The 56,662-nt window shown below is 68.1% G+C and carries 54 protein-coding genes (1 of these 54 cut by a window edge); 19 read left to right on the top strand and 35 right to left on the bottom strand.

The features are described from left to right. From ACWDX9_RS12990 to ACWDX9_RS12950, 9 genes are all read right to left on the bottom strand, one after another. Positions 1-508, bottom strand: the 5' portion of a protein-coding gene (locus ACWDX9_RS12990) for an alpha/beta fold hydrolase (RefSeq protein ID WP_449952677.1). The gene continues 302 nt to the left of window position 1, outside the view; only the first 508 of its 810 coding nucleotides appear in the window; the start codon lies at positions 506-508; its stop codon lies beyond the left edge, outside the window. A 221-nt stretch (positions 509-729) separates the two neighbouring features. Beyond that, positions 730-1,728 (bottom strand): DUF418 domain-containing protein, encoded by a 999-nt coding sequence (locus tag ACWDX9_RS12985; RefSeq protein WP_449952674.1) that lies wholly within the window; start codon positions 1,726-1,728, stop codon positions 730-732. 86 nt (positions 1,729-1,814) lie between these two features. Then, positions 1,815-2,498 carry a DUF4097 family beta strand repeat-containing protein gene (locus tag ACWDX9_RS12980; protein WP_449952671.1) on the bottom strand — a complete coding sequence of 228 codons (684 nt, stop codon included), beginning with the start codon at positions 2,496-2,498 and terminating at the stop codon, positions 1,815-1,817. A gap of 109 nt (positions 2,499-2,607) precedes the next feature. Next, positions 2,608-3,507, bottom strand: coding sequence for a cation diffusion facilitator family transporter (locus ACWDX9_RS12975; protein ID WP_449952668.1), 900 nt, complete (start codon positions 3,505-3,507; stop codon positions 2,608-2,610). Further along, a complete protein-coding gene (locus ACWDX9_RS12970) occupies positions 3,507-3,893 on the bottom strand; it encodes an ArsR/SmtB family transcription factor (protein WP_364251635.1) in 387 nt (128 codons plus the stop codon). Before ACWDX9_RS12970 ends, ACWDX9_RS12975 begins: the two co-directional genes overlap by 1 nt. A gap of 231 nt (positions 3,894-4,124) precedes the next feature. Beyond that, positions 4,125-4,871 (bottom strand): SAM-dependent methyltransferase, encoded by a 747-nt coding sequence (locus tag ACWDX9_RS12965; protein ID WP_449952665.1) that lies wholly within the window; start codon positions 4,869-4,871, stop codon positions 4,125-4,127. A 99-nt stretch (positions 4,872-4,970) separates the two neighbouring features. Then, complete coding sequence (locus tag ACWDX9_RS12960; protein ID WP_449952662.1) at positions 4,971-5,612, bottom strand: DUF7711 family protein; 642 nt, start codon at positions 5,610-5,612, stop codon at positions 4,971-4,973. Positions 5,613-5,872: 260 nt separating this feature from the next. Then, positions 5,873-6,982 carry a DUF418 domain-containing protein gene (locus ACWDX9_RS12955; protein ID WP_449952659.1) on the bottom strand — a complete coding sequence of 370 codons (1,110 nt, stop codon included), beginning with the start codon at positions 6,980-6,982 and terminating at the stop codon, positions 5,873-5,875. A 181-nt stretch (positions 6,983-7,163) separates the two neighbouring features. Next, positions 7,164-8,834, bottom strand: coding sequence for a PQQ-dependent sugar dehydrogenase (locus tag ACWDX9_RS12950; RefSeq protein ID WP_449952656.1), 1,671 nt, complete (start codon positions 8,832-8,834; stop codon positions 7,164-7,166). An 863-nt stretch (positions 8,835-9,697) separates the two neighbouring features. On the opposite strand from ACWDX9_RS12950, the gene ACWDX9_RS12945 reads away from it, so the two are divergent. Continuing rightward, a complete protein-coding gene (locus tag ACWDX9_RS12945) occupies positions 9,698-10,072 on the top strand; it encodes a plastocyanin/azurin family copper-binding protein (RefSeq protein WP_449952653.1) in 375 nt (124 codons plus the stop codon). A 916-nt stretch (positions 10,073-10,988) separates the two neighbouring features. Next, positions 10,989-11,558 carry a CHRD domain-containing protein gene (locus ACWDX9_RS12940; protein WP_449952650.1) on the top strand — a complete coding sequence of 190 codons (570 nt, stop codon included), beginning with the start codon at positions 10,989-10,991 and terminating at the stop codon, positions 11,556-11,558. A gap of 68 nt (positions 11,559-11,626) precedes the next feature. On the opposite strand, the gene ACWDX9_RS12935 is transcribed toward ACWDX9_RS12940, so the two are convergent. Continuing rightward, positions 11,627-12,067 carry a hypothetical protein gene (locus ACWDX9_RS12935; protein WP_449952647.1) on the bottom strand — a complete coding sequence of 147 codons (441 nt, stop codon included), beginning with the start codon at positions 12,065-12,067 and terminating at the stop codon, positions 11,627-11,629. Positions 12,068-12,293: 226 nt separating this feature from the next. Between ACWDX9_RS12935 and ACWDX9_RS12930 the strand changes: the two genes are divergently transcribed. After that, positions 12,294-13,796, top strand: a complete 1,503-nt coding sequence (locus ACWDX9_RS12930) for a serine/threonine-protein kinase (RefSeq protein WP_449952644.1) — start codon at positions 12,294-12,296, stop codon at positions 13,794-13,796. 46 nt (positions 13,797-13,842) lie between these two features. Here ACWDX9_RS12930 and ACWDX9_RS12925 read toward each other — a convergent pair whose 3' ends face one another. The 7 genes from ACWDX9_RS12925 to ACWDX9_RS12895 all read right to left on the bottom strand — a co-directional run bounded on the left by ACWDX9_RS12925 (position 13,843) and on the right by ACWDX9_RS12895 (position 19,908). Beyond that, on the bottom strand, positions 13,843-14,049 hold the full coding sequence (locus ACWDX9_RS12925; RefSeq protein WP_449952641.1) for a hypothetical protein: 207 nt from the start codon (positions 14,047-14,049) through the stop codon (positions 13,843-13,845). Between the two features lie 236 nt (positions 14,050-14,285). Beyond that, a complete protein-coding gene (locus ACWDX9_RS12920; protein ID WP_449952638.1) occupies positions 14,286-15,497 on the bottom strand; it encodes a serine hydrolase domain-containing protein in 1,212 nt (403 codons plus the stop codon). A gap of 36 nt (positions 15,498-15,533) precedes the next feature. After that, positions 15,534-15,938 carry a hypothetical protein gene (locus tag ACWDX9_RS12915; RefSeq protein WP_449952635.1) on the bottom strand — a complete coding sequence of 135 codons (405 nt, stop codon included), beginning with the start codon at positions 15,936-15,938 and terminating at the stop codon, positions 15,534-15,536. Positions 15,939-16,057: 119 nt separating this feature from the next. Then, on the bottom strand, positions 16,058-16,198 hold the full coding sequence (locus tag ACWDX9_RS12910; RefSeq protein WP_449952632.1) for a hypothetical protein: 141 nt from the start codon (positions 16,196-16,198) through the stop codon (positions 16,058-16,060). Between the two features lie 577 nt (positions 16,199-16,775). Continuing rightward, positions 16,776-17,528: a hypothetical protein gene (locus tag ACWDX9_RS12905; protein WP_449952629.1), complete on the bottom strand. Its 753-nt coding sequence runs from the start codon at positions 17,526-17,528 to the stop codon at positions 16,776-16,778. Further along, positions 17,525-18,442, bottom strand: a complete 918-nt coding sequence (locus ACWDX9_RS12900) for an ABC transporter ATP-binding protein (RefSeq protein WP_449952626.1) — start codon at positions 18,440-18,442, stop codon at positions 17,525-17,527. Before ACWDX9_RS12900 ends, ACWDX9_RS12905 begins: the two co-directional genes overlap by 4 nt. Further along, on the bottom strand, positions 18,439-19,908 hold the full coding sequence (locus ACWDX9_RS12895; RefSeq protein ID WP_449952623.1) for an alpha/beta fold hydrolase: 1,470 nt from the start codon (positions 19,906-19,908) through the stop codon (positions 18,439-18,441). The genes ACWDX9_RS12900 and ACWDX9_RS12895 overlap by 4 nt, the downstream gene beginning before the upstream one ends. 166 nt (positions 19,909-20,074) lie before the next feature. On the opposite strand from ACWDX9_RS12895, the gene ACWDX9_RS12890 reads away from it, so the two are divergent. Then, a complete protein-coding gene (locus ACWDX9_RS12890; protein ID WP_449952620.1) occupies positions 20,075-21,202 on the top strand; it encodes a sensor histidine kinase in 1,128 nt (375 codons plus the stop codon). Positions 21,203-21,599: 397 nt separating this feature from the next. Further along, positions 21,600-22,238, top strand: coding sequence for a response regulator (locus tag ACWDX9_RS12885; protein ID WP_449952618.1), 639 nt, complete (start codon positions 21,600-21,602; stop codon positions 22,236-22,238). Positions 22,239-22,256: 18 nt separating this feature from the next. Here the strand turns inward: ACWDX9_RS12885 and ACWDX9_RS12880 are convergent, their stop codons facing one another. Genes ACWDX9_RS12880 through ACWDX9_RS12870 form a run of 3 tightly spaced genes read right to left on the bottom strand, consistent with a single transcriptional unit; the run spans position 22,257 to position 24,655 of the window. Beyond that, positions 22,257-23,837 (bottom strand): MFS transporter, encoded by a 1,581-nt coding sequence (locus tag ACWDX9_RS12880; RefSeq protein ID WP_449952615.1) that lies wholly within the window; start codon positions 23,835-23,837, stop codon positions 22,257-22,259. Positions 23,838-23,876: 39 nt separating this feature from the next. Next, the gene (locus tag ACWDX9_RS12875; RefSeq protein ID WP_449952612.1) at positions 23,877-24,167 is read right to left on the bottom strand and encodes a hypothetical protein; all 291 of its coding nucleotides are present in this window, start codon (positions 24,165-24,167) and stop codon (positions 23,877-23,879) included. A 35-nt stretch (positions 24,168-24,202) separates the two neighbouring features. Next, positions 24,203-24,655, bottom strand: coding sequence for a carboxymuconolactone decarboxylase family protein (locus ACWDX9_RS12870; RefSeq protein ID WP_350723914.1), 453 nt, complete (start codon positions 24,653-24,655; stop codon positions 24,203-24,205). Between the two features lie 97 nt (positions 24,656-24,752). Between ACWDX9_RS12870 and ACWDX9_RS12865 the strand changes: the two genes are divergently transcribed. After that, positions 24,753-27,527: a BTAD domain-containing putative transcriptional regulator gene (locus ACWDX9_RS12865; protein WP_449952609.1), complete on the top strand. Its 2,775-nt coding sequence runs from the start codon at positions 24,753-24,755 to the stop codon at positions 27,525-27,527. A gap of 7 nt (positions 27,528-27,534) precedes the next feature. On the opposite strand, the gene sigJ is transcribed toward ACWDX9_RS12865, so the two are convergent. Further along, entirely contained in the window at positions 27,535-28,467 is a 933-nt protein-coding gene (gene sigJ, locus ACWDX9_RS12860; RefSeq protein ID WP_449952606.1) for an RNA polymerase sigma factor SigJ, read from the bottom strand. Positions 28,468-28,611: 144 nt separating this feature from the next. On the opposite strand from sigJ, the gene ACWDX9_RS12855 reads away from it, so the two are divergent. Next, on the top strand, positions 28,612-28,998 hold the full coding sequence (locus ACWDX9_RS12855; RefSeq protein ID WP_449952603.1) for a hypothetical protein: 387 nt from the start codon (positions 28,612-28,614) through the stop codon (positions 28,996-28,998). Positions 28,999-29,031: 33 nt separating this feature from the next. Continuing rightward, positions 29,032-29,679, top strand: a complete 648-nt coding sequence (locus tag ACWDX9_RS12850) for a helix-turn-helix domain-containing protein (RefSeq protein WP_449952600.1) — start codon at positions 29,032-29,034, stop codon at positions 29,677-29,679. On the opposite strand, the gene ACWDX9_RS12845 is transcribed toward ACWDX9_RS12850, so the two are convergent. Beyond that, on the bottom strand, positions 29,647-30,522 hold the full coding sequence (locus ACWDX9_RS12845) for an oxidoreductase (RefSeq protein WP_449952597.1): 876 nt from the start codon (positions 30,520-30,522) through the stop codon (positions 29,647-29,649). The genes ACWDX9_RS12850 and ACWDX9_RS12845 overlap by 33 nt on opposite strands. A gap of 111 nt (positions 30,523-30,633) precedes the next feature. Here ACWDX9_RS12845 and ACWDX9_RS12840 point away from each other — a divergent pair, with 111 nt between their 5' ends. Next, positions 30,634-31,185: a TetR/AcrR family transcriptional regulator gene (locus ACWDX9_RS12840; RefSeq protein ID WP_449952594.1), complete on the top strand. Its 552-nt coding sequence runs from the start codon at positions 30,634-30,636 to the stop codon at positions 31,183-31,185. 55 nt (positions 31,186-31,240) lie between these two features. Here ACWDX9_RS12840 and ACWDX9_RS12835 read toward each other — a convergent pair whose 3' ends face one another. Further along, the gene (locus ACWDX9_RS12835) at positions 31,241-31,420 is read right to left on the bottom strand and encodes a hypothetical protein (RefSeq protein ID WP_449952592.1); all 180 of its coding nucleotides are present in this window, start codon (positions 31,418-31,420) and stop codon (positions 31,241-31,243) included. A gap of 97 nt (positions 31,421-31,517) precedes the next feature. On the opposite strand from ACWDX9_RS12835, the gene ACWDX9_RS12830 reads away from it, so the two are divergent. Continuing rightward, positions 31,518-31,943, top strand: a complete 426-nt coding sequence (locus tag ACWDX9_RS12830; protein ID WP_364245715.1) for an organic hydroperoxide resistance protein — start codon at positions 31,518-31,520, stop codon at positions 31,941-31,943. A 26-nt stretch (positions 31,944-31,969) separates the two neighbouring features. On the opposite strand, the gene ACWDX9_RS12825 is transcribed toward ACWDX9_RS12830, so the two are convergent. Further along, positions 31,970-32,851 (bottom strand): DMT family transporter, encoded by an 882-nt coding sequence (locus ACWDX9_RS12825; protein WP_449952589.1) that lies wholly within the window; start codon positions 32,849-32,851, stop codon positions 31,970-31,972. A gap of 152 nt (positions 32,852-33,003) precedes the next feature. Here ACWDX9_RS12825 and ACWDX9_RS12820 point away from each other — a divergent pair, with 152 nt between their 5' ends. Together ACWDX9_RS12820 and ACWDX9_RS12815 are read left to right on the top strand one after the other, a co-directional pair. Beyond that, entirely contained in the window at positions 33,004-33,630 is a 627-nt protein-coding gene (locus ACWDX9_RS12820) for a DUF3105 domain-containing protein (protein WP_449952586.1), read from the top strand. Next, the gene (locus ACWDX9_RS12815; protein WP_449952584.1) at positions 33,627-34,244 is read left to right on the top strand and encodes a DUF305 domain-containing protein; all 618 of its coding nucleotides are present in this window, start codon (positions 33,627-33,629) and stop codon (positions 34,242-34,244) included. Before ACWDX9_RS12820 ends, ACWDX9_RS12815 begins: the two co-directional genes overlap by 4 nt. A 29-nt stretch (positions 34,245-34,273) precedes the next feature. Here ACWDX9_RS12815 and ilvA read toward each other — a convergent pair whose 3' ends face one another. The 4 genes from ilvA to ACWDX9_RS12795 form a co-directional block, all read right to left on the bottom strand. After that, positions 34,274-35,524, bottom strand: coding sequence for a threonine ammonia-lyase IlvA (gene ilvA / locus ACWDX9_RS12810; protein WP_449952581.1), 1,251 nt, complete (start codon positions 35,522-35,524; stop codon positions 34,274-34,276). A 379-nt stretch (positions 35,525-35,903) separates the two neighbouring features. Next, positions 35,904-36,884, bottom strand: coding sequence for a hypothetical protein (locus ACWDX9_RS12805; RefSeq protein ID WP_449952578.1), 981 nt, complete (start codon positions 36,882-36,884; stop codon positions 35,904-35,906). 37 nt (positions 36,885-36,921) lie between these two features. Then, positions 36,922-37,200, bottom strand: coding sequence for a hypothetical protein (locus ACWDX9_RS12800; protein WP_449952575.1), 279 nt, complete (start codon positions 37,198-37,200; stop codon positions 36,922-36,924). A 195-nt stretch (positions 37,201-37,395) separates the two neighbouring features. After that, on the bottom strand, positions 37,396-37,902 hold the full coding sequence (locus ACWDX9_RS12795) for a 2OG-Fe(II) oxygenase (protein ID WP_449952572.1): 507 nt from the start codon (positions 37,900-37,902) through the stop codon (positions 37,396-37,398). A 787-nt stretch (positions 37,903-38,689) separates the two neighbouring features. On the opposite strand from ACWDX9_RS12795, the gene ACWDX9_RS12790 reads away from it, so the two are divergent. Further along, a complete protein-coding gene (locus ACWDX9_RS12790; RefSeq protein ID WP_449952570.1) occupies positions 38,690-40,801 on the top strand; it encodes a hypothetical protein in 2,112 nt (703 codons plus the stop codon). 175 nt (positions 40,802-40,976) lie between these two features. Here the strand turns inward: ACWDX9_RS12790 and ACWDX9_RS12785 are convergent, their stop codons facing one another. The 5 genes from ACWDX9_RS12785 to ACWDX9_RS12765 form a co-directional block, all read right to left on the bottom strand. After that, positions 40,977-42,308: a DUF4407 domain-containing protein gene (locus ACWDX9_RS12785; RefSeq protein WP_449952568.1), complete on the bottom strand. Its 1,332-nt coding sequence runs from the start codon at positions 42,306-42,308 to the stop codon at positions 40,977-40,979. Then, the gene (locus tag ACWDX9_RS12780) at positions 42,301-43,425 is read right to left on the bottom strand and encodes a hypothetical protein (RefSeq protein ID WP_449952565.1); all 1,125 of its coding nucleotides are present in this window, start codon (positions 43,423-43,425) and stop codon (positions 42,301-42,303) included. The genes ACWDX9_RS12785 and ACWDX9_RS12780 overlap by 8 nt, the downstream gene beginning before the upstream one ends. Beyond that, positions 43,422-45,458, bottom strand: a complete 2,037-nt coding sequence (locus ACWDX9_RS12775) for a hypothetical protein (protein ID WP_449952562.1) — start codon at positions 45,456-45,458, stop codon at positions 43,422-43,424. Before ACWDX9_RS12775 ends, ACWDX9_RS12780 begins: the two co-directional genes overlap by 4 nt. Beyond that, complete coding sequence (locus ACWDX9_RS12770) at positions 45,442-46,368, bottom strand: hypothetical protein (RefSeq protein ID WP_449952559.1); 927 nt, start codon at positions 46,366-46,368, stop codon at positions 45,442-45,444. The genes ACWDX9_RS12775 and ACWDX9_RS12770 overlap by 17 nt, the downstream gene beginning before the upstream one ends. 103 nt (positions 46,369-46,471) lie before the next feature. Further along, a complete protein-coding gene (locus ACWDX9_RS12765; RefSeq protein ID WP_449952556.1) occupies positions 46,472-47,140 on the bottom strand; it encodes a Crp/Fnr family transcriptional regulator in 669 nt (222 codons plus the stop codon). Between the two features lie 1,340 nt (positions 47,141-48,480). On the opposite strand from ACWDX9_RS12765, the gene ACWDX9_RS12760 reads away from it, so the two are divergent. Beyond that, positions 48,481-49,185, top strand: coding sequence for a helix-turn-helix domain-containing protein (locus ACWDX9_RS12760; RefSeq protein WP_449952555.1), 705 nt, complete (start codon positions 48,481-48,483; stop codon positions 49,183-49,185). A 600-nt stretch (positions 49,186-49,785) separates the two neighbouring features. Here the strand turns inward: ACWDX9_RS12760 and ACWDX9_RS12755 are convergent. Continuing rightward, positions 49,786-49,983, bottom strand: a complete 198-nt coding sequence (locus ACWDX9_RS12755; RefSeq protein WP_449952552.1) for a MarR family transcriptional regulator — start codon at positions 49,981-49,983, stop codon at positions 49,786-49,788. A gap of 494 nt (positions 49,984-50,477) precedes the next feature. Between ACWDX9_RS12755 and ACWDX9_RS12750 the strand changes: the two genes are divergently transcribed. Beyond that, positions 50,478-51,404 (top strand): alpha/beta fold hydrolase, encoded by a 927-nt coding sequence (locus ACWDX9_RS12750; protein WP_449952549.1) that lies wholly within the window; start codon positions 50,478-50,480, stop codon positions 51,402-51,404. Between the two features lie 445 nt (positions 51,405-51,849). Then, on the top strand, positions 51,850-53,343 hold the full coding sequence (locus tag ACWDX9_RS12745; RefSeq protein ID WP_449952546.1) for an arabinofuranosidase catalytic domain-containing protein: 1,494 nt from the start codon (positions 51,850-51,852) through the stop codon (positions 53,341-53,343). A gap of 94 nt (positions 53,344-53,437) precedes the next feature. On the opposite strand, the gene ACWDX9_RS12740 is transcribed toward ACWDX9_RS12745, so the two are convergent. After that, positions 53,438-53,857: a MarR family winged helix-turn-helix transcriptional regulator gene (locus ACWDX9_RS12740; RefSeq protein WP_449952543.1), complete on the bottom strand. Its 420-nt coding sequence runs from the start codon at positions 53,855-53,857 to the stop codon at positions 53,438-53,440. An 81-nt stretch (positions 53,858-53,938) separates the two neighbouring features. Between ACWDX9_RS12740 and ACWDX9_RS12735 the strand changes: the two genes are divergently transcribed. From ACWDX9_RS12735 to ACWDX9_RS12725, 3 genes are all read left to right on the top strand, one after another. Beyond that, positions 53,939-54,754 carry an SDR family NAD(P)-dependent oxidoreductase gene (locus ACWDX9_RS12735; protein ID WP_449952540.1) on the top strand — a complete coding sequence of 272 codons (816 nt, stop codon included), beginning with the start codon at positions 53,939-53,941 and terminating at the stop codon, positions 54,752-54,754. 647 nt (positions 54,755-55,401) lie between these two features. Further along, positions 55,402-56,238 carry a DUF2637 domain-containing protein gene (locus ACWDX9_RS12730; protein ID WP_449952537.1) on the top strand — a complete coding sequence of 279 codons (837 nt, stop codon included), beginning with the start codon at positions 55,402-55,404 and terminating at the stop codon, positions 56,236-56,238. Beyond that, positions 56,235-56,534, top strand: coding sequence for a hypothetical protein (locus tag ACWDX9_RS12725; RefSeq protein ID WP_449952534.1), 300 nt, complete (start codon positions 56,235-56,237; stop codon positions 56,532-56,534). Before ACWDX9_RS12730 ends, ACWDX9_RS12725 begins: the two co-directional genes overlap by 4 nt. The last annotated feature ends 128 nt before the right edge of the window (positions 56,535-56,662 follow it).

Below are 56,662 nucleotides of genomic sequence, written 5' to 3'. Positions count from 1 at the left end.
CGCCCTGGTCGCCCTGGTCGAACCCGGCGGTGGCCATGAACTTGGCGAAAGCCGCCCATACGCCGTCGCGGTGGTAGGTCGCGACGATGTCCTCGGTCGCGGCGCGCTGGTCGGCGGCGTCGGGGAGCAGCTCCAGCGAGGGCGGCTCGTGCGCGACGAGCGTACGGACCCGGCCGGGGTGCCGGGCCACCAGCGCCAGGCCGGTCACCGCGCCGCCGCTGCTGCCGAACACGTCGGCGGTCTCGGCGCCCAGGGCGTCCAGGAGCAGGGCCAGGTCGTCGGCCCGCAGCTCGGGGGTGGAGTCCTGGGTGGGGTCGTCGAGCACGCTGCCCGAGATGCCCCGCGGGTCATGGGTGACCACCGTGTAGTCGCCCGCCATCGCCTCGGCCAGCGGCGCGAAGTCGGCCGCGGCCATCGGCGACCCCGTGATCACCAGAACCGGGCCGGCGCCGCGGACCTCGTAGCTCAGGCGTCCACCCGGGATGGCGAGGGTGTGCGTGGTCGTCATGGAAACCTCCAGTCGTTTCACCGTCGTCGCTATGACTCGCGTCGCCGGCGAAACTCATCGGCCGATGGCGGACAGATTGACGAGGACCGTTGGCGCTCCCCGGCGGCTTCCGCCGGCTGAAGTCGTCCGCCAGGCTGTCATTTCGCGGCGACCCGGCCCAGGGCCATTCGACCGGCTTCGGGCGGCGCGGGCGCGCGAGCGACTGTCTCACCGTTCATGCCTTAGGAACGCGCACCGTCCCCGATCCGCTGCATCGCCGGGCGGCGCAGCCAGGTGGCCCAGCGCCAGAGCCACTCCATGGGGCCGTACCGGAAGTTGCGCAGCCAGAGGGTGGAGACCAGCCACTGGGCCGCGAGGACCGCGCCGGCGATCATCAGCACCGTCGTCACCGGCCAGGTCTCCGGCGGGCTCGCCACGAACCGGGAGATCACCAGGACGAGGATCGTGGCGGACAGGTAGTTGGTCAGCGCCATCCGGCCCAGCGGGGCGAAGACGGCCTGCAGGATCGGCCGGAGCGGCGTCCTGAGCAGGACCAGCAGGCCGCACACGTACACGCCCGCCATCAGCAGCCCGCCGACGGCGAGCGATCCGTCCTGCGCGCGGGCCTGCAGCCACAGGGCGACCGCCGCGCCGGCCGCGAAGAGCACGGTCAGCGCCACGGGGGCGGAACGCTCGATCCGGTCGATCACCCCGTACCGGGTCAGCGCGGACCCGGCCAGGAACAGCCCGGGGACCAGCGCGGTCCCGCCGCCGAAGGCCAGTGCCGCGGCGAGGAACGCGACGGCGAGGCCCGCCACGGCCCAGCGCGGCAGCCAGGTCGAGGGCAGGAGCACCACCAGGCCGACGACGGCGTAGATCGTCAGGATGTCGCCCCACCAGAGCGCGAACATGTGCACCAGGCCCATCGCGAGCAGCACCAGCAGCCGGCGCAGCAGGAGCAGCCGCGGGCTGGCGGTGCGCCCTGCCGCGGACTCCAGGAGCAGCGAGAAGCCGATGCCGAACAGCAGCGAGAAGATCGGGAAGAACCGCTGCTCGACCAGCAGCCCCATCCACATCGCGCCAGGGGTCTGCGCCGCGTGCTTGACGGGGACGAGGGCGTCGCCGACGTGGGAGATCGGCTGGACGTTGGCCAGGAGGATCCCGCAGAGCGCGAAGCCGCGTATGACGTCGAGCGCGGTGATCCGCGCCCTTCTTCGGGAATCGGGAGTTTCGGGTGGCATGACGCCTCATCCTGCGGGCCTCATGCCGGTGGCGGCTTCGGCCGGAAGCAGGGTTCGCGACAGTACTTTCGGCCAGACCTGTGCCCTCAGGGGGTGGCGACCTCCAGGTTGCCGGAGTCGCTGGAAAGCTCGATCGTACGCGGCGCCGAGGCGTCGGTGGCCGCCGTGACGTCCTTGCTGCCGGAGTCGGTCTTGGCGATCACGTTGTACGGCCCCTGCGGCACGCGGACCTTGATCGAGCCCGAGTCCGAGGAGCTCACGACCTTGTCCGGCTGGGCGGTGAAGACGAGCTCGACGTCCCCCGAGTCGGTCTCCGTGACCACCCGCTTGCCCGACAGCCCGCCGGCCTCGATCACCCCGGAGTCGCTGCGGACGTCCACCTCGCCGGACAGGTCCTTCAGCGTCAGGTCCCCGGAGTCGGAGTCGATCTTGACGCGGAGCCCCTTGGGGATCTCCACCTTGTAGTTCACGTCGCAGGCCACGGCCCCGCTCCCCAGTCCCCAGCTGCGGGGGCACTTGTACGTCAGGGCGAGCGTGTCGCCCTCCACACCGTGGCTGGTCTCCGGCTTGTTCTTGCGCCAGACGAGATGCTCGGTCACGTGGATGCCCTGGCGGTCCGACTCCACCACCTCGACGGTGCCGGAGTCGGACCCGATCCTGATGCCGGCCACCTTGTCGGTGACGTCGTAGGACTTGGTGTCCTCATCGAGGGGGCCGGCGAGGCCGCACCCGGTCAACACCGCCGCGACCCCCAGCAGCCCTGCGATCACGCCCGCTCTCTTTATGCCCATAACGCCCAAGTGTGGTTCACCAGGCCCGGCCCGGGCGTCGGGGAGTTCCCTGAGACGTCCCTGAAGAGTCCCTCAGGGGCGGGGGCGGTCACCAGCCGAGTTCGTCGCAGCCGGTGTGGTCGGCGGGCTCCACCTGAAGGGTCGCGTGCGCCACGCCGTGGCGGCGGAGCAGCAGGTCGCGGGCCTTGTCCAGGATGGCGTGGTGGTCCTTCGGGTCGACGGTGACCAGGTGGGCGGTGGCGACGTTCATGCCGGAGGTGAGGGTCCACAGGTGCAGGTCGTGCACGTCGCGTACGCCTTCGAGCGCCGCCAGGTCGGCCGCTACCGCGGCCGCGTCCATGCCCTCGGGCACGTGCTGCCCCAGCACCGCGAAGACCTGCCGGCCGAGGGAGATCGCGCGCAGGGCGACGAAGACGCCGATGGCGAGGGCGACGACGGTGTCCCAGAACGTCTGACCGGTGGCCGTGATCAGCCAGCCCGCCACGATGACGCCGACGGACCCGGCCGTGTCGGCCACGACCTCCAGGTAGGCGCCCTTGACGTTGAGGCTCTCGGCGGCCCCGGCACGCAGCAGCAACAGGGCGATGAGGTTGACGATCAGGCCGATGCCGCCGACGACGAGCATCGGGCCGGAGGAGACTTCCGCGGGGCCGCCGATCCGCCTGATGGCCTCCATGACCACGTACAGTGCGACGCCGAGCATCATGACCACGGCCAGCAGGGACGCGAACACCTCGGCCCGGTAGGAGCCGTAGCTGCGCCTTCCCGTGGCGTCCGGCCGGGTGGCGATGCGGGTGGCCACCAGGGCGGCGCCCAGGGTGACGACGTCGGCGGCCATGTGCCCGGCGTCCGACATCAGCGCCAGCGAGCCGGAGATCAGGCCGTAGACCAGCTCGACCACGAAGAACGCGCCGATCAGGACGAAGGAGACCGCCAGCCGCCACCGGTGCTGGGCACCGGCGTGCCCGTGTCCGTGCCCGGCGCCCATCAGTCGGCCCCGTCCCGTTCGGGGTGGATGGCCTCGGTGTGCTCGGTGTGGGCGAGCCCGAGGTCGAGCAGCATGCGTACGTGCGGGTCGTCCAGCCGGTAGTACGCCATCCGCCCGGCGCGCCGGGCGACGACGATGCGGTGGGCGCGCAGCAGGCGCAGGGCATGGGAGACGGCGGACTCGCTCTGGCCGGTCACCGCCGCGAGGTCGCACACGCACAGCTCTCCGTCCAGCAGCGCCACGAGCAGCCGCAGCCGGTTCGGATCGGACAGCAGGCCGAAGACGTCGGCGGTGTCGGCCAGATCGTCGGCCGCCGGCATCCGCTCGCACACGGCGGCGACCCGGTCGGGGTCGACGACCCGGACCGCGCAGCCGTCCGGAGACAAGACGACTCGCTCTCTTGAAGAGCTATTCATATAAACAACATAGCCCGCTAAGTGATCCCACCGTCAGTTTTCTCCGCGCGTCCTCTTTCAAACCCGACCGCCGCGTTGAAGGGGCACCGGCCCGGCTTCCTGCTCCGGCGATGGTCAGGCCCTGGCCTGAAACAGGCCGAGCCGAAGCATGCAGAGCTCAGGCCCGGCTTGAACAGGCCGGGCCTGAGCCCCGCGGAGCTCTCAGCGCTTCATGAGGGCGAACACGCCCCAGCCGAGCAGGCGCCGCTGGAAGCGGACGTAACGCATCGGCTCGCGCGACAGCTCGGCGCGCAGTTCGGGTGCGAGCTCGTCGTCGGGGTTGGCGTCCAGCCAGGTACGCAGGTTGCGCCACTGGGCGGCGACGTACCGGTCCCAGCTGTCCTCGTCGGCGAGCACCATCTCGACGACGTCGTACCCGAGCCCGTCGAACAGCTCGAAGAGGTCGGGCAGCGTCCCGAAGTCGTCGCGCGAGGTCGCGTGGCACGCCTCGACGGCCTCCTGGCCGGGCGGCTCGGCCCGCCAGAACACCTCGCCGATCAGCATCGTGCCGCCCGGGCGCAGGCTGCGCTCCAGCAGCGCGACCGTGCCGGCGGTCCCGTCGCCGATCCACGTCGCGCCGACGCACGCCGCGACGTCGACCGGCTCACCGGCCACGTACGTGGAGGCGTCCCCGTGCGTGAACGTCACCCGCTCGCCGACGCCGAGCTCGGCGGCCCGCTCGCGGGCGGCGGCGAGGAAGACCGTGCTGATGTCGACCCCGGCGCCGGTGATCCCGTGATCGCGGGACCAGGTGCACAGCATCTCACCCTTGCCGCAGCACAGATCGAGCACGGTGGCTCCGGGCCGCAGCCCGATCGCCGCGCCGAGCGTGGCCAGCTTCTCAGGGGTGAACGGGTCGATGATCCGGTGGCTGCTCTCCCGGATGGTGAAGCTACGTGACAGATCCAAGATCGTGAGTCCTTACGTGGGATGGCTGATGTACCGAGACGGTCAGCTCATCGACACGCATAAAAGCAACTCCTCCGTCACGAGATGGTGATCGCGACCTTAGCCCTCCGCGGATTCCGGCGGCAATCGAATTTCCTCGCACCCGTGCCCCTTTTCGTGCGCGTCGAGAAGGTCCAGATAACCCTGTACGGCCTCCCACAGGTGGTGCTCGGGGTAGCGCCCCAGGCTGCGGTGCCGTCGACGCCACTGCCGGTCCCAGTACGAGTCGCGTACGGCGCGCAGATGGTCCAGCGCCGCCCGCAACTCCCCGGCGACCCGGGCGGGCTCCTCCTGAGGCCGGGACGTCACCTCACGCACCCGGTCGAAGCGGCGCTCGGCCAGCGCGTCGAGCACGCCCTGCTCGGGCCCGTCCAACGACCAGAACCGCACCGGGTCGTGGATGCGATGGTTCTCCACCGGATCCAGGTGGGAGCGCCACCAGTACGCGACCCCGCCCTGATCCAGCCGGAGGAAATCGACCAGCCACGCGGTGCCGGGCGGCTGGGAGCCCCAGGTCACCTCCTCCGGCGGGAGGTTCAGCACCAGGACGATCTCGAGGTGATCGATGGGGTCGGCACCCGTGAGCAGGTCGCCGAAGACGTGCGCGGCGCGCAGGAAGGGTTCGTCCGCCGGCACGCGGCGGGTCTGCTCGCAGGCCTGGGCGAGCTGCCGCAGCCTCTCCACCGCTCGCCGGTAGCGCATCCTCCGCTCACCTCCCTGTCCCGGACTCGCGACCCAGCGTACGGTCTCCCCACCCCCTCCAGCCGCCCCACCCGCTGCCCCTGCCCCGACCGCCAGCCGCCCCTCCTGCCGCCAGCCGCCTCCGACCACCAGCCCTTCGACCGCCATCAGCCCTCCGCCGGCCAATTGCCCCCGACCGTCGCCGCCGCGGCCGCCAGCCGTTCCTCGACCGTCGGCCGCCAGCCGCCTCGGCCCGGTCACCCGCGCATGGCCGACGGTTGTCAGGGACGTCGCGTCAGGACCGGTGCCTGGTAGGCCCATTGCCAGGCCAGCTCCAGCGGCCCGCGACTGAACCGACGCAACCACAGCGACGACAGCACCATGAACAGCACGCAGATCCCGGCCCACCCCACCGGCACCCACCACGGCCGCAGCCCATCGAACCGATCCGCCAGCCCCAGACCCCAGCCATAACAGAGGACACTGGCCGCCAGGTTCTGGAAGACGTAGCAGGACAGCGCCATACGCCCGACCTCCGTGATCCCCTTCCTGAGCACCCCCGGCGCACCGCGCATGCCGAGCACGATCGAGGTGATCAACCCCAGCAGACCCAGGGCGACCAGCGGCGCCACAAGATAGCGGTCGACTGCGAACCAGGTCGGCCCCGCGAAGGAGGTGGCCAGGTTCAGCGGCACACCGACGCCGAGGCCGACGACGATCAGCTTCCTCCGCAGACCAGCGCCGTCCTCCTCGAAGACGCCGGCGCGTAGCAGGCGAGCGCCGAGCAGGAACAGCACGATGCCCATGGGGATGATGAACACCAGCTCCGCACGGAAGACGGCGACATGCCGCAGACGGAAGGCGACCTGGTCGAGCCAGCCGTCCTGGGGGTAGATCGGGGTGCCGCCACCCGTCGGCCCCAGCATCAGGGCTGCCGTGATCAGGGTCACCATGGCGACGTGCACCGCTCCCGCGGCGACCATCCAGGCGGTGACGGCACGGTGGCTCCTGCCCACCAGGTACGCCACGATCATCGAGGTGATCGCGTACCCCATCAGCACGTCGAACTCGAAGACCAGGACGTAGTGCAGCGCCCCCTCGACGAACAGCAGCGTCGCGCGCCAGAGATACCTGCCCGGCCACGTCAGCCCGCGCCGGACCGCGCTGCGGTACTGCAGCTCCAGGCCGACACCGAAGAGCATGGTCAGCAGCCCGAGGAACTTGCCGTTGGACAGGAATCGCAGGAACGTCTCCACCACACCGGCGCCGCCCCCGAACTGCAGGAACTCGGCGGACCCGCCGGGCGCGGTGAAGATCCAGATGTTCGTGCCGAGCGTGCCCATGATGGCCACGCCCCGTAACACGTCAAGCGCGTCGATACGTCTGGTCACACCATCAAGCCTGGTGGCGCGGTGACTGCTCCCTGTCGTCCCGCCGGGCGAAATAAGCCGTACATCGATCGATGTACGGCTTTACATCTTTGGTCACTCCCGAAGTCACCATCAGTAGCGATCCCGCTGTCCGGCTCGCCGCGCGACGTCGATCCGTCCCTCAGCGAAACGGGCGGCCAGGTCAGGGACTCGTGCACCGATAGGCGGAAGGAGTCTGGGTGTCGCCGTTGGGGCGGCCGGCCTGGAAGCCGAACGTCGTGCTCTGGCCGGGCGCGAGCGTGCCGTTGTGAGCGGCGTTCCTGACCGTGACGGTCTGGCCGCTGACGGTCAGCGTGGCGTTCCAGGAGCCGGTGACGGCGTGCCCGCTGGGCAGCGTGAACGTCACCGTCCAGCCCGTGGTCGTGGCGGTGCCGGTGTTGGCGACCGTGACCGGCTGGATCACATAGCCGGTGCTCCACTGGGTCTGGGTGGTCGGCGTGGCCGTGCATCCGCCGGTGGTGCCGCCCGGACCGGTGGTGACCGTGACCGTGTTGGACACCGGCGACAAATTGCTCGCCGCGTCGCGGGCGCGTACCTGGTAGCGGTAGGTGGTGGCGGCGGTCAGCCCGGTGTCGGTGAACGAGGCGGTCGCCGCGGTGCCCACCTGCGCGAAGGTGCCGCCGGACGAGCCCGGCGCGCGCAGGACGTCGTAGCCGGTCACGCCGACGTTGTCGGTCGAGGCGGTCCACGTCAGCGTGGTGCCGGTGGTGGTGGTCGCGGAGGCGGCCAGGTTGCCGGGGGCGGTCGGCGGGGTGGTGTCGGTTCCGCTCGTGGCGGGCGGGATGCGGATGATGCGGTCGTCCTGGGCAACCGGTGTGCCGCGACCGTCCCGGTTGCTGGTCGTCACCCAGAGCCAGCCGTCGGGTCCGAGCGCGACCGCGCGGAGGCGTCCGTACACGGACTGGAACTCGGCCACCGGCGTACCGGGAGTGCCGCTGCCGGTCAGCGGCACCGTCCAGAGGCGTCGGCCGCCCAGCGCCGCGGCGAAGAGCGTGTTGTTGGCGTACGCGAGCCCGCTCGGCGACGCCTCGGCGGTCGTCCAGGTGACGATGGGGTTGCGGAAGGAGGAGTTGCCGCAGTTGCCTTCGCAGGTGGGCCAGCCGTAGTTGCCGCCCGCGACGATCTGGTTGATCTCGTCCCAGGTGTTCTGGCCGAATTCGCTGGCGTACATCCTGCCTTGGGAGTCCCAGGCCAGGCCCTGCACGTTTCGGTGGCCGTAGCTCCAGACGCGGGATCCCGCGAACGGATTGTCCGAAGGCACCCCACCGGTGGGCGTCATGCGCAGGATCTTGCCGGCGGGGCTGTTGAGGTTCTGGGCGTTGCTGGTGTTGCTGGCGTCGCCGGTACTCAGGTAGAGCATGCCGTCCGGGCCGAACGCCAGGCGGCCGCCGTCGTGGATGGTGGCGCTCGGGACGCCGGAGAAGATCACCGTCTGCGTCTGCGGGGCACTCAACTGGAACCTGACCAGGCGGTTGTCCCCGGCAGTGCTGGTGAAGTAGGCGTACACCCAGCCGTCCCTGGCCGCGATGCCGAGCAGGCCGCTCTCACCGGAAGCGCTCACCCCGTTCACGGTGGCGACCTGGGTGGGCGTCTGGCCGGGCCGCACCTGGAGGATCCGCCCGGTGTTCCGCTCGGAGACCAGCGCGCTGCCGTCCGGCAGGAACGCCAGCCCCCACGGCACCTGCAGCCCCGTGACGGATACCTCCGCCCTGGAGAAGTCGAAACCCCCGAGCACCTGAGCGCGTGCCTCGGGAGCGCTGATGATGAGGGCGATCAGGGCCAGAATCAGGGCAGGTACGACACGGGCGCGCATGACGGACTCCTTGACGGGATCACGTGTGCGGACCCCAGCACCGTAGGCACCGCAACCGCGGGACCTCAATCACCGCGACCCGCGCCTCCCGCCCATCTGCGACGACGGCCACGTGGTGACTGAAACTTTCAACATCCGCCGCTTACGTATTCAACCCACCCTCTCCGATCCCCGTCTCATCAGGCATCCGGCTCCGGCTGGCCCGGCACTCACCCGGAAGAGGAGCACCGACGAGGGTCACAGCAATGCCGCCGGCGGCTCCCACGCTGATCACCTCCACCCCGCTCCCCACCCTGCCACGAACGCAGTCAGACCCGCCTGGGTACGAGGATGCGCCGCTCACGCGAGGCCATGCGGCGCTTGATGGGCTCGCGTGAGTCCTGGTGAGTGTGCCACGCGTACTCTGGAAGAGGGACGCTCGCCGGTCGAGCTCGACCATGACGCGGGAGACGGGTGAGCACACGCGCACTCGGGGGGTGAGCCCGATGAGGCCTCACGACGTCTGGTCCGCAGGCACCGCAGCAGTCGCAATAACAGCCGCACTGTTCACCGGCACACCAACAGCCACAGGCCAACTGCCCACCAGCACGCTAACTGCCGCAGGAGGGCCGTCCACCGGCACACCAACGGCCACAGAGCAACTGTTCACCCGCACATCAACAGCCACAGACCAACTGCTCACCGGCACACCAACGACCACAGAGCAACTGTTCACCCGCACACCAACGGCCACAGGGAAGTTGTCCACCGGCACATCGACGGCTGTAGGGCAACTGCTCACCGGCACATCGACGACCACGGGGCAGGCGGCCGGGTCGCGGCTCGCCCAAGAATGCACCCCTCCACCGCTACCGGGCAAGGTGGTGGACGTCGACCTGACCGACACGGCCGGCGCAGCGCCCATGCGCCTGACCGTGAAGCCGACCAAGGTCACGGCAGGCACCGTGTCTCTCCGTGCCTCCAACACCGGCACCCTGGCCCACGAGGTGGTCGTACTGCCGCTCGCGGCGGGTAAGCCCATCGGGAAGCAGCCGATCGGAGCCGACAGCCGCGTAAGCGAGACGGGCTCCGTCGGCGAGGCGTCCCACAACTGCGCCGCAGGCGAGGGCGGAGGCATCGCCCCCGGGTCCGCAGGCTGGGCGACACTGACCCTGCAGCCTGGACGGTACGAGCTGATCTGCAACTTCCCGGGTCACTACGCCATGGGCATGCGCGCAGAACTCGACGTCACCCAGTAACCCACATACCAACCAGCAACCAGCCGAGCCATCTCCACCCCAAAACCACACCACTCAGCACCCCACCCACGCCGAGCCAAATACCGTCCCACTTCACACCGCCCCCAGCTTTCGCCCGCCCGTCGCAACCTTCGCCCGCCTGTCCCCAGATGCCACCCGCTCACCCCCAGCCGTCACCCGCCCGCCGCCAGGCTTCGTCCGCCCTCCGCCGGTCGGTCGTGGACTTTCGCCCGCCGTCATCCGCCCGTCGCCGGGCTTCGTCCGCCCTCCGCTGGCCGGTCGTGGACTTTCGCCCGCCGTCATCCGCCCGTCGCCGGGCTTCGTCCGCCCTCCGCTGGCCGGTCGTGGACTTTCGCCCGCCGTCTCCAGCCGTCGCCGGGCTTCACCCGCCCTCCACCGGCCTTGGTTCGCCTGTCGCCGCCCCCGCCCTTCACCGGCTTGGCCTGCCCATGCCCGGCCTTCACCCGCCCGTCCCCAGCCGCCGCCAGGCTTCACCCGCCCTTCGTCGGCCTTGACCCGCCTGACGTGGGCTGTCGCCCACTCGCCCCCGACCTTCGCCCACCCCGGCCTTCGCACGCCCGTTGTGGGCCTCACTTGCCCGTCGTCCCGCTTTCGCCCGCTCGCCCCCAGCGGTCACCCGCCCGTCGCCAGGCTCCACCTGCCCTCCACCGGCCTTGGCACGCCCGTCGCGGGCCTTCACCTGCCCGTCACCAGCTTTCGCCCGCCCCTCACCGGCCGTCGCCCGCCTGAGCCCTGCACGCAATCGGCACCGGGTTTTGGTCTGTCCGCCTCGGGCTTTGTGACACTGATCACCCCAACGTCTTATGCGGATTTGTCCACAGAACGTCGGACGCCACCTCACTAACGTCCTGCCCTGTCCGAAGAGATCCGTAAGACCAACCGAAGGCAGGCACCCATGAACACTTTCGAGCAGATCAGCAACGGGCGTATCCAGTGGCGGCGTGCGGTGGCCGGCGCGGCCATCGCGGCGCTGGCCTCGATCGCGGCCCTGGCCGTCACCTCGGCACCGGCCAATGCCGCCCCCGCCACGTTCACCAGCGCCAAGGCGGCCAACGCAAAGGTGGCCAGCGCGGCCAAGACGTACTACTTCACCGCAGTTCTTCTCGGCAAGAACGAGGTGCCGGAGGCCGGCAAGAAGGTCAACGACCGGAACGGCCTGGCGGCCGCGAAGTTCCGCATCAAGGGCAACCGCCTCTACTACTTCGTCCAGTGGAAGAAGGTCGCCAAGCCCACCGCCTTCCACATTCACCGGGGCAAGGCTGGCACGAACGGCCCCGTCGTCATCGACCTGCTGTCCAACGGCACCACCCGCGGCAACACGAGCTCCGGCTCCGTCCGCGTCAAGGACACCAGCGTCCTCAACGGAATCAAGAAGAACCCGAAGAACTGGTACGCCAACCTGCACACCTCTGAGTTCCCCGACGGCGCGGTCCGCGGCCAGCTCCACGGTGCCCACCACTGGTAAACATGCTGAAAGGTACGCAGACCAGGGCCGAGCCGCCGCAGCGCGGGCACGTCGGCGCGGCCCCTTGCTCATCCAGCCAGACGCCGAGGGGCCGCCAGGCAGCCGAGGTCAAAACCGGTGCACATTGTCATCGAACGCCCAGACCTAGAAAACGGACGGCCCAGCCCATCGGAGAAGATCTCGGACATCGGCCAGCTCAAGGGGGTGAGGACAGCGCCGAGATCCTCGAACGCGAGCACCGTGAACCCCGCAACCCCGCAACCCCGCAACCCCGCAACCCCGCAACCCCGCAACCCCGCGGGCACCGTGGGCACCGCGAACCCTCCGGGCACCGTGAGCACTTCGAGCACTGCCAGCACCCTGAGAAATGCGAGCGCCGTGGGCATTGAGAGCACCGATCGCCGTGAACACCGCGAGCACCCGAACGCCGTGAAGGCAGGCAGCACCGCGAGCACCGAACGAGCATCGAGAGCACCGAACGTCGCAAACGCCGCGAACGCCACCTGCATCTCGAACCCCGCGATGTCGGCGTCGGCCGCGACCGTCTGGAGCCAGGTACCCCCAGGAAGGCTGAGAGTGGCCTAAGCCAAATGTCCAAAGGTGTCGGGTGACCTTTGATCGACATTCCCTGACGCTCGCGATCCGTTCGCTTACTATCTGATGTGCCCGTGCTGAGCCGGATATCGACAGGAGGCGACGAATGGTCGCAGAGTCCGAGACGTCGGTAATGGCACGGTGACGTTGCTCGCGGGCCGCTATCGGCTGCTTTCGCAGCTCGGCCAGGGCGGCATGGGCACCGTCTGGCGGGCGATGGACGAGCTCCTCCGACAGGAAGTGGCCATCAAGGAGGTGCGGCTCCCGTCGGATCTAGACGAGGCGTCGCGTGCCGAGCTGGCCGAACGCACACTCCGGGAAGCGCGCGCCGCGGCGACGCTGCGCTCCCACCCGTCCATCGTCACCGTGCACGACGTGGTCCTGGATGACGGCCGGCCGTGGATCATCATGGAGCTGGTGCGCGGCCGCTCCCTCGACCGGGTCGTACGCGACGACGGCCCGCTGCCGCCGCACCGCGTAGCCGAGATCGGCATGCAGATGCTCGACGCGCTCGGTGCCGCCCACGCGTCCGGCATCCTGCACCGGGACGTCAAACCCGCCAACGTCCTGCTCCCCGACGACGGGCGGGTGCTGCTCACCGACTTCGGCATCGCGACGATCGCCGGGGACACCGGGCTAACGCAGACGGGGATGCTGACCGGCTCGCCCGGCTACATCGCCCCGGAGCGCCTGCGCGGCGAGGCCGACGGCCCGCTCGCCGACCTGTGGTCGCTCGGCGCCACGCTGTTCACGGCGGTGGAGGGCGGCCCGCCGTTCCCCCGCCCGAACGAGGCCGCGGTCCTGGCCGCCGTACTGATGCAGGAGCCCGCCCCCTTCCGGCTGGCCGGCCCGCTGGCACCCGTGCTGGCCGCGATCCTGGAGAAGGACCCGGTACGTCGTTGCTCCCCGGACGAGGTGGCCGGCTGGTTGAGGACCCTCTCACGGGGCGAGACGACGAACGTCCCGACTTCGCCACGGTTGCGGACCGTACCGGGCAGCCGCCCGCGCCGGCGTCGCCGCGTCCAGGTCGTCGTGGGGGCCCTGCTCGCGGTGGTGCTGGTCGTGGCGGCGGGGGTGGTGGTCGTGCCGTACCTGTTCCCGAACGTCATCCGCGTACTCGGCGCCATGCTCGCGCCCCCCGTCAGCTATACCTATTCCCCACGGCCGACGTTCGGCTCGTCGCCGGAGGCCACCCCGGTCATCTCCCGCGACTTCGAGGCATGCGATCTGCTGACCAGCGCCCAGACGCGCTCGCTGTTCGGCAGCCCGATGAAGCGCCAGTTCCTGACCGACACCACCTGCTCCTGGTCCAATACGGACGCTTCCAACCTGAACATCATGGCGTTCCGTTTGCCGAGTGCCTCCGCGGCCAACTTGACCCACGATCAGATGGTCAAGTACATGAAGGACGAGCCGAAGCGCAACGAAAAGACCAAGATCCGCACGGGGCCGAAGGTCGGCGACGAGGCGTTCAGCTACACCCGGCAAGTGCCCAACTGGCCGTGGCGAATCTACGAGACCAAGATCTCCTTCCGACTGTCGAACGTCGAGGTGACCATAACCGTCAGAGCCCGACGCTCCGGATTCGGCACCGCCGACCGCGCCGCCAAGCTCGTCGCCACAGCCCTCAACAAGTACCGCTAGCACCCCACATCACTCTGCGGACCGAGCCCGAACTGGTTACCAGCAACTACGCGCAACTCCACAGGGAGGTGCTCGCCGTACAGAGCGCCGAACTCGCCCGCATGTACGCCGCTGGCGAGGTCAGCGACACCCGCCATACGCCGCTGGCGAGGTCGGCGAGGCCACCCGCCGCCACCTCCAACGCCGTCCGGACCACCAGGCCCGCGCCACACCGAGGGCTGGCCAGATCATGCGGCTGCAGGTTCCGCGTCATGAGGCGTGAAATCCTCCGCGGGCCTGGACGGACGAAGCCAACGGGCGGCGCGGACGTGAAATCTGCCGCGGGCCCGGACGGACGAGACCGGAGTGCGGAGCGGAGGCAGCGGTTGGCGGGGACGGGTCTGCGTGCTGCGGCACTGGTGGACGGCCAGGCATCGGATGACCACGTTCCCGGGCGTGCATGCAGTCGGGCCACGCCGAGCCCGGTGAGCGCGGCGTGGCCCGGTTCGCCTACTGTGCCTGACGGCCGTCGCAGAACACCTCGTTGATGAGCCTGTTCAACGCCTTGGGGAACACCGTCGCCGTGTCGACCGCGGTGTCTCCGGAGGTCAGCGAGGCGGTCAGGACTTTGCTGCCGTCGGGCGTGCTGTACATCAGCGATCCATAGCCCCCGGGAGGGCTGCCGTCGTGGTTGAGGACGATGCCGGCGCAGTCGGGGCCGGTGTCCAGCACGTACAGTCCCAGGCCGTAGCTGCCGAAGAGTCCGGCGCTCCTCGGGTCCGGCGTTCTCATCTCGGTCAGCAGCGCGGCCGGCAGGAGCCTGCCGCTCACCAGCGCGGACATGAACGTCTGCACGTCCTTGGTGGTCGAGATCATGTTGCCGGCGCCGGCCAACAGGGAGGGATTCTGGCGGGTGACGTCGACCACCTTCCACTGGCCGGCGTCCTCGTACCGGTAGTAGCCGTGCGCGTGTGGTCCGGGGAGGTCCGGCCGGTTGCCCGGCACCGAGGTGCCCGTCAGCCGTAGCGGTCCCAGGATCCGGCGCTGCATCTCCTCGGCGTACGGGCGGCCGGTGACCTTCTCGATCAGCAGCAGGGCGAGGGTGTAGTTGGTGTTGGCGTAGCCCCAGCTCGTCCCCGGCGCGAACTTGGCAGGCTTGGACAGCGCGAACCGTACCAGTTCCTCCGGCTTGTAGGACTTGAACCGATTGTCCACCCAATCCTTGCCCACGGAGGGCAGGCCCGGCACCCATACGCCGTCGTCGTAGGCGTCGCCGGTGTAGTTGAACAACCCGCTGGTGTGCTGCAACATCATCCGCACGGTGATCCGCGGGTCCAGGCCCAGGCCGGGCAGGTAGCCGGCCACCGAAGCGTCCAGCCCGACCCTGCCCTCGGCCACCAACTGCAGCACCACGGTCGCCATGAAGGTCTTGGTGGTGCTGCCGATCCAGTAGCGCCCGTTCGTCGGCGGCTTGGCGCTCTCGCCCAGCTTGCGCACCCCGGCGCTGCCCACCCAGTCGCCGCGCTCGTCGTGGACGCGCATCTGCATCCCGGCGAAACCGTCGTCGATCCACTCCTGGATGGCTTTATGCAGCTCCGGACGGTCCTGTGCGGTAGCCGCGGCGGGGGTGGCCGCCCCGGCCAGCAGTGCGGCCGCCAGCGCCGTGACCGCCGCTCGCCGCAAGACCTTGCTGCGGTTAGGTACGCCGAAGATAGTTCTCATGGTTCCTCCCGGAGTCGATGGGGATGGAGCAGCCCGTCAGGCGGCGTCGAGGGCCGCGGTGATCTTGCGGGCCATGTCGGTCAGGGTGGGGCTGGGCCGGCCCTGGTGACTTCCGGTGGAGGCTTCGACGGCGACCATGACGGTGCCGCGGAAGTTGTCGGCCTCGGCCGGGTCCTGCTGCCTGAGCAGGTTCATGGACGCGGTCAGCGCTGGCAACACCTGGTCGGCGAGGGCAGCCACGGTCTTGCCGTACTTGACACCCTTGGGCGCCTTGGTGAGCACGTGTCCGACGGGGCCGGTGGCGGAGGTCAGGGCGATGGAGCCTTCGGTGGCGACCTTGTGGGCCGAGCCGGCGGCGCCGGCGGCGGACATCAGCGAGACGGCGCCCCACGCGGCGGTCCGAAGGGTGAGCTTGTCCTGGTCGGTGAGGGTGATGGCCATGGTGGTGCGCTCCTTCAAAACTGTTGGGAATCGGTTGGGCGGGCAGGCGTTCAACCGTTCATGGCCTTTACGATCGCCGACCACTCTGATACCGGGCCGTCGCCGTCCTGACACGGCCCTTACAGCTGCTCCCGTAGCCACACCGCGATCTCGTAGCCGTAGGCGGGGTAGCAACGCCGAATAGCTGAGGTGCAGCCGGGGACCGCGTGCTGCCGGGCCAGGCCGCTGAAGGTACGGTCCGGGCCCAGCTCGAGCAGCACGTGTTAGCCGGTGGCGAGCAGCGTGCGCAACGCGTCCGAGAAGCGCACGGTGAGGCTCAGGTGGGGTGCCCAGGAGGCCGGGTGAGCACGTGTGCCGTCGTGACGTGTGTGATGGCGCTACGCCACGGTCGAGGACGCCATCACGGTCCGGGCTCGGATAGCGGCCATGAGCCCCAAACTGGAGCGTTGACGCAGGTCACTTCCAGTGATGCAAAGCCCTGTCCGAGTGCAATTTCGGCCCGGGCGCGCTGGGACGAATCTGGTCAGCCAAATGTGTTGGATCTTCGGCGCATACTACGGAGACCCCGAGGTGGTCGAGGTGCAAGGGGCGCAGGCACCCTGCGGTGAAAGATCGAGGCTGGCGAGGTGTAAGCGGCGGAGGTGCCTCGGGGTGAAGGCCGACCGCTGGTGAGTGTAAGCGGTGAAGTCGACCTGATGTGAAAGGCCTGAGGCTGCGAGGTGCAAGCGACGGAGGCGGGCGGAAGCGAGCGTCGGAGGCGGCTGAGGTGCAGGGTGTGACAGAGGGCCGCAGCCGCCGTACCGCCGTGGAACGCCATCCGCGTGGGTCAGTTCGTGGTCAGGCGTCGCGACGAGTGATTGCCAGGGCTGCTGCGACGAGGAAAATCGTGACATAACTGGCGAAGACGGCGGTGGCCGACGAAGGGGCGAAGGCGCCGGAGTCGGGGACACCGGCTAACTGCTTCGTCAGTGAGGGGATCGTCAGGGAGCCTGTCCAGTCGTTCCAAGGGGCGGGGAGAAAGCGCTCGATCACGGTCGGGGCCGTCAGGAAGGCGACCAGTGCGATGAGTGCTCCCGGTGTCGAACGCAGAATTGTGGCCAGGCACAATCCCATCACCGCGGCGACGGCGGAGCCCGCGCCTGTCGACAGCACCTCGGACAGGGCGGTCGGTTCGGAGAACGAGGCGCCGATCGGGCGTCCGCCCACCACCGCCTGTGCGGTGAAGTAGGTGGCGAACGCCAGCACCTGACCCGTGATCGCGGCCACGGTGGCCACCACGGCGGCCTTGGCCAGGAGCAGGATCCACGGGCGTCGGAGCGTGGTCAACGTCAGCCTGATCATGCCGGTGCTGTACTCGCCGGAGATGGCGAGCACGCCCAGCATGCCGAAGAGCACGGGGGGAATGTCGGCGCTGAAGGCGAGCCCCGTGCCGACGGGCTCGCCGCCGGGACCCTTGGTGTCGAAGTAGCGCGAGATCGAGAGGGCGGCGAAGCCGGTGAGTGCCACGGCCGAGAGCGTGGAGGCCAGGACGTAGTAGGTGGATCGGAGCGAGCGCAGCTTGAGCCATTCCGATGCGACGACGTTGATCATCGGGTTATCTCCATGAAGGCCTCTTCCAGCGACGCCTGGCGGGGCGCCAATTCGTGGATGGCGCAGCCGTTCGCCAGGGCGACATCACCTATGGCGGCTGCGGACAAGCCGGTCACCAGCAGCTCTCCTTCGGCCCAGGGGGGAGAAGTCGAGGGAGTGCTCGCGCCGGATGTCTGGGCGCGGCGTACGGTTGCTCCCGCCGCTTCGAGTGCCCCGGTCAGGCGGGCCGCGTGGGGCGATCGGACCGAAACGTCGCCTTGGAAGCGGGTCAGCAGCTCCGCCATCGTGGTGTCCTCGATCAGCTGACCGTGGCCGATGATGATGAGCCGGTCGGCGGTGAGGGACATCTCGGTCATCAGATGGCTCGACAGGAGGACGGTCCGCCCCTCGGCCGCCAGAGACCTCAGCAGCGTCCTGAGCCAGCGGATGCCGTCGGGATCGAGGCCGTTGACCGGCTCGTCAAGAATGAGCACTCCCGGGTCGCCGAGCAGTGCCGCCGCGATGCCGAGGCGCTGACGCATCCCCTGGGAGAACCCGGCGATCCTCCTGCGTGCCGCGCCGGCCAGGCCGACCTCCTCGAGAACCGCTACGACTCTGCGGCGCGCGATCCCGCCGGCATGCGCCAGCGCCTGGAGGTGATCGAACGCGCTGCGCCCGCCCTGCACCTCGGTGGCATCGAGCATGGCACCGACCTCACGCATGGGGTCATGGAGGTCGCGCTTGCGGACGCCGTTGATCAACGCCTTGCCTGAGGTGGGCGCGTGGAGGCCGAGGATCATGCGCATGGTGGTGGACTTGCCGGCCCCGTTGTGCCCGAGAAAGCCCGTGACCTGTCCAGGTTTGACGTCGAACGTCAGTCCCGAGACCGCCCGGGTGGCGCCGTACACCTTCGTCAGATCAATGACCTCGATCATTTGCCCACCTTCTGGATCCGTTCGGCCGGGCAGCGCGTGCCAGGAGTGGGCAGCGCTCCCGTGGTCAGATAGGCGAAGACATGTCGCCGCAGGCAGGAGTTGCTTGTCCACGCCGCGTGGCCGTCGCCGTGCCACAGGACGTGCGCGGTGGGAATCTGCCCGGCCACGTGCTGCTGCCCGAGGTAGTTGGTGTTGTTGTCGAGCTCCCCGATCGCGAGGAGGATCGGTGGGACGTCCTTCACGCGCAACGGGTGCGGCGCCCAGGACGCGCCCCCGTTGCGTCCCCAGCACCGCCCGAGCTCGAAGCGTCCCTCGATCCAGCCGAACCTCGGCGCGATCTCACGAAGCCTGGCCTCGATGCCTTGGAACTCCTCGTACGTCGGCAGCTTCGGCATGAAGTCGTTGCACAGGGAGTCCTGGCTCACGGACGAGCTGGGCTGCTCCGGCGCGAGCTCGGTGAGAAAGCCGGCGGCGTCGCCGTCGAGGGCCTTCCGGATGGTAGTCGCGAACTGCGGCCAGTACGGCGGGTTCATGCCTTTGACCGCGCCCGTGTACAACTGTCCCTCATCTACCGTCCTGCCAGCCAAGGCCGGAAGTGGCGCGCGGCGCACCTTTGCGACCAGTTCGTCCCATGCCTTGCCCGCGTCCCTGCCGTGCAGGGCGCAGTCCGTACGGCGAGCGCACCAGTCACGGAAACGGGTGAGATGCCGCTCCTGCGTCCGCGCGTAGTTGCGCAACCAGGGCTCGAACTCCTGCTGGGTGTGATCGGCGGTCCCGTCGAAATACATCCGGCCGACCCGCTGCGGGAACAGCTCCAGATAGGCCTGGGCGTAGACAGTGCCGTAGGAGTTGCCCGCGTAGACGAGTTTGTCCTGGCCAAGCGCGGCGCGCAGCGCGTCGAGGTCGTGTGCCACGTTCCAGGCCGTCATTCCGCGCCATGCCGCCCCTGCCGTCTTGCGGCAGCTCGCCTGATGAGCCGCGTTCTGGGCGGCGTGGGCGTCCCAGTCCTGCTTCGCCCGCGCGCTGATCAATCCGTAAATGGAGGCCTCGGGCTCCGCGCAGCTTACTCTCTTGCCGCCGCTGCCGGGCTCGGACATCCCGCGCGGATCGATGGCGACGACGTCGAACCGGCTGCGCAGCTGCTTGAGCAGGATGGGCCATTCCGGCGGGGCTTCGGCAGCGTTCTTCGGCCTGAACATCGCCGTGCTGGTGCTGGGGCCTCCCAGGTTGATGATCAGTGGGCCCGTGCTCCTGCCTGTCGCGGGTAGCTTGGCCACGTGCACCGAGGTCTTGGGGCCGCCCGGATCGGCCCAGTCCACGGGAACGACCAGCTCGGCGCAGCGCAGGCCGTCACCGCACTCCTTCCAGACGAGGCGATACGCTTGCGCCGACGCCAGTGCGATGCCGCCGAGCGAGAGGGCGAGGCAGGCAGCGAGGCTCAGGGCGATGAGGGTGCGTCGATCCATGCGGGAAACGATCCTGCACGGCGGTGGGTGCGCACATCGGAGCCAGATCCGGTCTTGCGGCTCGGACCAGAGTCATACGGTGCGGGCGTAGGAGAGCGGAGTACGACCCTGGTCTGACGGATCGTGCTCCGATTCGCTCGCGGCCGTTCCTCGATAGCGTCGAGCTGTGAACCTGCTCGTCCGGCGGCCCCCGCACTGGCTGCTCGTTCTCGCCGACACCGTGGTCGCGGTGCTGCTCGCGCTGGCGTCCACGGCGAATCCGCCGGAATTGGACGTGAGCATCGCGTCGTCGCTGATCTGCTGGCTGGCCGTGGTGCCGGTGGCGGTGCGGCGGGTTTGGCCGGTGCCCGCCTACTGCGCCGCGCTCCTGGTCGGCGTGGTCGTGCTCGCCCTGCAGACGAACCGGCTGATGATGACCGTGGTGGCGGCTCTGACCATCTATTCCGTGGCGACCTCCCAGCCGGTGCGGCGATCTGCGCTCGCCCTCGTGCCGGGCCTGCTGTTGACCGGAGGCGCTCTGCTGTTCTCGGCGTTGAACGCCCCCCGGCAGCTGGGCGGCTGGCCGGACCCGGCCTTCGTCATCGGGGCGGCCTGGCTGGTCGTGGGGGCGAGCTGGAGTCTCGGCATGGCGGCGCGCACCCGCCGCGAGTTCGCCGCGCGCGAGACCAGGAGGCAGGCAGAGCAGGCGGTGGTCGACGAGCGGCTGCGGATCGTGCGCGAGTTGCACGATGTCGTCGCCCATTCGATGAGCTTGATCACCGTCAAGGCGGGGGTGGCGGCCAAGGTCCTGGACAAGCACCCGGAGGAAGGGCACAAGGCGCTGCGGGCCATCGAGGAGATCGGGCGCGGCTCACTCGTGGAGATGCGCCAGTTCCTCGGCGCACTGCGTGCACCCGGCAGCGCGCCCGAGAGCGCGCCGCTTCCCGGCCTCGCCGACCTGCCGTCCCTGACACACCGAGCGGCTGAGGCCGGCGTGCAGGTCGACCTCTCGGTGAGCGGAGCCGTGCCCGACAACATGCAGTTGTCCGTCTATCGCATCGTGCAGGAGGCGATCACCAATGTCGTCAGGCACGCCGCTCCCGCACGCTGCCAGGCGAGCGTGTCGGTCGTCGTGGGGATTTTGAGGATCTCCGTGATCGACGACGGGCCGGGGCAGCGGGTGCTGCCGGGCGAACCGGGCGGACATGGTCTCGTCGGGATGCGTGAACGGGCCCTGATGTACGGCGGCACCTTCGAGGCCGGGCCTCTGCCGGGGGGCGGGTTCGGCGTGCGCGCATCATGGGAGATCCCGTGACCCGTCTGACTCAGGCTGCGTGGCGCCCTTCTGCGTGCCACAACGGTCCGCGGCCGGTGCGATGCCGCGGCCGACCAGTCACGAGAGATCTTCGGCATACGACTCCGCCTCGCCAGGGAGATTGGGGCTGGCCGGGATCGCTTTGCGCATCTCCGGGAAGGGCTGAGCTGGCTGGGATCGCTTTGCCGCATCTCTGGGCGACGCCGTTCGAGGAGGGTGATCCTGCGTGGCAGGCGCGGATCGGTGCGGGCGCGTTCGACGTCAAGATCGCGACCCCGTCCGCCGGCATCCGTGGTGTTGAGTGGCGCAAGATGGGAGGCAGAGCGACAGACCCGGACAGAGCGTCCGCGGACCTGGTGTCGAGCCTGCTCGTGGTGGGCGTGTTGTGGGGGATCTCTTGATTCGAGTGCTCGTCGCCGACGATCAGGCACTGCTGCGTGGCAGCTTTCGATTGCTGATCGACTCGGAGGACGATCTCATCGTGGTCGGGGAGGCGGCCGACGGACACCAGGCGGTGGCACTCGCGCGTACGGAGTCACCCGATGTGGTGCTCATGGACGTCAGGATGCCGGAGATGGACGGCATCGCCGCGACCCGGCAGATTGCCGGGGATACCCGAGTACTCATTCTGACTACGTTCGACCTCGATGAGTACGTCTACGCGGCGCTGCGCGCGGGCGCCAGCGGGTTCCTGCTCAAGGACGCGCCCCCCGACGATCTCCTGAGGGCGATCCGGGTGGTCGCGTCGGGCGAGACGTTGCTTGCGCCCAGCGTCACCACGCGATTGATCGCGGAGTTCGTACGGCGGCCGGCCCAGCGGGTCTTCCATGGGCTCGGCAATCTGACGGACCGGGAGCGCGAGGTGCTCACACTCATCGCCTACGGTCTGTCCAACGCCGAGCTCAGCGTCCAGCTCCAGCTGAGCCCCGGGACCGTGAAGACGCACATCGGCCGCCTGCTGGCCAAGCTGCAGGCCCGAGACCGCGCCCAACTCGTCATCGCCGCCTACGAAGCCGGCCTCGTCAAGCCGGGTTAGCGTACGCGCCTGAAGCATTTATTGCTGGGTGGTGGTGCCGGGAGCTCTTCGGCTGGTCTCGACAGCGGTCTGGCCGCGGGTTAGGACGGTTGCGGCTGCGAGCGGCACCAGGAGCAGGGTGAGGAGGCCCGAGACGACCAGCCCCGTGTCGGTGCCGGTCAGTTGGATGAGCGGGCCGCCGGCCACGAGGCCCAGTGGGGCCGCGATCGTTGACCCCGTCGTCCAGAGGGTCACCACCGGTTGCTGTTCGCCGGGCTGCAGGTCTGACTGCAGGAAGCTGTACGCGACGGGGGTGAACGGCGCCCAGACCAGGCCGCCCAGGGCGAACACGATCATCGCGGCGGTCAGGTTGTCCGCGGCGGCCAGGGCGATCGGGCAGAGTGCCCACAGGCCGATGATCGTGATGAGCAGATGGCGCTGGGGGAGACCGCGCATCAGGTTGACCAGGGCGGCACCCGCGATCGCGCCGACGCCCAGGGCGCTCCAGAGCAGGCCGAGGCCGGACGCGCCGCTGTGCAGGGTGCCCTGGACGTACAGGGGGAGTGCTACCTCGACCGGCATGTAGAGGAAGTTGAAGAAGAACACCACGACCAGCAGCCGGGCCGCCACGGGGCGGCGGCGCAGGATGCGCCAGCCCGACTCGTCCTGCCGCGCGTGGGTGGGCTCCTCCGACGGTGACTCCGGTGATGTCTCTAACCGCGACTCCGCCGGTGACTCCGGCGGCGACTCCGACTCCGGCCACGGCTTCGACTGCGACCGTGGCTTCGACTGCGACTCTGGCCATGGCTTCGGCTGTGGCCTCGACCGCGGCTGCGGTTCCGATCGCGGCTCTGACCGCTCCGACCCCAGCGGCGGCGACTCCGACCGCTCAGACTTCGACTGCGGCTCCGGCCACGGTTTCGACTGTGGCTTTGACCGCGACGGCGGCTCCGATCGCGGTCGTGACCGTGGCTCCGACCCCGCCCGTGGTGCCCAGCGCAGTACGCAGGCCATCAGCAGCAGTGCACCGCACGCGTCGACGAACAGCACCGCGCCCGGTCCGTCGGCCGCCACCATGAGCCCGCCGGCCACAGGGCCCAGGACGTAGAGTGCGACGTTGCTGTTCAGGCCCAGCAGCCCGTTGACGCCGTACCGTTCCGACTCGCTCGCCATCGAGGTGACGAGCAGACGACGACCGCTCGCACCGGCCATCCGGAAGGCCGCGCCCAGCAGCAGCCCGCCGACCAGTACGGGCAGGCTGAGCCGGTCGGTCACCGCGGCGAGGCCCAGGCCGGTGAAGGTCAGCGCCCGCAGCACACAGTCGGCGATCAGTAGGGTGCGGGGCGGTGTCCGGACCCGGCCCAGGCCGATGCCGAGCGCCAGGATCGTGGACAGGACGAAGGGGGCCGCCTCCACCATCGCGACGGCGATCGCCGGAGGTATGTCCCCGTGGATGCGCAGGGTCTGCACGGGCATGGCCACGAGGATCATGCCCGTGCTGATGTTGGCCAGCAGGTCGCCGAGCAGCAGCCCGGCCACGCGCTTGTCGCGCAGCACGTCACGGTACGAGCGGTTCGAGTGGTTCGTCGTCGTGGATGGGGTGCCGGCCGAGTTGGACACGTGGTGGACTCCTCGTCAGTGGGCGAGCCGGAGCGCGGCTCAGTGCTCGTCGACGAGCCGGCCGTTCAGGGCGGTGGCGTCCTTGGTGAGGGACATGGTCAGCGGCGCCTCCGGGAACGTGGGCAGGGCGGCGAGCGCGGCGCCCAGCTGCTCGGCGCTCTCCCAGTGCCAGGTGTCGGTGTACGTGTCGTCCTCGAGCCGGATCAGCACGGTGCGGGCGAGCCCGGGGTGACCCTTCCGGACAGTCGCGATCAGCGACCTGCGGCGGGCCAGGAACTCCTCCAGGTCGGACTCGGGGACGGAGTAGCGGTGCGAGCGGACGGCGGACATGTCGGTGTCTCCTTCTGTACGTGTGAGCAAGGGGCTTACCAGGTGCCGGCGACCTGCCGGATCGGGGCGTTCAGGCGGTTGAAGAGGTTGGTGACGGCGGTCATCAGCAGGATCGAGGCCAGCTGCTGCTCGTCGAAGTGGTCGGCGGCGTTGTCCCAGATCTCGTCGGAGACGGCGTCGTCGCGGTCGGCCAGCCGGGTCGAGGCCTCGGCCAGCTCCAGGGCGGCCCGCTCGGCGTCGGTGTAGTACGGAGCCTCGCGCCAGGCGGCGATCAGGCCGATGCGGTCGTCGCTCTCGCCGAGCTTGCGCAGGTTCTTCAGGCCGGCGTCGACGCAGAAGCTGCAGCGGTTGATCTGGCTGACCCGCAGGTGGATCATCTCCATGAGCTCCTGGGGGAGGCCCTGCGACTGGGCGGCCTTCATCACCTGCATGATCGGCTGCATCGCGGCGGGGATGAGCGTGGCGGGGTTCTTCATCCGGGCTTCCATTGTGTTCTCCTCTGTCGCGGTTCGTGTGAGATCAGAGTGTCTGCCCAGGTTGATACATTCGCGATGCGTGCACGATGCGAAGGTGATGGGGGATGAAATGCTGCGATTCACTCTTCTCGGCCCCGTCCAGATGATCGTCGACGGCGCGCCGCTGACGGGCATCGCCCCACGTCACCGGGCTGTGCTCGCCTACCTTCTGCTCAACGCCGGCCGGGTGATCAGCATCGAGCGGCTGATCGACGCGATGTGGGGCTACGACCAGCCCGACACCGCCCGGTCGCAGATCCATGCCTCGATCACCGCGATCCGCAAGGTGCTGCGCGGAGCGGGGGCCGTAAATCTCCTCGAGACACGGGCCGGCGGCTATGTCGCGCAGCCGGAGTCCGGGCAGGTCGACGCGCAGGAGTTCACCGAGCTGGCAGCCGCGGGTGAGCTGCGCAAGGCCCTGGAGCTGTGGGGCGGCGAGGCGCTGGAGGACGTGCACGCGCATTACGTCACCGGCGTCCGCGAGCTCTGGAACGACCGGCGGCTGTCGGCCTACGAACGCCTGGTGGAGGGCGAGCTCGCCGCCGGGCGGCACGGCGAGCTGCTCGACGAGCTCGCCGCCCAGGTGACCGCCAACCCGCTCCGCGAGAAGCTCAACGGCCACCTTGTCCTGGCCCTGCACCGGGCGGGGCGGCAGGCCGACGCCCTGGCCGCGGCGCGTTCCTACCGGACGGCTCTGGCGGACGAGCAGGGGCTGGATCCCGGGCACGCCTTCATCGAGCTGGAGCGGGCGGTCCTGGCGGACGATCCGGCGTTGCGTCTGGCCGACGCGGTGCCGGTGGTCGCGGGTCCGCCGCGTCGCTCCACGTTCCTGCCGTACGACATTCCCGATTTCTCCGGACGTACCAGTGAGCTGGAGCGGCTGATAGGAGAGGTGGGCGAGCAGCACGGGCCGGCGGTCGTCACGATCGACGGCATGGCCGGGATCGGCAAAACCACGCTCGCCGTACACGTGGCCCATCGGCTGGCCGCCCGCTATCCCGACGGCCGGCTCTTCATCGACCTGCAGGCCCACACCGCGGGCCGGGAGCCGCTCGACGCCGCCGCCGCGCTGGAAGCGCTCCTGCGTCAGCTCGGGGTGCCCGCCGACCGCATCCCGGTCACGCTGGTCGAGCGGAGCGCTCTCTGGCGCGCCGAGCTGGCCGATCGCCGCGCGCTCGCCGTGCTGGACAACGTTCTCGACGCCGAGCACGTACGCCCCCTGCTGCCGGGACACTCCGACACCCTCGTCCTGATCACCAGCCGGCGGCGGCTGGTCGACCTGGACGGCGCCCACGCGCTCTCGGTCGACGTGCTGGGCGAGCAGGACGCCGCCGAGCTGTTCGAGCGGATCGTGGGCGAACGCGCCGGTCACGAGCCGGAGGCCGTACGCGAGGTGCTGCAGCTGTGCGGGCACCTCCCGCTCGCCATCCGGATCTCGGCCGCCCGCCTCCAGCACCGTCCGCGCTGGACCGTGTCCTACCTGGCGGGCCGGCTGCGGGACCATCGCCGGCTCCTGGACGGGGTGTCGGCGGCCTTCACCGTGTCATATGAGCAGCTCGACGAGGCCGAGCAGCGCATGTTCCGCCTGCTCGGGCTGGCGCCGGGGCGCGACATCGACGCCTGCGGGGCGGCGGCGCTGGCGGGCATCCCGGAGGACGAGGCGGAGGAGCTTCTGGAAGGCCTCCTCGACGCCCACATGCTCCTGCAGTTCGAACCGGGCCGCTACACCTTCCACGACCTGCTCCGCGAGCACGCGCGCTCGATCGCCGAGGACGACGGCGAGGTCCTGCGACTGCTCACCTACTACCTGCACCGCGCTCGGGCGGCGATGGACCGGCTCTACCCGTACAGCGTCGGCCAGCGGGAGGGCATCCCCCAGCCGGCCGCCCCGATCGCGCCCATCCGGGACGCCGCGGAGGCGATCGCCTGGCTCGACGCCGAACGCTCCAACATCATCGCGACCGCCGTCCACGGGCCCGAGATCTGCGTCGGCATGCTGGCTCTGACGATGCGCCCCTTCCTCGACCGGCAGGCGCACCACGACGACGCGCTCACGCTGCACACCCTGGCGCTGCAGCGCAGCCGCAAGTTCGGCCACCGCGAGTTCGAGGAGCGGGCGCTCGCCGACCTGGCGTGGACGTACTGGCGGCTCGGCGAGTACGAGCGCGCGGAGGAGCACGCCCACCAGGCCCTCGACGCCTGCGAGGAGGCCTACGAACGTGCTCGGGCACTGCTCACCCTGGGCAACGTGGCGCTGCGCCGGCGCCAGGACGAGCAGGCGGAGCAGTACCTGGAGCAGGCACTCGACCTCACCCGGATCGGCGCCGACACCTGGGGCGAGGCCAACGTGCTCGGCATCCTCGCCCTGGCCCTCGACCGGGCCGGCCGCCCGGAGGAGGCCCGGCGCCATCTCGACCTGGCACTGGCGCTGCACCGCAAGGTCGGCAACCCGGCAGGGGAGGCGATGATCCTCAACCACCTCGGCGTTGTCCTCCGGCACCAGGGCGAGCTCGCCCAGGCCCGCACCCGCCACGAGCAGGCCGCGGCCCTCTACCGCAGGCTCGGCAACACCACCGACGAGGCGGCCGCGCGCAACGGGCTGGCCGAGGCGGCCGACGACCCGGCCTGGGCAGTCGGGGAGCACACGGCCGCTCTCGCGCTCGCCGACCTGGCACGCAACCGCCCGGAGCAGGCGCGTGCTCACGACGGGCTGGCCCGCGCCCACCTCGCGCTCGGGCGGGCGGAGCAGGCCTGTGAGCACGGGCGGGTGGCCCTCGGCCTGTACGAGGAGCTCGGCGTCCCGGAGGCCGGAGAGGTCCGCGCCTTCCTGGAGCATGCCGGATGAGCGGGTCCTAAGGCTGTGGCTGCGCCGTCCAGGGCCGGAGCTTCTCGGGGTTGCGTACCGCCCAGATGTGCTTGATCCGGTCGCCCGTGACGTCGAACGCCGCCACCGTCACCGTCACGCCGTCTAGTTGGGCCACCAGACCGGGCTGACCGTTGACCGTGCGTTCCAGGATCGTCAGGCCGGGTGACATTCCGGCGATGGCGAGGAGGTAGCGGGCGATCTGCTCGCTGCCTTCGATCGGGTGGAGGCCGGCGCTGACGAGGCCGCCGCCGTCGATGACCGCCGTGGCGTCGGGGTCGAGGAGGCCGATGAGGGCTTTGATGTCCTTGGCTTCCCATGCCCGCTTGAAGTCGCCGACGATGCCGGGCCGGGCCGCCGGAGCCGTGGGAGCCTGTGCCTCGCGAAGACGACGGCGGGCCGAGGAGGCCAGCTGGCGGCACGCCACCGGCGTACGGCCGACGATCTCCGCCACTTCGGCGAAGGAGTAGCGGAAGACGTCGTGCAGGATGAACGCCACGCGCTCGGCCGGGGTCATCGACTCGAGCACGACCAGGAACGCCATGTTGATCGACTCGTCGAGGGTGATCCGGTCGGCGGGGTCGGTCATGGCGCCGCCCGGCCGCGCGCTGATCCACTCCGTACGGTCGGGCAGCGGCTCGGGGATCCATTCGCCCACGTAGCGCTCGCGCCGCGCGCGTGCCGAGCCGAGCACATCGAGGCAGATGCGGCCGGCCACCTTCGTCAGCCAGGCACCGGGGGAGTTGATGGCCTGCTGCTGCTGCGGGGTCATGGCGTACCAGCGGGCGCAGGCCTCCTGGACGACATCCTCCGCGTCGGCAAGGGAGCCGAGGAGGCGGTAGGCGAGATTGATCAGCTGACGCCGCTCGCTCATGATCACGCTCAGGCTCGGGTCGAGCCCTGGCTCGGATGGGGTGGTCATGGTGTCGCCTGCTCCTCGGTCGTTTCCGCCCTCACCCGGACAGACGAGACAACTTCCCGGAACGTGAGGTCGCCCCACCTCACATTCCCGGCGGTCGTGTCGTCGGACAGCCGAGACACCGGGATCGAGAAGGGAAGCCCCGACATGTCCACACCCACGAACCTCAGGTTCCTGCGGATCGCGATCACCCTGCAAACCTTGGCCGTCTTCGTCCAGGCGATCACCGCCGGGCTGCTTTTGTCCGTGCCCGGGGGTGGGGCACTGCACAGTGCTGGAGCATACGCGACGTTCGTCGTGACCCTGTTGCACCTGGTGGGCGCGATCTTGGTCTGGCGGCCGGGCGGCGGCTCGCCCAGGCCCATCCGGTACGCGGCCGGCTTCTTCGTGGTCACGTCGGCGCAGATAGCGCTGGGCCTGGCGCACGTGAAGACCCTGCACGTCCCGTTGGGCGTCCTGATGTTCGGCATGAGCGTCATTCAGCTCGGCCGGATCTGGGACGGCCTCCGCACCCGCGTGGACGCCACCGCGTGATTCTGGAGCGTGTGCTCGGTTATCATAAGGGGTATGCCTCGCCCTCGAGTTCATGATCTCGACCGGTTGCTGGACGTCGCCGAGCAGTTGGTGGCCGATGGCGGGCCGGAGCGGTTCACGGTGCGAGCGCTGGCGGCGGCCGCCGGGGTGTCGAACGGGGTGATCTACCACGCGTTCGGGTCGTTGCCGGTGCTGCTCGGGCGGCTGTGGCTGAGGGCGGCGGGAGATTTCCTGGATCTCCAGGTCGAGCTGGCCGACGCGGTGCAAGGGGGCGACCGCGAAGCGGCAGTCGAGGCGGTGGCGGCGGTGGCGAGCGTGCCCGCGGTGTTCGCCGACCGCCGGCCCGCCGCCGCCCGGATGCTCGTGGCGGTGCGTCGTGACCAGCTGCTCGGCCCCGAGGTGCCGCAGGAGCTGGCCGAGGAGATGTTCGCCCTGGACAAGCGGTTGGTGGCGCTGCTGACCCGCCTGTCGCGGGCGCTGTGGGATCGTGCCGACGGGGCGAGCGTCGAGGTGGTGACGCTGTGTGTGGTCGACCTGCCGACCGCTGTGTTCCGGCGGGCGCTGGCGGCCCCGACCGCGGACGGCCGGCCCGTGATCGGGACTGACAGCCGAGAACGGCTGACGGCCGCGGTCCGCGCGGTCCTCGCGCTACCGCCCCCGCCCCCACCCCCGCGGCGGTGACTGGCGTTCGTCGGCGGGGTAGTCGGCCGAGCGGCTGACATCGGCCCATTTCTCGGTTTCGGCGGCACGGAGCTCGGCGGCCTTCTGGGCGGAGGCGACGGCGTCGCTGCCGAGGAGGAGCCGCCTGGGCGGGTCGTCGTGGCCGACGACGTCGATGATGATCCTGGCGGCGCGGGCGGGGTCGCCGGGCTGGGTGCCGTCGGTGTCGCGCCGGTAGCGGTGGATGACGCCCACGGTCTGCTCGTAGTCGGGGCCGACGGGGTGGATCTCCATGGAGGGCCCTTGCCAGTCGGTACGGAACGCGCCCGGCTCGACGATGACGACCTTGACGCCGAAGGGCGCGACCTCGTTGGCGAGCACTTCGGAGAAGCCTTCGACGGCGAACTTCGCGGTCTGGTAGGCCCCCATCCCGGGAGTGCCGCCGACGCGCCCGCCGATGGAGGAGAACTGTACGAAGACTCCTGATCGCTGGGCGCGCAGGACGGGCAGGGCGGCCCGGGTGACGTTCACCACGCCGAAGAGGTTGGTTTCGAGCTGGGCGCGGAAGTCGTCCTCGGCCATCTCCTCGATCGGCGCGCTGTTGCCGTAACCGGCGTTGTTGACGACCACGTCGAGGCTGCCGAAGGCGTCGGTGGCCTCCTTGACCGCCCGGGCGGCCGCGGCGGCGTCGGTGACGTCGAGCGCGACCGCCCGGATCCGGTCGCCGTGGAGGGCCACCAGGTCGTCGAGCTGCTTGGGGCTGCGCGCGGTGGCGATGACCCGGTCGCCCGCTTCGAGGACCGCTTCGGCGAGGTGGCGGCCGAAGCCGCGCGACGATCCGGTGATGAGCCATGTCCTGGCCATGGGTGCTTCCTTCGGTCGGCATTGCCTAACTGCCTCATCAATGTAGCACTTATAAAACTAAGCTCAGCGTTGGCGTGACAGTAAATCGCCGGAACGGGTATCTTTGGGCGGGTGAGAGCAGACGCGACCCGCAACCTCGAACGCGTCCTGAGCACAGGCGCCCGCATGCTCGCCGACGACCCCTCGGCGACCATCGCCGCCATCGCCGTGGCGGCGGGGGTGGACCGCCGCACGGTCTACCGCCGCTTCGCCTCCCGCGAAGACCTCATGGCCGCCGTCTACGGAGCCCGCTACGACGCGGTCGAGAAGGCCATCGAGGCGGCCAGGCTTCGCGAGGCCCCGGTCGAGGTCGCGCTGCACCGTTACGTCGAGGGCATCATCGCCGTCAACCGCAAATGGCCCGTGGAAACGAGCCGCATGCTCCGTGAGGAGACGCTCCGCGAGCGCCGCCGCGGCCTGATCGACGAGGTCGACGCCTTCCTGCGGCGTGCCACCGACGAGGGCCTGCTGCGCTCCGACCTGCCGCCCGGCTGGGTGGCCACGATCCTGCCGCCGCTGCTGGTGCACGCTGCCGAGGACCTCCCCGAGCTGAGCGCCGCACAGGCCGCCGACATCGTGGTCGACACACTGCTGCGCGGCGTCGGCCGTACGGCACGGCCCTAGGCGCCGCCTGCAGACGACCGAGTCGCTCAGGCCGGCCGCGATGTGTCACGTGCGCTCAGCCTTCCGTGGCGCCGGACAGGACCGCGAGGGCGGTGCGCGCCCGGTCGCGCATCGCGGGCACGAACCGCTTCGGGACGGAGGGCTTGAGCGCGGCCTCGCACGACAACGTCGTGGCGGCGCCGGTGGAAGAGCTGTGGGCCGAGCGGGACCCGAGCCTGTTCCGCCGCCAGGACATGTCACCGGCTTGACAGGTGACGCGCGGCTTTGCCAATATCGTCACCAGTTGAACCGGTGACGCGCCTTGTGTCCCCGGAAACCTTGAAGGGAAAGCCATGGCTGTCAGCTACACCGGAGTCGTCACCGTCACGGGAGAAGGCCGCAACGGAGGCCGGGTCCAGGCCGACGACGGCCTCCTCGACACCACGCTCGCCATCCCGAAGCAGCTCGGCGGCGCGGGCGGTGCCACCAACCCCGAGCAGTTGCTGGCCGCGGGCTGGGGCTCCTGCTTCCTCGGCGCGGTCAGAAGGGCGGCGGCGGAGCGCAAGATCAGGCTGACGAGCACGGCCATCACGGCGGAGGTGACCCTGCACCACGGCGACGACGGCGAGTTCGGCCTCAGCGCCGTGCTCAACCTGGAGCTCGGAGGCGTGGACCAGCGGACGGCCGACGAGCTCGGCGCCGCGGCCCACCAGATCTGCCCCTACTCCAAGGCGACCCGCGGCAACATCCCGGTCACCATCAACACGAAAGCCGCCTGACGCGCAGGACCCCGCCGAAGCGAAGATCATCGCTCCTTCCGGTGTAAACCTTGGAGCGCGGGCTGCGCGGGCTTGGCCAGGAACGGGGATCGGCCGAGGATGACGATGCCGGTCACCATCGCGACCAAACCGGCCACCTCGCCTGCGATCGCCGCCGGGGTGACCTGCAGGCGTTCGGCGAAGATCGTCACACCCAGCACGATCCCGCAGATCGGCTCCGCGACCGTGGTGGCCGGTAGCGAGATCTGGAGCGGGGCGGCGTCGAACGCGCTCTGATTGAGGAGCAGCCCCACCACGGCGACGCACGGCAAGACGTACAGCTGCCAGGTCGTGAGCATGTTCGGGCCGCTGTCCAGCGTGAGCAGGGAGCCGCGGGTCAGTACGTCCTGCAGGCCGTACAGCACCCCGGCGGCGGCCGCCAGCAGGATCGCCTTGACCTTCAGGGTCCGCCGCAGACCGAAGAGGACCAGCGCCCCCGCGACCACGACCACCGGGAGCGCCGCGAGCCACCGTATGGAGACCGGATCGGGGAGGCGGCCACCCTGGGGCCTTCCGGCGAACAGGAACAGCGCCACTCCTCCGCTCACCAGCAAGGCGCCCAGCTGCAGCGTGCGGCCGAACGGTTCCTGGTAGATGACATGGGCCGCGGTCAGGGCGAACAGCAGGTTCATCGCGAGAAGCGGCTCCACCTGTGACACGTCCGCATACCGGAGCGCGATGGCGCCGAGGATCTGGCCGCACACCATCAGCCCGAGCCCGACCAGCCACAACGGCATGCGCATGAGGTTCAGGAGCAGGCGCGCGTGCAGCATCTCCTCCAGCGGCTCACGGTACGCGGCATGCTGCTGGGCGACGAAGCCGATACCCAGAAGGCACGCCGCCCCCAGAGAGACGATGATGACGATCACCAAGGGTGACGGTCTCCGGTGTCCTGTTCGACAGGAATGAGCACCCCGTTCCGCTTCCCCGGACGCCGACTCTGTAACTGAGTGCACCGGCTGCTCTTATGACCTCTGTATTCGACATGCGGTAGAACTTCTACGCAACGTAGAAGCACGCAATGAGAGGCAGTCGAATGGGCGACAAGCCGCAGGGCACGATCAAGGAGCGGCTCTCCGCGCTGCAGGCTCAGCAGCGGCGACAGGAGAGACGGCGCCGGATCGCCGTGATCGGCGTCTCCGTGACCGGAGTCGGCGCGCTGGCCGCGGCGGTGACGGTGTTCTGGCTAGAGGACCGTGCCCGCACATCCCTGGACGCGGTGCAGACGGTCAACGTGACGCAACGCAACCACACCAGCAAGCCGGTCACGTATCCGCAGGCGCCGCCCGTCGGCGGCGATCACTCCCCGGCCTGGCAGAACTGCGGCGTCTACACCGATCCGATCCGCAACGAGAACGCGGTCCACAGCCAGGAGCACGGAGCGGTCTGGGTGGCCTACCGTCCGGGACTGCCCAAAGAACAGCTCGACATGCTGCTCGACCAGGCCAGGGGACGCGACTTCGTCCTCCTGTCCCCCTACCCGGGCCTGTCGTCCGCGGTCGCGCTCAACTCCTGGGGCAAGCAGCTCAAACTCGACAGCGCCGACGATCCGCGACTGCCGGTGTTCCTGCGTACCAACATCAACGGCTCGGGCACGCCCGAGCCGGGGGCGACCTGCAGCGGCGGGGTCGGGGAGCCGTCTGCATGAGGCTGCCGGCCGTTCTGCGGCGGCGTCGCGTGCTGGTGCCCGCGACCGCCGCGCTGGCGTTCGCGCTGGCCGTCTTGGGCCTCGGGCTGCTCTACCCCCGGCCGCCCGCGGACACCTCGGTGGAGGCGGGGTTCGCCCGTGACATGCAGGCTCATCACGCGCAGGCCGTCCAGATGGCGCTCATCGTCCGGGATCGCACCAGCGATCGCGAGGTCAGGACGCTCGCCTACGACATCGCGACCACTCAACAGCAGCAGATCGGGCAGATGTACGCCTGGCTGGACATGTGGGGCCTGTCCCAGGCCTCGCTGCAGCCGCGGATGGCCTGGATGGGCCAGAGCCACCACAACACGAACAAGGCCATGCCCGGCATGGCCACCGCGGCCCAGATCAAGGAGCTGGAGCAGGCCGACGGCAAGGACGCCGAAGTGCTGTTCCTGCGCCTGATGATCCCGCACCATCAGGGCGGCGTGCAGATGGCCCAAGCGGCCGTTCAGAGCAAGCAGCCCCAGGTCAGCCGCATGGCCGGCGCCATCCTGGCCGCCCAGAAGGCCGAGATCGACCTGATGCGGCGCATGCTGGCGGCGCGCGGCGCCTCCGAGACCTCAGCCTGACCGCACGCGTGGCCCGCGGGCACGGGACGTCAGAGGAGGAACGTGAACAGCGGCGAGCCCGGTGGGATGCGCTCCACCGTGAGCGGGCTGGCCTTCATCCGGGACAGGAGACTGTCGAGGTCGCCGGCCCGCTCGAGTTCGATGCCGACGAGCGCCGGGCCGGTTTCACGGTTGTTCTTCTTGACGTACTCGAAGACGATGATGTCCTCGCCCTCTCCCAGAACCTCGTCCAGGAAGTGGCGCAGGGCGCCAGGGCGCTGCGGGAAGGTCACCAGGAAGTAGTGCCGCAGCCCGATGTGCACAAGAGAGCGCTCCAGCACCTCGTTGTACCGGCTGACGTCGTTGTTGCCGCCCGACACCACGCACACCACCGGCCCTCCGGAGGAGGATGGCAGCAGCTCACGGGCCGCGGCACCCGCGAGAGCTCCGGCGGGTTCGGCGATGATGCCGTCGGTCTGGTAGAGATCCAGCATCTCGGTGCACACCGCACCCTCATCGACCGCCACGACCTCGTCGACCAGGTCCTTGACCAGGGGGAACGTGACGTCTCCCACCCTCCCGACGGCGGCGCCGTCCACGAAGGTGTCCAATTCGGGCAGAGCGAGAGGCTCGCCGTGGTCGAGGGCGGCGCGCATGCTGGCCGCTCCGGCGGGTTCGGCCCCCACGATGCGGGTGTTGGGTGAGTGCTCGCGCAGCCAGACGGCGATGCCGCTGATCAGGCCGCCTCCACCGACCGGGACGACCACGGTGTGCGGGGCCTCCCCGCACTGCGCCAGGATCTCCAGGCCGACCGTGCCCTGCCCGGCCATCGTTCTGACGTCGTCGAACGGATGCACGTAGATGGCGCCGGTGTGCTCGCTGTCGGCGTGCGCGGCGCTGCTCGCCTCGTCATAGGTGCCGCCGCCGACCACGACCTCCACCCGGTCGCCGCCGAGCGCCGCGATGCGCTCGCGCTTCTGCCGTGGGGTGGTGGACGGGACGTACACCCGGCCGTTGATCCCCAGACGGGCGCAGGCGAACGCGACCCCCTGCCCGTGGTTGCCCGCGCTCGCGCAGACCACGCCGCGCCGCCGTTCCTCATCCGTGAGGGAGGCGATCAGGTTGAACGCCCCGCGCACCTTGTACGAGCGACAGACCTGCGCATCCTCGCGCTTGAGCAGCACCTGGCCACCGAGCAGGTCGGACAGCCGCTGGTTCGGCTCCAGTGCCGTGTGGCGTATGACCGGCTGCAGCCGTTCGGCCGCCTGGCTGATCAGCCCGGCGGTGAGGCGGTCGGTCATACGCGCTCCATGAAGAAAGGTCGTGTCGTGGTGGCCATGGCCGCAGCAGCCGAACGGGCGATCACCGGAAAGGGCGCCCGTCACCGGGCGAGCACACCGGCCACAACGATCCCACCAGGCCATGCTATTCCCGCGGCGCCCGCCGCTCAGCCGCTCACAGCCGAGGGGACCATCCGGCATTGCCCAAGGCGGACCGAATGCCGCCCATGGCAGGATCAGGCGAAGACCTTCCAGTTGTCGGTGAGCCAGGCCAGGTCTGCTTCGCGACGCTCGCGGGTGAGACGCTCCTGTTCGAAAAGGGCTTCTGTCTTGGTCAGCACCAGGGTGTACGGGCGCCCCTGCCGTCGGGTCTCGTGCCGGACGGCCAGCTCTGCGTCATCTATTCGGGCGTGGACATGCCTGCGCTTCTCCTTCGCGAGCGGCCAGTCGAAGGCACGCTGTTCAGAATGCCGGAGGAGCGAGCCGAGCACGTCGCACAGCTCGCACGCGCATCCGGTGGGCAGTTCGATCGACCAGTCATCCGGCGCGCGTTGCGGCTGCGCAGTAACGCCCGGATCCGTTCAGCACAGTTGATGGCCAGCTCGTCGAAACCCGCTCGCTGGGGCCCCGCGGCGCGCAGCGTGGCCAGCACCAGTACATGCGCCCGATCACCGGCCGTCCGCGAGAGCTTGTGGACGTCGTCCAGCACACCCGTCGATCTCAGTTGCGCCGCGGTCGCGATGATCCCGGAGCATGGCGCCCCCAAGGTGGTCAGCCAGGCTTTCTGCCGGGAGGTGAGGGGCCCGTCGAGCGTTGGACTGACCTGGCCCGCGAACCACGCCCACGACAGGTCGAGGATGCGGCGGGCGGTCGTGGTCGACGCGCTCCCCTCGGCCGACAGCGCGGTACACAGCCGTGGGAGATCCGCGAGCCATTCCAGCGGCGCCTGCGCGAGACCGTAGGGTCCGGGGCGCCAGCCCTCGGACCAGTCGCGCAGCAGGTCGGTGATCCAGGTGTCGCCGTAGCGCTCTGCCAGGCCGGCGAGTGCCGGGGCGTGTTCGGGGACCAGCTGCTCCAAGCGGAACGGTCGCAGGAGCATGGCAGCAGTCTGTGCGTCATCCAGTTCTTCGGTGGTTTCCAGCGCCTTGCCGAGGAGTTCGTTCTGGCAGTCTGCACCGGCTGACGTGTGCCAAAACGGCTCCAGCGACCGCGCCGCCTTCCGGGCCTTTGCGACCTCCCCGGCATGGACCATCGTCCTGAGTTCGTCCAGGGCCCAGTCCGGGGATGCCTCGGCGCGGCTGGCGAAGCCCTGGCCACGGGGCCAGATGACCAGTGCCGCCCGCCGGTACCAGCGGTCCAAGGTGTTGCCGTAGTTGCCCATGTAACCCTCTAACCCTCGTACTGCGACGAGTGGGGCGTCAGATAGGTCGTCGAGACCACCTCGGCATCGCTGAGGTCCAGCGAGATGTCCTCGAGCCGTCCTGTTCCGGGCCGATCCAGTGGGCGAGCGTGGTATGGGTCTCGATCAGATCCTGAAGGACGTCCTCATAGTCGCCCTCCCACGCATCCTCGTCCTCGTCGGGATCGTAGGCGTCCCAGGTCTCCTGGATCTCCGCGAGGGCCAGGGTGATCTCGCAATCCGCACGCTCCGCCGCGGCCCGCAGCCGGGCGGCCCGCGCGGCGTCGGAGCCCTTCAACCGGGACCAGCTCAGCCCGCGGGCGGTGTACTCATGGTCGAGGAGGTACGCCAGCCGAGCTGGCCGATCGGCCCAGCCGCCGCCGTAGGGGAGGACGATCGGGGTGGTGAAGTGCGTATGGAGACAGGCCGCGAGATCACCGGTCAGAGGGATCTCGGCCGCTGCGGCGCCGCTGTCGCCTGTCAGGAGCAGGTTTTAGGTGAGAGTGACGCGGTTGCCCGTCTTCACGGGAAGAACCTGGCGGCCGCAGTAGGCGTAGAAGGCGACCAGCGAGACGGCGGCCTTTGATCCCCGGTATTTCGTGGCCTGGCCCAGATGCTCGATGACGAGCTCACCGCCGGTGTGCGCGGACGGCAGCGTCACCACCAAGGTCGCGACCATGGCGTCGTCCTTCTCGGAGTCCTGGTGGGCGACGAAGAACTGCCCGGTCTCGTACAGGAGCATGGAGTGCAGGTCCGGCGTGAGCCGGCTGTGCGGTGGCAGCGCCAGTTCCGCGCGCATCACGTCTAGGACGGCTTCGAACGTGTCCGCCCACTCGATGTGCACCAGTTCCTTGGGAACCTCCCAGGTGTCGCGGACCTCCGTGTCCGTCAAGGTCTGTTCGCCGCGCCCGAACCGCGCAGGCCGGCCGAGCCCCTGTGGTCGGACCGCCTGCTCGTCGGAGACGGGGAACCGCAGAGGGCCGACCCCGTCAACCGCCACCGACAAATCAGTCTTGGAAAGTTTCCGGCATACGTTCGACGCTGTCGGCTTCGCCGGTTCGTCGAGTAATTCGGCCAGTTGTTCGCGGGCCGTACCTGGCGCGGGGCGCTCCTGCCTTCTCCCGAGGGTAGTGCGCGAGGCAGCGCTCCACCCCTGCCGTAGCGAGTGCAGAGGTCAGTGATGTGGGGAGATCGTGAGCGCAACCCGCATCAGTCGGGACAGGGCCGGACGCTGCGCACGGTCGCGGCGTCCCTCGGCAACTTGTCGTAACTGAGCCCAACACGAAGAGCCCGCCCCGCGGGGCGAGCTCTTTATGAGTGATCCTTTTTGCGAGGGGCGATCACCATCGAACGCATATGGCCCACTGCCATCCCCAGCCCAATACATCGCATACGTGTGATTTAAGCATTTTTTTCCTGTGCTGCCCGGCTGAGTGAACGGCTGGGCGTTCGCATATTTTGCGAACCGCAGCGGAGCCGTGGGCTATTCCGAGCGAAGACGCGAGGGCGCGCTCCGCCTCGAGTGGGCCAGTGAGATCGATCTGGCGCAGTACGGCACGGCCTGCATCTGGTTCCGTCCTATCCAGCGATGGCTAGACGTGTGCTGTCTGAGCCTGAAGGCCGCCGACACTGCCGGCCGTCCGCTTGGGATACGGCACAGATTTATCGCACTTACCGGCTCATCACGATGTGCGATGGCCGTACGCTGTCAGAAGATTCTTTGCCCTGGGGAGAGTTGTATCCCCGCTGAGCCGAGGCTGACAACTAAACATAGAAAGGTGTGACGTATGTCCTTCGCCGAGGAGATTATGCCGATCTTCCGCGCCGCTCTGGAGGTGCTGCATGAGGCCGAGGGCCGGATGCCACCCAGCGCAGTGCGCGAAGCGGTTTCCAGGCGGGTTGACATACCCCGTGACCTGCAGCTTCCTGATGCACATGGCGAGATCCGCTGGTGGACCCAGGTAAGTTTCCGCACAGGCGAGGCGGCGTCCCTGGGATGGATCGCCAAAAGGAACGGCTGGTCGATCACCAGCGGCGGAGCCAGGGCGCTGGAAGAATTTCCGGGCGTTGCCATCTATCAGGAGTTGCAACGCCAGTACCGTGAACGGCGGCTCTTCAGAGCAGGTGATTTTCCAGGCGCATTCGAGCAATACCAACGCAACCTCGGCTACGCTCGGCAGCTCGTGCACGGCGGTCGCAATTTGGAAAGGTTGGGCGTCGGCGCCTTCGACGTCACCGACCTCTATCGGGCGGCATGGACTCAGGCGGTCGCGGCCCTCGACCACTGGGTTACTCAAGAGATCATCGATCGGGCAGTGGCACTGGCGCTACGGCCGGGAGCCCCGCGTCCGAACAATTTCAACAAGCTGTCCATGCCGGTCGAGTTGGTGGAGAAAGTACACCGTAACACCGAACCGTTGGAAGACGCGTTCCGTGTCGCGCTGGAACAGTTCTTCGAATTCAAGACCTTTCAGCATCCAGACAAGATCGCGGAGGGCTTCTCCCATGTCAGCAAGGTCAGGCTATGGAAGGCCGTTGCCGACAAACTGACTGATCAGGATCCGAGCAATCCGATTGCGGCCGACGAGATACGCACGCAGCTCGCCGGAATCGCTAGGCGCCGGAACAACATCGCGCACACTGCCGACCACGACCCAAACAGCTTCCGCCGTAAGAAGAGAATCACCGTGCGGGAGGCCGAGCAGACCATCGATGTACTCGAGTCGGTTGCGATCGCGATACTCCAGGCGCTCGGTGACCTGCCGCCGGCCATGGATCACAGTGTCCCCCCAGCCGAGGCCGGCTCCCTGGGGGCTGCTCCAGCCCAGACTGGCGCGAAGCGTAGAGGCGTGATTCGGGGACTGTCGAAATGGACCGAGGAGAGCCTTCTCCACGCCCTCGACGAATACTGCCCTCCTGACGTGGCCGACACGCTCCTCGCCGTTTACCGGCATGCGGAGAGCCACCCAGCCTTCCGAGGCTATTACTTCGGGGAAGGCGCCCATCCCTCAGTCACTGCCTGGTTCAGCACCGGACAGGACGAGGCAGCGATGTGGAGCATCTATACCGGCGTAAGCAAGTCGGTGCTGTCGATCAATTTCGAGTGGATGCGCAACAGGGGTGTGCCGGTGGATCGCCTGGAGCGACTCGCCCAAGCCCTCTCCGTACTTCCTGGCTGGGCGGGTTTGCCAGCGCAACTTGCCACCGCCAACTACGCGAGGAGGCCATCCTCCACACCAATCGCCCTGGCAAGGCCGGACGCCTCCAAGATCGTCCTTCAAGCACTGAACGACCTGCTGGCTGCAGACACGTCGCCCCGAGCATGGATGGTGCGCGGTGGTCGTGATGGGGAGCGTGAGGTGCGAGCGTTGGAAGAGGGATTAATCGTCATCGGCTGGCATGAGGTGGGGGACCTCACCCGCTATTCAACCCGGGACGAACTGGCCGAGGCCCTGCGCAATGCTTTCCCGACGGCCAGTCCCAATGTCATCGCCAACTGGAGGGGACAGCTCTGGAGATTCGCCAACGAGATCCAACTCGGAGACCTGGTGGTCATGCCACTCGGATCACACCCCGGGCACATCGCCATCGGGGAGGTCACCGGGCCCTACGAACACCTTCCGCACGAGCACGTCGACTTCCAGCAGGTGCGGAAGGTCAATTGGCTCCGTCTGGATGTACCCCGCGAAGCGGTCAAGGGCGACCTGCGGGCCAGCTTGGGCTCGATGCTCACCATATGCAGACTGGCTCAAAATGAGGCCGCACGCCGGATCGCCATGATGGCGGCGACCGGAACCGACCCCGGTATGACGGAGGAGGACGTCATCAGCGGGGACGAGTTGCCAGAAGAGGCGGCCTTGGAGCCTGATGGCGATCCGCAGCCGCCCGGTGGCGGATGACAGGGGAGCCGTCACTTCGGCAGTACGAGCTCTTAACCCTTACCGGGACGGCAGGTTGATTGACGGTTCCTGTTCGCTCCAGCCCTCGAAACCTTCTGAACCTCGGCAAGGGCGCCGCTGGAGGCGCCTACGGCTGCAGAGGGCGTTCTGGCAACCCGGATATAAGTGCCGGTCGTTATCGTTGCGTGGGCATCGAGGCCATGAAGGTACGGGCGAGGCGGTCGATCTCGTCGTCCCTGGATGCCTCGTCGACGCGCTGATCTCGGTCGATCCGGCCGCGCTCGGCTTTCAGCCGGCTCTCCTCCTTGCGGAGCCTGATCTCGTAATCGCCGGTCGTCTGCCGGGTGGTGAAGTTCAGTTCGGCCTCGTGACAGGCTGAGCCCGCGCGCAACTCCTGCGTGAGCAGGCGGTCGTACTCGGTCTTGCCGTTCAGCATCTTCGAGATGATCGGCATGCAGTCGAGCAGGACGAAGATGATGCGCAACAACCAGTGGGCGAAGTTGACCATGCCGCTCTGGCTGGCGACCGTGCCCAGAGCCTCCCATCGGTCCAGCAGTCCGATGTCGCTGTAGGCCCGCTCCTGCTCCTGGACGTGCTCGGCCTTCTTCTTGCTGAGAGTTGCCGTGCGGTCCGCTTCGGCGCTGGCGAGATTGGCCGTGAGGGAGTCGATCTCGCCCTTTAGCCTCGCCACCCGCGCCTGCTGTTGGGGGATGTCATGGTTGGCGAGGAAGGTGTTGAGTTCGTTCTTTCGGGCCTTGCACTCGGGTCCGTTGCCCGGCACACCCGTGGTCCGGTTCGGGACCTTGACGCCATAACACTCCCGGTCGCGGCGTCCCTCCAGCGTCCCAAGCTGTTCTTTGTCCGCTGCCAGCCGATCTTCCTCGGCCTTGAGGACGCTTCGCCTCTGTGCGATGTTGCCATCGATGGTGAGTGCCTCGTTGCCCCCGTCGAGGAGATAGCCGGTGCAGTCGATGCCCGTGGGTGCCGACCCTCTCAGGGGGTTGCATTGCTCGTACCGGCTCTCCGCCAGACCGATTGCCTGAACACGCTCCACCATGATCTGCCGGTCGAGTCGCTCCTGGAAGATCTTGAGAGTCAGAGGCTCGGCGATGAAGACGCCGATGACGACAGCGAGGGCGAGCCGGATCAGCACGTTGCCCCAACGGGACCAGCCGTCATTGTCGCCGTGAAGGCTGGTGATCAGGAATCGGTCGACGTTGGCGATGATCAGCCCCCACAGCACCGCCACCGGCACCAGATACAGCGGGGACGTCTGCGAGAGCAGTGTCAGCGCGCCCAGCATGGAGGTGCCCGCGATGAGCGCGGTGCTGACCACGACTCCGCCGAGGCTGGTGTAGCGGGAACGTTCCTGCGGGACACTTGCAAGGATCTTCTCGTCGACTCCGGTGAACCGGCGCAGGAACGCACCGGGAGTGAGCTGTCCCCGGCGCCGGGGGTGCCGTCCCTGCTGCTCGGCCGTCTTGGGTCCGTGGAGGATGTCAACCACGGACGTCCTCCTCCATGAAGAAATCGTCGTCGGTCTCGCCCGCTGTCACCTCGGCACGGGCCTCGTAAGCGGGTCTTTCGAGCTCCTTCACCTCCGCTTCAGGCTCGACGTCGTCGAAGGTGGCAAGCAGTTCCTTGCCGGTTGTCTCGTTGAACAGGCCCTGGGCAATCGCCGTCTGGACGACCTCGGCCCTGGCGCGGGCCTGGAGGACTTGCAACTCGTGCTCCTGCTGGATCCCGCGCTGGATTGCGCTGTATTCCCGGTCACCCAGCTCGGCGTAACGGTCAGCGGCCTGTTGGTCGTTGAGACCACGAGTGGTGAAATACAGGCCGTCGGCGGCGCCAGGACCACTGTTCAGGAAGTCTTTGACCTTCGTGGCCTCGGTGATCTGCTGATCTCGGTCGAGGGCGGCCTCCTGCCGAGTGAATTCGTTGGCGCTGTGGTCCTTGGCGTGCAGGTAATCCTGCTCATCGAGTTCGAAGTCACGGTCGAGCTTGCGTTTGGCGTCGCGGAGGCCATGTTCGCCCTGGATGTTGTGCAGGCCGGTTTCGTAGCGCCGCCGCCCCTGGGCGATCTCGTCGGGGGCGTACACGTCGAGGCCGGCGAACTCGGCCGACATACCGGGCAGTACGCACGGCACCAGGGTCGTGTAAGCCTTCACCTGGGCATGCACGACCGTCCACAACTCGTGGGCCTCGTGCAACCCATGGCTTCGCCCGAGTTCGAAGAGCTTGTGGTAGGCCCGGATGTAGGTGACCAGATGCTCAGTGACGTCGGTCAGGCCGGCGCGCACCACCTCGATAGGTTCGTCGACCGTGCAGCGGAACTGCACCGCGACCGTGAAGTCGTGGGCGCCGGAGGAGTTGATCGACACGTGGATTGTCACCGGGTGGTCCTTGGCCATATCCACGACGCTGACGCTGTCGCCGTGCAGCACGTGCGGTTCGTCGCCGCGCAGTCGCCGGTCGCCCAGCACGAACGTGCCGTCGTACTCGAAGACGAGCCGCTGGTGGGGGAGCTGGCGGGGCAGGCTGGAGATCGGGCGCCGGGGTTTGCTCAGGAACCCTTGCTTGGCGACAGGATCAAGGGGGATCTGGCTGATCACGGGGTAGCTCATGGACGCTTTCCAATGGTGTCGAGGGACAGTAGAGCCGGGTTCAAGAAGATCCGGAGCAGTGACAGGAGAAGCTCCAGCCGGTTCTCGTCGGCGTTGCGGGAGATGGCGTAACGCCGCAGGTCATGGGCCAGCAGCGGCCGCTCCTTCGCAGGGAGCGCCTCCACGAGCGCTGCGAACAGGGCACGGACACAGTCGCGGTCATCGTCGTCGCGCTCGTCGAAGGCGCAGACGGCGTCGTACAGGGCGGCCAGTGCGTCCTTGCGGTGAGGGCGCGTGACCAGAACCGCGGACCAAAGTATGGCGAGGGGAGCAGCTGATTCAGGGCACCTGCGCAGGTGAGCGGTGACTGTGGGCATTCTGACGCCGTCTGCGCGAGCCGACAAGATACTCAAGATCGCCCGAATCAGCGGGTCGATCGCACGGCCGATCCGCCGGTCGTTGCTGATCTGACGCGCAAACCGGTCGAGCATCGGGAGGGCATTGCCGGTGGCCTCGGTCAGCGCTGTGAAGAGACGGGCCAGCGCAATTTCCGCATGCCGGACAGGCTTCTCGCTGTCTCTGATCTGCAGCCAAAGCATCCGGGCCGCCTCCAGCGGGAACCGGATGCCCAGCTCGCCGGACCAGGCAAGGGTGGCGGTGAATCTGGGTCTGGCGGCGGATGCCCTCGTCCACGAGGCGACCGTACGCAGAACCTCCGGACGGGTCGTCTCGTCCAGGCACAACCATGAGATGGCCATCGCGGCGGTGGCCTGGCTGCGCATGACGCCGCTTCCGCGGGCCCATGGGGTGAGAAAGGTGCTTTCGACGTACGAGTAGTCCGCGACGGAGGCCAGAATCGCCACCCCCCTGGCGATCCCTGCCTGTGCGCTTGGATTGTCGCGTAGAGTGGCGCACTCATGTAGCCATTCGGTGACCGGGTCCCACAACCGCATGCCGTGCCGCTGGTACAGCTCCCGCATCACATGTGTTCGGTGGCCATCGACCCTGAACTCCAGCCTGCGCCCCGGCGACAGACTGAAGAGCGAGCCCTCTGCCACCCGGAGAAGGCGGCGGCTCGGCATTGGATCATCCGCCGAGATGGCATCCGCTTTCTCCACCTCGATGCCGGCGATGGACTCCAGCCGGGCGAGCAGCGACTCGAAGCCGCTTTCCGGGAGGCCGGCGGTGAAGGCCATGGCGGCCATCTCGAGGAGCTCACCTCGAGTACGCGGGCTGTCGAACCAGGCGACCACGTCGCGCCGCCCGGCGGACTCCAGCTTGCCGAGCGCATTGTCCAGCGGAACCCCTGCGGCCAGATCACGCGCCAGTGTCACCACGTCGGTCATGGCATGGTCGGCGGTGATTCGAGTGGCGGCCTCGTCAGCGACGTCGGGCGCCACCTGGTGAGCCCGCAGGACGTCGCGGGCCGGCGGCGGTAGCCAGGAGATCTGGTCTTCTTCGGGGAGCGAAGTGGCCGTTCCCGTGATCACCAGGTGTGCCCCAGCATCGCGCACGCGGCGCCTGATCTCCCGTACGTGAAAGTCGGCGATGCTCCCGTCAGCGTCGTCCTTGGGCCAGTCGCACAGCAAATAGCCGTGAGCCTTCCGGTATTCGCGGGCGGCCAGCTTCTCCAGCGTGTGGGCCGGGCTGAGTTCCACCACCACCTCGTGCCGCCCCCCGACGAAGTCGTGAAGCAGATTGAGCGCCGCCGTCCGGCGGCCAGTGCCGGCATTGCCGATCAAGGCCACCATGTTGCAGCTCCCCAACTGTTCGGCGGCGGCCTCGTAGCTGGCGTGGCGCACGTAGCAGGTGCGGGCCTCCGCCATCTCGTGCGGGGATACGGGTCCGGACGTGCGGCGAGACTTGGGGCGGGAACCCGAGATGCCGAAAGAGGCTCCCCCGATGTTGCCGTGGATGTGGTTGATGACGGTCTGGACCTGGGAGACCTGCGCGAAACTTCTGTCCGTCGCCTCGGCCTGATCAGTCAAATCGACCGGCGTGGCTTCCTCGCCGATCAGGACTCCCTCGGCCGGCGAGTCAGTTTCGGATGCCAAAGTTGATCTCCTCGCCGGAAATGGGGGCGGTGATCAGGTTGACGGTCATCTGCTCGGAGTTGAACTGCTGCGCGAACTGCTCCGCGGCGGCGTCGACACGCACCAGCTTCTCCAGGGACTCCAGCAGATCGTCGCGCGACTCCGGGTCGGCCGGTCGGCCCTGCTTGGACCGGAACTCCTTGATCTTCGCGAGCAGTTTCCGGGCGCCACCGAGCCCGGTCTCGGTGCCGTAGGCGCCGAGACGTTCGAGGGCGCCACCAGCGATCAGCGCCCACAGGGTGTCGGCGACCTCAGGCAGGTTGTCCATTTCGAGAGTTCCTTTCTGATCCAGGTCTTCAGAGGGAATCCACATCCAGGCGATCTCGGTGCGTTCCTTGGTCGGCACTTCCAGCCGGGTGAAGGACTCTGGTCGGTAGGAGGTGTGGAGCTGTCGGACGACGTCCTCATAGAGCCGATCGGTGAGGATCAGCACCAGGTCGGCGCGTGGGTTCACCTTCAGGGCGGTACGGGCGGCCCTCGCGTCGAGCAGTCGGCAGGTGGTCACCACGACCTGGCCGACGAAGCCCATCGCGCCACGTTTCACGACCCCATGGCCGATAGAGATGCGTATCCGCAGGCGGGCGTCGTCCCGACGTTCGCGGTTGTGGTCGTGGAGCGCCTTGCGCACGCGGCGGACCAGGTCGTCAATGACGCGGAGCTCGGGCTCCCCTTCGGGGAGGACGATGACCTCACCGTCGCCGGCCTCCTGGCGTGTCCAGGTCTCGCGGCGCAGGCCGGCCTCTCGTGCGCCGCGGTCCATGACCTGGGCCAGACCCGACTGGATCGAGTCGTGCCGTAGGTCGTCGCCGCGGCCGTATCCCTCCGCATCGACCGCCACGACCAAGCGGCGGCTGAAATCAGAATCAAGCATTACGTCACCTTGTGGTTGCGAAAGATCGACCAGAGTGGTCGGGGAGATCGACGGGGATAGAGTCTGGCGAAGATCGCATCGCCTCAAGACGTACCAGTACGCTTTACCGGAAATTGGTCAGACCGGTCGGGTCGATGACGATCTTCCGGCGATGACTGGGGTCGATCAGTTCAAGATCCTTGAAACGTCGGATGGCTTTGAAGACGGCGTCTTTTCTCGCCCCGACAAGGTTGGCGATCTCCTCATGAGTGAGATCGACTCCGAGGTCCCGTTTTCCGTCGACCCTGTCGACTCCATGCCGACCGGAGATCTCCACGAGCACGTTCGCGACCCGTACAGGCACGCTGAACTGGGCGAAGTCAGTTCTTCTCCGGTTGGCCCAGTCGAGCCGGTCTGCGATCATTCTGGCCAGTGCGTTCCATGCCGCCGGGTGGCGATCGAGGAAGTCGGTGAATGCCTGTGCGCGGATGACGTGTACCAACATCGGACTGCACGTGGTCACCATGGCCGATCTCGGCTGTCTGCGCAGAGCCGCGAGTTCGCCCACCACGTCGCCGCTGACGCGGATGCCCAGCATGGCCGCCCCGCCCGATTCCAGGTAGGCCATCACCTTCACGCACGCTGTGAGCCGCTGACCTGGAATGGACCTCAGTAGATAGACCTCGGACGTCTCTCGATCTCCTTGATATATGAGTGGTTCGCCGGCCTTTCGCGGGGACGACGGCGCGAGAGCCAGAAGTTCCGTCTGGTCCTCCGGGCTGAGTCTGTCCATAAAGGTGCTAATAGGCCATCTAGCAGGGAGATGATCATCTATCACGGGTTATGTGCCTTGGAGTCATTGATGTAAGGCTTATAAAAGCTACACCCTGAAATGTCCGGGAGCCACCTGTGAATAGTCCCCGGAGTGCAGGTTTGAGTCATTTTGTCCGTCTGTTCCCGAAAAAGGGTAGAGTCTCGAGAAGGTGGAACAATATTCCTGTGATTGACATGAAATCACTGGAATGTCGGCGCCTTTATGCGACTTATGTCCTCTTAGGGTTGCTCATCGGAGGTTTCCGGGGCATCCCATGCATATCCGGTTTAGTCTTCAGCTGGACAAGCTGTCGGCATAGGTTCTCGTTGTTCAGGGATCACCCGATGTTGCACGAGCCGTCGTCGCTCCACCCGCGATAGGGAAGTCCGCAGATAGAGCAGGCTGATGCGGGTCTCAAGCTCCGGCGGCCAGTCGCGCTGGTTCCGGACCGTGATCATCCTGTTGGGGAGGTGTGCGCTCCAGGACCTCAGGCAAGAACTGAGAGCCTGAAGACAGGTCTGGCCGACGTCGCTGGCAGCGTCAGCCAGACGGGCGTCGAGAGAAAGCGCTCACCAGAGGGCACGTTCTGGGAGTGCGCCCTCTTGCGACGGATGATGTGATCGGGAGCACCGTCGGCGACGTTTTGACCGTTCTGGGCGTTGACGACCCACAACAAGTGCATATCGACGTCTACATGTCACCGATCCGCTGGACGAGTCGCTACGGACCGCAGATATAGTTCACCTCAGATCCTTTCTCCTGAGTCGCGTCGAGACCGACCCCCGCAGTGCGCGGGCGTGGAGAGGGGACATCGGCCTGGCTGGGTCCGAGAGGTTGCAGCTCTCGGGCGACCCGCCGGGCCGTCCCCCTTTATGGGACATGCCTCACTTCGTGACCAAAGCTCACCTCTTGGTCATTCAGTAGATCTCGGGCTAGCTTACACCGCTTGGCGCCCCCTCGGATGCGCGTCAACTTCCGCACACGCAACCACCGCTGGATGTCGGGTTGCGCCGAATAATCCTCTAGGTGACCACCTGGACGCCCAGCTTCATGTGCACATTTCTGCACGTGGAAGGGGCATATTCAATGGTTTTCGTCAAGAACTTGGGTGGGCGTGTCGTCTCGGTGTCTGAGGGCTGGCGTGTGGGTCGGCGCCCAGCTGGCGAGCACCTGCGGGATGAGCCCCATGATGATCAATTGCGTATCAAGATGTGCGGTGACTAGGGTGCAGTTGCGCACGACGACAGAGATGTGGGAGTCGATCAGTGAGTTCCAGTAGCACTAGCGAAGAGACTTCCTTCTCCTCATGGCTGACTCAAATGGCACGAGCCATGGGCTATCCAACCGACGCGTCCCTGGCGGAAGCGCTTGAGATCAGCCCTTCCACGATCTTGAGATGGAGGCGGGGCAGCCGGCCCTCGGTAGAACATCTGGCGAAGTTGAGCAGCATCCTTGGTGTGCGCCTGGAAGGGCTCCTGGCCTTGGCCGGGCACGTGAGCCCTGGTGTCTTTGATGCCAATGCGGACCTGCCGGAGCCGCCCTCCCCCATCACTGAGACAGTCCGTCGCATCACTGACTCACCTCTGAGTGACGCGTCCAAGGACGCGCTTATCAAGTACTGGAATGAACGCCTCGCCGAAGAGCGGGCCCTGGTATATGAGTTGATCCGGATACTGGACGGCGCCGAACGAGGCGCAGTCGACGTGGTTGATGACCTTGCGACGATTCTCCGCCTGGCCTCTCAACCAGAGCTCTCCTCCCACCTGGTGGAGCTGCTCAAGCGCGTCACGGGAATCCTCCACAGATCCAAGCCGAGGAGCCGCCAGCGCCGCGCCGTTAGGAACGAGGTTCGGTTCGTGCTCCGGCCCACGGTGGCGGGCCGCGTTCGATTTGAAGTCATCAACCCCGATGGGAGCGTTGTCGCGTCCGGTGATGAGTTCGATACCTCAGAAGATGCGGTTCGACAACTTGAACGCCATCTCGGCGTCGAACTTGACGATGTTCAACTGCTCGGCGAGTCCTAGGGCCCAGGCGCTCACGCGGGGGACCGGCAAGCATCAGCCTGGGAGGGCCACGCCCCTTTTGCAGGGGCTGGGATGCTCATACGTGGACGTTAGATCACGAGCCGTCACGCGCCGTAAGCGGCGCGGCTGTGCCGGCGCCTGCAGGATGACCCTCACCCCTTGGACGATGACGAGTACGAGGCTGCGGTCACATCGCTCGGATGTGAGGCTGTCGTGGAGCTTGTCGTCCTCATTGGGTACTACCGCGCCCCCGCACAGCTGATGGACGTGTTCGCGATCGGTGCGCCGTCTTCCCGATAGGTATCCACCGGCGACCGAGCCTGACGCCGAAGTGATCGTCAGTGGTGCAGCAGTTCATCGTGCTCGAAAGCGGAGCACGGATCTCGGTGTCGAGCCACTCTTTCATGTCCGGGGGCCTCGAACTGCATGCTGTGGCTGTCCCGCAAACGGGCCTCCAGCGAGATCAACGACCCCTATGACCGCCTGCTGCTTCTCGAGATTCTCAGCGGTCTGGCGCAGTAGCTCGATCAGCTGTGCAGGTGCTTCGGTGGGCAGGCCGTCGAACGCTGCCTCATTGAGGATGCACGCGAGCGCTTCCACCTACGGAAGGAGCGCTTCAGCCTGAGGGGTGAGTCGAATGATCGCCCGTCGATGGTCAGTCTCGTCCTGGACGCGGACGATCAATCCGTCGAGCTCCATGCGGCGGAGCGTAAGCGCCATCATCGGCTGCCGGATCGCCAATGCTTTCGCGAGCTCACCCTGTGTGGTGCCTCCGAGCGCCATACGGCGCTCGAACACTCGCGCGCACCAGTTGATCACGAATCCGGCAGAGTCGAACGGTTGAAGTCCATGGCCTCTTCTCGACTGGGGCCGCTTGCGTTCATGCCACCCGCTCGCCGCTCGTACAGGTCACGGTATACCTGACGACGGGCACCCGCTCTCCGGCTAAGTCTGCGTTCGACCATGGCAGAGAGCCCGGTTGGGCCGCAGAGGTACCACGCTGTTCCACCAGGTTGGCTCTTGATGAGGCGGTCGACGGCGTCACCGTCGAGTTTCCGCTCACTGCGCTGAATGCCGGTGTGAACGTCAGCCACAAGCGGCCCCGACGGTTGCCATGTCGCCGAGGCCGCCCTCTTGCCGCCGGCCTTGGCTTACGTCTGATGCGGCGCGCTTGTCCCCCGTGCGAGCTACCGGCGAATGTCCCCCAGGTGGTGACGATTCCGGGGCTGTCGATTCCATAGCGTTACGTCATGGCCGCAGCAATTCGGTCATTTCTCTGACTGGAGGACATCATGCTCCGCAAGTTCAAGGCATCCGCTGTGGCCGTACTGTGCTGCACCGTGGTCGGTGTGGGACTCGCCGGTACCGGGAGCGCCGCGGCGGCGGACTGGGACCCTTTCGCCTCCACCAAGGCGGAGGACTGGGACCCCTTCGCCTCCACGCCGCGGAAGGCTGATCCGTTCTCCGGCACCAAGAAGATCGAGGTTGGCGGCCGGTCGGTGAACGTGTCCTGCTCAGGCGACCCGGCGGAGGGCAAGCCGGTCGTCGTCCTGCTGCACGGCGGGGGTGACGCTCTGGACAAGATGGCTGCCCTGCAGAAAACGCTGAGCGCGAAGAACCGGGTGTGCTCCTACGACCGGCTGGGCGCGGGCGGCAGCGACCAGCCGGATGGGCCGCAGGACTTCGCGAGCACCGGCAAGGTCCTGACCGGGGTGCTCGACCGCATCGCCGGTGACAACCCGGTCGTCCTGGCCGGGCACTCGCTGGGTGGGCTGATCGCTGCCCGGTACGCCCCCGCGCACCGGGACAGGGTCAAGGGCCTGGTCCTGATGGACGCCACACCCTCGACCATGGTCGCCGACATCTCCAGGACGATCCCCGCCTCCGCGAAGGGCCCGGCGGCCGAGGTGCGCGCACAGAACCTCGCGATATTCCGGGGAAAGAACCCGGAGAAGCTCGTCATCACCGACGGCAAGGTCCGTTCCGCCGGGAACATCCCGGTCAAGGTGATCCAGCACGGCAAGCAGTACCTGGCGGCCATCCCCACGTACGGGCCGAGCCTGGAGCGGGCGTGGACCGCGGGCCAGCGCAAGTGGCTCGGCCTGTCCCGCCGGAGCAAGCTGAGCACCGCCAAGAACAGCGGGCACTACATCTACCTCGACCAGCCCGAGCTCGCCGTCAAGGCCATCGAGCACGTCACCTCGCGGGCCGCGCGCTGAGCGACCGGCGGAGTAACCGGCCGAACGCCTGCTCAACCTTCATCCACGCGGCCCCGACGCCTCACCATGGCGCCGGGGCCATGGCAGTTCAGTTTGGCGTAACGTTTTTTGACAAATTCTCCTGTCGCACGTTCTGCCGGAATAGAAGGTGATCTTCGCCGGGTATTGACAGCCGCCGCATCGTTGATGACACTTTGGTCGAAACACAGCGGAAACCCGCATGTTATAGCGGAGCGCTCGCCGGTGACTGACCTGCGGCGCACGTCAGAGTGCGTAGAGCCATGCCGACGGTCCCACACCAAGGTACCGCGCAATAGCCCGTTGATACAGAAGCGTGTGTGGATAATCATGTTAGCGCTAACAAACAATCTAATGTTAACGCTAACAATTCTCCAATAGTCACCGCCGGGCACTGCGCTGCCTCGCCGCACACGAAAGGCACACAATGGGTTTCTGGTCTCTGCGCCACTGGCGGCGAACGGCCCTCGCCGTCGCCTCCTTCGCGGCGCTCGTCGTCACCGCGCTGGTCGCCGTGCCAGGCACGGCACAGGCCGCCGGCACGTTGTCCTGCGACATCTACGCGAGCGGCGGCACACCGTGCGTCGCCGCTCACAGCACCACCCGTGCGCTCTTCGGCTCCTACAACGGGGCGCTCTACCAGGTGCGGCGCTGGTCCGACGGTGCGACGACCAACATCGGCGTGCTCAGCGCCGGCGGTTACGCGAACGCCGCGACCCAGGACTCCTTCTGCTCGGGCACGTACTGCACGATCGTTCGCATCTACGACCAGACCTCGCGCCACAACGACCTCACGATCGCTCCCGGCGGCGGCGCCAATCCCACAGCCGACCAAGGCGCGAACGCGGCGGCTCTGCCCGTGACGGCAGGTGGCCACAAGGTCTACGGCGTCTACATCTCCGCGGGCAACGGCTACCGCAACAACGCGACGAACGGCGTCGCCACCGGCAGCCAGCCCGAGGGCATGTACATGGTGACCGAGGGCACTCACGTCAACAACCGGTGCTGCTTCGACTACGGCAACGCCGAGACCAACAACATGGACACCGGCAACGGCGACATGGACGCGATCTACTTCGGCACGCTCTGCTGGTTCTCACCGTGCGCGGGCGGACCGCGCGTCGCGGCGGACCTCGAGAACGGGTTGTTCGCCGGCGGCAACGGCTCCTGGACCGCGAACACCGGCCGCAACTCCGCCTTCGTGACGGCGATGCTGAAGAACAACGGCACCTCGACGTACGCCATCAAGGACGGCAACGCGCAGTCCGGCAGCCTGGCGACGCGGTACAACGGAGCGCTGCCGACCCAGGCGGGCTACAACCCGATGACCAAGCAAGGCGCGATCATCCTCGGCATCGGCGGCGACAACAGCAACGGCTCCGTCGGATCGTTCTTCGAAGGCGTGATGACCAGCGGCTATCCGAGCGACGCCACGGAGAACGCCGTACAGGCCAACGTCGTCTCCGTCGGCTACAGCAAGAGCGTCACCTTCCCCGTGAACGGAGCCACCTACCGGCTCACGAACCTCACAAGCGGCAAGGTGCTCGACGCGGTCAACTGCGGCACGGCCAACGGCACGCAGATCGACCAGTGGCAGGCGCTCGGCAACACCTGCCAGCAGTGGCGCTTCAACAGCGTCGGCGCGAACAAGTGGACGATCACCAACGTCAACGCCGGCAAGGTGCTCGACGCGGTCAACTGCGGGCTGGCCCTCGGCACGGCCGTCAACCTGTGGGAGCCGCTCGGCAACACGTGCCAGCAGTGGGCGGTCATCCCCGCGGGCAACGGCCGATATGAGCTGGTGGTCGAGAACAGCGGCATGGTGCTCGACGACCAGAACTGCGGCACGGCGAACGGCACGCCGGCCCGCCTGTGGATGTGGCTCAACAACACCTGCCAGCTCTGGTCGATCGCACCGTAGGCACCGGCTGGGCGCACTCGGGGGAGTGCGTTCCACCGAACGGCATGAGCGTGGGACCGCCGGACACGACGGTCCCACGGCCGCCTTGGGCGCGTCAGCCGGAGCGGACGGCGCGGTTCAGCAGGACCATGAGCTGCCGCAGTTCGTCGCGGTTCAGCACCGCCAGCGGGGTCTTCTCCAGCGCCGTCCGGACCAGTTCGTCGCGAACCTCGCGGCCCTTGGCGGTCAGGACCAGGACACGAGAGCGGCGGTCGGCCGGGTCCACGGCGCGCTCCACCAGCCCCCGATCGACGAGCTGGTTGGTGATGAAGGTCAGGTTGGGAGCGTTGCAGTACAGGCGCTCGGTCATCACCTTCATCGAGGGTGGCGGTTCGTCCGGGTCGATGGCCCAAAGCGCCTGGAACGTCGCCGGTGTCAGGGCGTGCTTGGCCAGCGCCTGCCCGATCAGGTCGTTGGTCCGCATCCAGATGTCGTGGGTCGCGGCGACCACCGCGGTGAGCTCGGGCGTGGTCATGCCGCCATCCTACCGGTGTTTCGAGTCTCGAAGGATCGTGCTAGCGTCAATGCTTCGAGACTTGAAGCAATGGAGGTCTTTGTGAGCGACGACTATCGCGGCGTCACCGCGCTCGTCACGGGCGCGTCCAAGGGGCTGGGGCGGGCGTACGCGCTGGAGCTGACGCGCCGGGGAGCGCGGGTGATCCTGCTGGCCCGTTCGGACGGGAGCCTGCGGGAGCTCGCCGCACACATTCGGGAGCAGCACGGCAGGTCGGACACCGAGGTCATCACCGGTGACCTCGCCGCTCCGGATGGTCCGGAGCGGATCCTGCGGGAGCTGCGTGACCGCGGCCTGACCGTCGATCTGCTGCTCAACAATGCGGGCGCCGGCAGCGCGGGCCCGTTCCTCAGCCGCCCGCTCGAGCCGCAACTGCGCTCCGTCGGGCTCAACGTCGTCGGCCTGATCGCGCTGACCCACGGGATCGGGGCCGAGCTGGTCGCCCGCGGCTCCGGCGGCATCATCAACGTCTCGTCCACCGCGGCCTTCCAGCCCATGCCTTACCAGGCCAGCTACGCCGCGACCAAGGCTTTCGTGCTCTCCTTCACCGAGGCGCTGGCCGAGGAACTGCGCGGCACCGGCGTCCACGTCATTGCCGCGCACCCCGGCGCGATCGCGACCGGCTTCTTCGACGGCACCTCGGCCACGATCAACTCCCGGGTCGCCGACACGCCGGCCACAGTCGCGGCCCGTACGCTGGACGACTACGCCCGGCGGCGCGCGGTGTCCTACCCGGGCCGGGCCATGAACCGCGCCCTGACCTGGCCCGCGCGCCTGCTGCCGCGTACGGTCGTCGCGCGGATCGCCGGCGAGTTCAACCGCCGGCTGCGCATGCACGAAGTCGTCGACCTCGCCTAGCGCTCCAGAGACACATCGCGATCATGGTTTGGACCTGCGCGAAGCGGGTGGCGTGCGCTTGCTCGAGAAGCTGCCGAGAGTCGGGGAGTCTCGAGGAAGGTCTCGTCCCCGGCTTCCCAACGGCGTACACACTCGACCATGGCGTCGATCTCGCCGGGGGTGAGGACACGCTGCTTGCCGGCGGATGTCGAGCAGGGCCGATGCGACGCGTTGGAAACGGCGGATCTCGGGGGCTCTGCAGGTCGCTACTGGCACCGAAAATGCGAAGCGGGAGAAGTCATCACTTCTCCCGCTTCGATATTGAAGTGTCCGAGGGGGGACTTGAACCGTTCGCCTATCTCCTGAGTAGCTCCGACGCTCCGTGGCTGGACATCTCGTGCCCGGAATAGGCGTGCAGGAGGCTGCGCCCGGACCCAACTCAACGAGATCGGGTCTTACTGCGCGGCACACGCCCGTACCGGTGAAGTCCAGCAACTGCCCATTCGGGATCTTCAGCAGCCGATCGCGCTGCGCCCAGGACAGCGGCAGTACGGCGGCCAGGGCTCGGTGACTCCAACACCGAACCCCGGCCTGTGACCCAGCAACCTGATCAACCCAGGAGCCAGGCCATGCGCCACCCTTCCACACAACCAATTGCCGGGGAAGCAATGTCCGCTGAAGCGGCCCCGCTCAAGCGCACCCGGCGTTTCTTCATCAACCTCTTCCAGCCCGATCGCGAGGACACCGCGCCGATCGCCGCAAGCCCACCCAACGTCGGCACAGGCAGACTTGGAGACCGGGTCATCCTCGGCTTCGCGGTGGCCGTCCTGCTGGCAGTCGCCGGCGCGGCGGCCTATGTCTCGTACCACCACTTCTACGGCCTCGCCATCGCTCTCGGCGAGCGGCACGACATGGCCATCCTGTATCCGGCGATGTCCGATGGCGTGATCGTCATGGCTTCGCTGGTGATGGTCTACTGCTCCCGCCGTCGGCTTCGTGTGCCAGTCCTGGCATGGGTCGCGCTCGCCCTGGGAGGCGCCGTGACCCTGGCGGCCAACGTGGCGCACGGCTGGTCCGGCGGACTTGGATCGCGCCTGGTCAGCGCGCTTGCGCCGGTGGCGTTCGCAGGCGCGTACGAGCTCCTCATGTGGATCGTCCGCAACACTCGGCGACCGTCGGTCGAGTCCCCAGCGGACGAGCATGTGTGCCAGCCCGTCGAGACCGTCGTCGAGGTGGAACGCGTGGTGCCAGTCCTGCCCACCGACCGGTACGAGGCGGCACGGCTTGCCTACATCGACAGCCTCAGCGAGGGCCAGCAGCGCCTCGGCCGACGCCCGCTCATGAACCGGTGGGGACTGGAGCAGCGCGAGGCCGAGGAGATCATCGCCGAGGTAGAGAAAGACCGGGCACAGGTAGCCGAGACGAAAGGGGCTGAGGCGCCGGAAGCAGAGGCCGCCGTACCACCGCCGGACGACATGCGGACAAACGAGGTAGAGGCGGCGTGAAGGACATCCTGATTCACACAATTTGCGCGTGTCTGTTTCTCCTCTGCGCTATTCGCGAGGCGACTCCGAACGCTCAGAGCCCCAGGCAGATGTGGGCGGCCATCCGCCGCGCTGGCGGTGCTCGGACCGTCTTCACAATGGCTCGCCTCGCCGTCGTGGTCGTGCTGCTCATCCTCGTTGAGCTGTGCCACCTCGCCGGCCATTGCCTGAAGGCGGTGCGGATGACCGTCGAGGCGCTCGCCGTGCACGCCGAGATCCTCGGATCCCTGGTTACTCGGACGGAGGTGAACGCGTGACTGTCACAGACGAGATGCACGACGGCGTAGTGGTCGCCTTCCAGGATGAGATCTCGCCGCTCACCCACGAGAACGCCCCCGCGCCCGCCTCGGAGAAGCCGACACAGGAGGTTGCGAACGAGAACGAT

This window comes from Nonomuraea sp. NPDC003201 (assembly GCF_053590415.1).
Note: the sequence above shows the minus strand (reverse complement) of the source record. Positions and strands in the feature narration are given on the sequence as shown.

Coding starts and splice junctions, on each gene's coding strand:
- ACWDX9_RS12850 (WP_449952600.1), top strand. CDS start 29,032: ATGCCTCGCCCTCGAGTTCATGATCTCGACCGGTTGCTGGACGTCGCC.
- ACWDX9_RS12845 (WP_449952597.1), bottom strand. CDS start 30,522: ATGGCCAGGACATGGCTCATCACCGGATCGTCGCGCGGCTTCGGCCGC.
- ACWDX9_RS12750 (WP_449952549.1), top strand. CDS start 50,478: ATGCTCCGCAAGTTCAAGGCATCCGCTGTGGCCGTACTGTGCTGCACC.
- ACWDX9_RS12820 (WP_449952586.1), top strand. CDS start 33,004: ATGAGAGGCAGTCGAATGGGCGACAAGCCGCAGGGCACGATCAAGGAG.
- ACWDX9_RS12805 (WP_449952578.1), bottom strand. CDS start 36,884: ATGGGCAACTACGGCAACACCTTGGACCGCTGGTACCGGCGGGCGGCA.
- ACWDX9_RS12915 (WP_449952635.1), bottom strand. CDS start 15,938: ATGGCCATCACCCTCACCGACCAGGACAAGCTCACCCTTCGGACCGCC.
- ACWDX9_RS12935 (WP_449952647.1), bottom strand. CDS start 12,067: ATGCAGGTGGCGTTCGCGGCGTTTGCGACGTTCGGTGCTCTCGATGCT.
- ACWDX9_RS12745 (WP_449952546.1), top strand. CDS start 51,850: ATGGGTTTCTGGTCTCTGCGCCACTGGCGGCGAACGGCCCTCGCCGTC.
- ACWDX9_RS12985 (WP_449952674.1), bottom strand. CDS start 1,728: ATGCCACCCGAAACTCCCGATTCCCGAAGAAGGGCGCGGATCACCGCG.
- ACWDX9_RS12920 (WP_449952638.1), bottom strand. CDS start 15,497: ATGAGAACTATCTTCGGCGTACCTAACCGCAGCAAGGTCTTGCGGCGA.
- sigJ (WP_449952606.1), bottom strand. CDS start 28,467: ATGACCACCCCATCCGAGCCAGGGCTCGACCCGAGCCTGAGCGTGATC.
- ACWDX9_RS12760 (WP_449952555.1), top strand. CDS start 48,481: ATGGCACGAGCCATGGGCTATCCAACCGACGCGTCCCTGGCGGAAGCG.
- ACWDX9_RS12895 (WP_449952623.1), bottom strand. CDS start 19,908: ATGGATCGACGCACCCTCATCGCCCTGAGCCTCGCTGCCTGCCTCGCC.
- ACWDX9_RS12875 (WP_449952612.1), bottom strand. CDS start 24,167: ATGTCCGCCGTCCGCTCGCACCGCTACTCCGTCCCCGAGTCCGACCTG.
- ACWDX9_RS12770 (WP_449952559.1), bottom strand. CDS start 46,368: ATGCTTGATTCTGATTTCAGCCGCCGCTTGGTCGTGGCGGTCGATGCG.
- ACWDX9_RS12925 (WP_449952641.1), bottom strand. CDS start 14,049: ATGACGCGGAACCTGCAGCCGCATGATCTGGCCAGCCCTCGGTGTGGC.
- ACWDX9_RS12730 (WP_449952537.1), top strand. CDS start 55,402: ATGTCCGCTGAAGCGGCCCCGCTCAAGCGCACCCGGCGTTTCTTCATC.
- ACWDX9_RS12975 (WP_449952668.1), bottom strand. CDS start 3,507: ATGGGCGCCGGGCACGGACACGGGCACGCCGGTGCCCAGCACCGGTGG.
- ACWDX9_RS12900 (WP_449952626.1), bottom strand. CDS start 18,442: ATGATCGAGGTCATTGATCTGACGAAGGTGTACGGCGCCACCCGGGCG.
- ACWDX9_RS12790 (WP_449952570.1), top strand. CDS start 38,690: ATGTCCTTCGCCGAGGAGATTATGCCGATCTTCCGCGCCGCTCTGGAG.
- ACWDX9_RS12950 (WP_449952656.1), bottom strand. CDS start 8,834: ATGCGCGCCCGTGTCGTACCTGCCCTGATTCTGGCCCTGATCGCCCTC.
- ACWDX9_RS12835 (WP_449952592.1), bottom strand. CDS start 31,420: ATGTCCTGGCGGCGGAACAGGCTCGGGTCCCGCTCGGCCCACAGCTCT.
- ACWDX9_RS12905 (WP_449952629.1), bottom strand. CDS start 17,528: ATGATCAACGTCGTCGCATCGGAATGGCTCAAGCTGCGCTCGCTCCGA.
- ACWDX9_RS12960 (WP_449952662.1), bottom strand. CDS start 5,612: ATGCGCTACCGGCGAGCGGTGGAGAGGCTGCGGCAGCTCGCCCAGGCC.
- ACWDX9_RS12940 (WP_449952650.1), top strand. CDS start 10,989: ATGAACACTTTCGAGCAGATCAGCAACGGGCGTATCCAGTGGCGGCGT.
- ACWDX9_RS12865 (WP_449952609.1), top strand. CDS start 24,753: ATGCTGCGATTCACTCTTCTCGGCCCCGTCCAGATGATCGTCGACGGC.
- ACWDX9_RS12765 (WP_449952556.1), bottom strand. CDS start 47,140: ATGGACAGACTCAGCCCGGAGGACCAGACGGAACTTCTGGCTCTCGCG.
- ACWDX9_RS12855 (WP_449952603.1), top strand. CDS start 28,612: ATGTCCACACCCACGAACCTCAGGTTCCTGCGGATCGCGATCACCCTG.
- ACWDX9_RS12815 (WP_449952584.1), top strand. CDS start 33,627: ATGAGGCTGCCGGCCGTTCTGCGGCGGCGTCGCGTGCTGGTGCCCGCG.
- ilvA (WP_449952581.1), bottom strand. CDS start 35,524: ATGACCGACCGCCTCACCGCCGGGCTGATCAGCCAGGCGGCCGAACGG.
- ACWDX9_RS12870 (WP_350723914.1), bottom strand. CDS start 24,655: ATGGAAGCCCGGATGAAGAACCCCGCCACGCTCATCCCCGCCGCGATG.
- ACWDX9_RS12780 (WP_449952565.1), bottom strand. CDS start 43,425: ATGAGCTACCCCGTGATCAGCCAGATCCCCCTTGATCCTGTCGCCAAG.
- ACWDX9_RS12830 (WP_364245715.1), top strand. CDS start 31,518: ATGGCTGTCAGCTACACCGGAGTCGTCACCGTCACGGGAGAAGGCCGC.
- ACWDX9_RS12740 (WP_449952543.1), bottom strand. CDS start 53,857: ATGACCACGCCCGAGCTCACCGCGGTGGTCGCCGCGACCCACGACATC.